Annotated in this window: 55 protein-coding genes and 1 pseudogene; 28 read left to right on the top strand and 28 right to left on the bottom strand. The window is 66.6% G+C overall.

Annotated elements, in window-relative coordinates; all coding sequences use genetic code 11:
- Positions 1-375 (bottom strand): DDE-type integrase/transposase/recombinase (locus VGV58_RS25415; RefSeq protein WP_414644103.1); only part of this gene is annotated, 375 nt, incomplete at its 3' end.
- Between VGV58_RS25415 and VGV58_RS25410 the strand changes: the two genes are divergently transcribed.
- Positions 274-672, top strand: coding sequence for an aldehyde dehydrogenase family protein (locus VGV58_RS25410; protein WP_414644100.1), 399 nt, complete (start codon positions 274-276; stop codon positions 670-672). The genes VGV58_RS25415 and VGV58_RS25410 overlap by 102 nt on opposite strands.
- Positions 673-909: 237 nt before the next feature.
- Here VGV58_RS25410 and VGV58_RS25405 read toward each other — a convergent pair whose 3' ends face one another.
- From VGV58_RS25405 to VGV58_RS25370, 8 genes are all read right to left on the bottom strand, one after another.
- Positions 910-1,725 carry an ATP-binding cassette domain-containing protein gene (locus VGV58_RS25405; protein ID WP_326876846.1) on the bottom strand — a complete coding sequence of 272 codons (816 nt, stop codon included), beginning with the start codon at positions 1,723-1,725 and terminating at the stop codon, positions 910-912.
- Positions 1,722-2,441, bottom strand: a complete 720-nt coding sequence (fhuF, locus tag VGV58_RS25400; RefSeq protein ID WP_326876845.1) for a siderophore-iron reductase FhuF — start codon at positions 2,439-2,441, stop codon at positions 1,722-1,724. Before fhuF ends, VGV58_RS25405 begins: the two co-directional genes overlap by 4 nt.
- Positions 2,438-4,414, bottom strand: coding sequence for a Fe(3+)-hydroxamate ABC transporter permease FhuB (gene fhuB, locus VGV58_RS25395; protein WP_326876844.1), 1,977 nt, complete (start codon positions 4,412-4,414; stop codon positions 2,438-2,440). Before fhuB ends, fhuF begins: the two co-directional genes overlap by 4 nt.
- Positions 4,407-5,294: an ABC transporter substrate-binding protein gene (locus VGV58_RS25390; RefSeq protein WP_326876843.1), complete on the bottom strand. Its 888-nt coding sequence runs from the start codon at positions 5,292-5,294 to the stop codon at positions 4,407-4,409. Before VGV58_RS25390 ends, fhuB begins: the two co-directional genes overlap by 8 nt.
- A 7-nt stretch (positions 5,295-5,301) precedes the next feature.
- The gene (locus tag VGV58_RS25385) at positions 5,302-7,728 is read right to left on the bottom strand and encodes a TonB-dependent siderophore receptor (RefSeq protein ID WP_326876842.1); all 2,427 of its coding nucleotides are present in this window, start codon (positions 7,726-7,728) and stop codon (positions 5,302-5,304) included.
- 101 nt (positions 7,729-7,829) lie between these two features.
- Complete coding sequence (locus tag VGV58_RS25380) at positions 7,830-8,783, bottom strand: FecR family protein (RefSeq protein WP_326876841.1); 954 nt, start codon at positions 8,781-8,783, stop codon at positions 7,830-7,832.
- Between the two features lie 94 nt (positions 8,784-8,877).
- Positions 8,878-9,384 (bottom strand): RNA polymerase sigma factor, encoded by a 507-nt coding sequence (locus VGV58_RS25375; protein ID WP_414644101.1) that lies wholly within the window; start codon positions 9,382-9,384, stop codon positions 8,878-8,880.
- Positions 9,385-9,570: 186 nt separating this feature from the next.
- Positions 9,571-9,759 (bottom strand): hypothetical protein, encoded by a 189-nt coding sequence (locus VGV58_RS25370; protein WP_326876852.1) that lies wholly within the window; start codon positions 9,757-9,759, stop codon positions 9,571-9,573.
- Positions 9,760-9,790: 31 nt separating this feature from the next.
- On the opposite strand from VGV58_RS25370, the gene VGV58_RS25365 reads away from it, so the two are divergent.
- The 4 genes from VGV58_RS25365 (at position 9,791) to VGV58_RS25350 (ending at position 11,791) form a co-directional block, all read left to right on the top strand.
- Positions 9,791-9,919: a hypothetical protein gene (locus VGV58_RS25365; RefSeq protein ID WP_414644099.1), complete on the top strand. Its 129-nt coding sequence runs from the start codon at positions 9,791-9,793 to the stop codon at positions 9,917-9,919.
- Positions 9,920-10,228: 309 nt separating this feature from the next.
- Entirely contained in the window at positions 10,229-10,615 is a 387-nt protein-coding gene (locus VGV58_RS25360) for a hypothetical protein (protein WP_326876839.1), read from the top strand.
- Between the two features lie 30 nt (positions 10,616-10,645).
- Positions 10,646-11,173 carry a hypothetical protein gene (locus tag VGV58_RS25355; RefSeq protein WP_326876838.1) on the top strand — a complete coding sequence of 176 codons (528 nt, stop codon included), beginning with the start codon at positions 10,646-10,648 and terminating at the stop codon, positions 11,171-11,173.
- A gap of 285 nt (positions 11,174-11,458) precedes the next feature.
- Positions 11,459-11,791, top strand: a complete 333-nt coding sequence (locus VGV58_RS25350) for a YciI family protein (RefSeq protein ID WP_326876837.1) — start codon at positions 11,459-11,461, stop codon at positions 11,789-11,791.
- 15 nt (positions 11,792-11,806) lie between these two features.
- Here the strand turns inward: VGV58_RS25350 and VGV58_RS25345 are convergent, their stop codons facing one another.
- Both VGV58_RS25345 and VGV58_RS25340 read right to left on the bottom strand, forming a co-directional pair.
- Positions 11,807-12,331 carry an imm11 family protein gene (locus VGV58_RS25345; RefSeq protein ID WP_326876836.1) on the bottom strand — a complete coding sequence of 175 codons (525 nt, stop codon included), beginning with the start codon at positions 12,329-12,331 and terminating at the stop codon, positions 11,807-11,809.
- A gap of 27 nt (positions 12,332-12,358) precedes the next feature.
- On the bottom strand, positions 12,359-13,330 hold the full coding sequence (locus VGV58_RS25340) for a GlxA family transcriptional regulator (RefSeq protein ID WP_326876835.1): 972 nt from the start codon (positions 13,328-13,330) through the stop codon (positions 12,359-12,361).
- 88 nt (positions 13,331-13,418) lie between these two features.
- Between VGV58_RS25340 and VGV58_RS25335 the strand changes: the two genes are divergently transcribed.
- The 9 genes from VGV58_RS25335 to fabF all read left to right on the top strand — a co-directional run bounded on the left by VGV58_RS25335 (position 13,419) and on the right by fabF (position 22,433).
- Positions 13,419-14,564: a DJ-1/PfpI family protein gene (locus tag VGV58_RS25335; RefSeq protein ID WP_326876834.1), complete on the top strand. Its 1,146-nt coding sequence runs from the start codon at positions 13,419-13,421 to the stop codon at positions 14,562-14,564.
- Entirely contained in the window at positions 14,561-15,817 is a 1,257-nt protein-coding gene (locus VGV58_RS25330; protein WP_326876833.1) for a flavin-dependent oxidoreductase, read from the top strand. Before VGV58_RS25335 ends, VGV58_RS25330 begins: the two co-directional genes overlap by 4 nt.
- A complete protein-coding gene (locus tag VGV58_RS28890) occupies positions 15,814-16,527 on the top strand; it encodes an LON peptidase substrate-binding domain-containing protein (protein ID WP_414644098.1) in 714 nt (237 codons plus the stop codon). The genes VGV58_RS25330 and VGV58_RS28890 overlap by 4 nt, the downstream gene beginning before the upstream one ends.
- Positions 16,528-16,885: 358 nt before the next feature.
- Entirely contained in the window at positions 16,886-17,557 is a 672-nt protein-coding gene (locus VGV58_RS25320; RefSeq protein ID WP_326876831.1) for a CerR family C-terminal domain-containing protein, read from the top strand.
- Complete coding sequence (locus tag VGV58_RS25315; protein WP_326876830.1) at positions 17,554-18,510, top strand: HlyD family secretion protein; 957 nt, start codon at positions 17,554-17,556, stop codon at positions 18,508-18,510. The genes VGV58_RS25320 and VGV58_RS25315 overlap by 4 nt, the downstream gene beginning before the upstream one ends.
- A complete protein-coding gene (locus VGV58_RS25310) occupies positions 18,507-19,439 on the top strand; it encodes an ABC transporter ATP-binding protein (RefSeq protein WP_326876829.1) in 933 nt (310 codons plus the stop codon). The genes VGV58_RS25315 and VGV58_RS25310 overlap by 4 nt, the downstream gene beginning before the upstream one ends.
- Entirely contained in the window at positions 19,436-20,578 is a 1,143-nt protein-coding gene (locus VGV58_RS25305) for an ABC transporter permease (protein ID WP_326876828.1), read from the top strand. The genes VGV58_RS25310 and VGV58_RS25305 overlap by 4 nt, the downstream gene beginning before the upstream one ends.
- 73 nt (positions 20,579-20,651) lie before the next feature.
- On the top strand, positions 20,652-21,158 hold the full coding sequence (locus VGV58_RS25300) for a winged helix-turn-helix transcriptional regulator (protein ID WP_326876827.1): 507 nt from the start codon (positions 20,652-20,654) through the stop codon (positions 21,156-21,158).
- 9 nt (positions 21,159-21,167) lie between these two features.
- Positions 21,168-22,433 (top strand): beta-ketoacyl-ACP synthase II, encoded by a 1,266-nt coding sequence (gene fabF, locus VGV58_RS25295; protein WP_326876825.1) that lies wholly within the window; start codon positions 21,168-21,170, stop codon positions 22,431-22,433.
- A gap of 7 nt (positions 22,434-22,440) precedes the next feature.
- Here the strand turns inward: fabF and VGV58_RS25290 are convergent, their stop codons facing one another.
- Positions 22,441-23,430 carry a zinc-dependent alcohol dehydrogenase family protein gene (locus VGV58_RS25290; protein ID WP_326876824.1) on the bottom strand — a complete coding sequence of 330 codons (990 nt, stop codon included), beginning with the start codon at positions 23,428-23,430 and terminating at the stop codon, positions 22,441-22,443.
- A 103-nt stretch (positions 23,431-23,533) separates the two neighbouring features.
- On the opposite strand from VGV58_RS25290, the gene VGV58_RS25285 reads away from it, so the two are divergent.
- Positions 23,534-24,430 carry a LysR family transcriptional regulator gene (locus VGV58_RS25285; RefSeq protein ID WP_326876849.1) on the top strand — a complete coding sequence of 299 codons (897 nt, stop codon included), beginning with the start codon at positions 23,534-23,536 and terminating at the stop codon, positions 24,428-24,430.
- A gap of 25 nt (positions 24,431-24,455) precedes the next feature.
- On the opposite strand, the gene VGV58_RS25280 is transcribed toward VGV58_RS25285, so the two are convergent.
- Together VGV58_RS25280 and VGV58_RS25275 are read right to left on the bottom strand one after the other, a co-directional pair.
- Positions 24,456-25,985 (bottom strand): acyl-CoA carboxylase subunit beta, encoded by a 1,530-nt coding sequence (locus VGV58_RS25280; protein ID WP_326876823.1) that lies wholly within the window; start codon positions 25,983-25,985, stop codon positions 24,456-24,458.
- 119 nt (positions 25,986-26,104) lie between these two features.
- Positions 26,105-27,484 (bottom strand): aminotransferase-like domain-containing protein, encoded by a 1,380-nt coding sequence (locus VGV58_RS25275; protein WP_326876822.1) that lies wholly within the window; start codon positions 27,482-27,484, stop codon positions 26,105-26,107.
- Between the two features lie 98 nt (positions 27,485-27,582).
- Between VGV58_RS25275 and VGV58_RS25270 the strand changes: the two genes are divergently transcribed.
- From VGV58_RS25270 to VGV58_RS25255, 4 genes are read left to right on the top strand one after another with little or no spacing between them, the layout of a single operon-like run.
- Complete coding sequence (locus tag VGV58_RS25270; protein ID WP_326876821.1) at positions 27,583-28,179, top strand: LysE family translocator; 597 nt, start codon at positions 27,583-27,585, stop codon at positions 28,177-28,179.
- Between the two features lie 56 nt (positions 28,180-28,235).
- Positions 28,236-28,547 (top strand): ArsR/SmtB family transcription factor, encoded by a 312-nt coding sequence (locus VGV58_RS25265; RefSeq protein WP_326876820.1) that lies wholly within the window; start codon positions 28,236-28,238, stop codon positions 28,545-28,547.
- On the top strand, positions 28,544-28,885 hold the full coding sequence (locus VGV58_RS25260; protein WP_326876819.1) for an SRPBCC family protein: 342 nt from the start codon (positions 28,544-28,546) through the stop codon (positions 28,883-28,885). The genes VGV58_RS25265 and VGV58_RS25260 overlap by 4 nt, the downstream gene beginning before the upstream one ends.
- Before the next feature lie 50 nt (positions 28,886-28,935).
- Entirely contained in the window at positions 28,936-29,541 is a 606-nt protein-coding gene (locus VGV58_RS25255; RefSeq protein ID WP_326876818.1) for an ATP-dependent Clp protease proteolytic subunit, read from the top strand.
- Here VGV58_RS25255 and VGV58_RS25250 read toward each other — a convergent pair whose 3' ends face one another.
- Both VGV58_RS25250 and VGV58_RS25245 read right to left on the bottom strand, forming a co-directional pair.
- Positions 29,542-29,931 carry a DUF1801 domain-containing protein gene (locus VGV58_RS25250; protein WP_326876817.1) on the bottom strand — a complete coding sequence of 130 codons (390 nt, stop codon included), beginning with the start codon at positions 29,929-29,931 and terminating at the stop codon, positions 29,542-29,544.
- 5 nt (positions 29,932-29,936) lie between these two features.
- Entirely contained in the window at positions 29,937-30,725 is a 789-nt protein-coding gene (locus tag VGV58_RS25245) for an ATP12 family chaperone protein (protein WP_326876816.1), read from the bottom strand.
- Positions 30,726-30,993: 268 nt separating this feature from the next.
- On the opposite strand from VGV58_RS25245, the gene VGV58_RS25240 reads away from it, so the two are divergent.
- Positions 30,994-31,251, top strand: coding sequence for a YjhX family toxin (locus tag VGV58_RS25240; protein ID WP_326876815.1), 258 nt, complete (start codon positions 30,994-30,996; stop codon positions 31,249-31,251).
- A gap of 54 nt (positions 31,252-31,305) precedes the next feature.
- Here VGV58_RS25240 and VGV58_RS25235 read toward each other — a convergent pair whose 3' ends face one another.
- Both VGV58_RS25235 and VGV58_RS25230 read right to left on the bottom strand, forming a co-directional pair.
- Entirely contained in the window at positions 31,306-31,671 is a 366-nt protein-coding gene (locus VGV58_RS25235; protein WP_326876814.1) for a VOC family protein, read from the bottom strand.
- Between the two features lie 39 nt (positions 31,672-31,710).
- Positions 31,711-32,709 (bottom strand): P1 family peptidase, encoded by a 999-nt coding sequence (locus VGV58_RS25230; RefSeq protein ID WP_326876813.1) that lies wholly within the window; start codon positions 32,707-32,709, stop codon positions 31,711-31,713.
- Between the two features lie 239 nt (positions 32,710-32,948).
- Between VGV58_RS25230 and VGV58_RS25225 the strand changes: the two genes are divergently transcribed.
- Positions 32,949-33,617 (top strand): Spy/CpxP family protein refolding chaperone, encoded by a 669-nt coding sequence (locus VGV58_RS25225; RefSeq protein ID WP_326876812.1) that lies wholly within the window; start codon positions 32,949-32,951, stop codon positions 33,615-33,617.
- A 207-nt stretch (positions 33,618-33,824) separates the two neighbouring features.
- On the opposite strand, the gene VGV58_RS25220 is transcribed toward VGV58_RS25225, so the two are convergent.
- Positions 33,825-34,070: a hypothetical protein gene (locus VGV58_RS25220; RefSeq protein WP_326876811.1), complete on the bottom strand. Its 246-nt coding sequence runs from the start codon at positions 34,068-34,070 to the stop codon at positions 33,825-33,827.
- A gap of 284 nt (positions 34,071-34,354) precedes the next feature.
- Here VGV58_RS25220 and VGV58_RS25215 point away from each other — a divergent pair, with 284 nt between their 5' ends.
- On the top strand, positions 34,355-35,071 hold the full coding sequence (locus VGV58_RS25215) for an MgtC/SapB family protein (protein WP_326876810.1): 717 nt from the start codon (positions 34,355-34,357) through the stop codon (positions 35,069-35,071).
- Between the two features lie 120 nt (positions 35,072-35,191).
- The gene (locus VGV58_RS25210) at positions 35,192-35,506 is read left to right on the top strand and encodes a hypothetical protein (protein WP_326876809.1); all 315 of its coding nucleotides are present in this window, start codon (positions 35,192-35,194) and stop codon (positions 35,504-35,506) included.
- A gap of 31 nt (positions 35,507-35,537) precedes the next feature.
- Here the strand turns inward: VGV58_RS25210 and VGV58_RS25205 are convergent, their stop codons facing one another.
- Together VGV58_RS25205 and VGV58_RS25200 are read right to left on the bottom strand one after the other, a co-directional pair.
- Complete coding sequence (locus VGV58_RS25205) at positions 35,538-36,044, bottom strand: DUF3060 domain-containing protein (protein WP_326876808.1); 507 nt, start codon at positions 36,042-36,044, stop codon at positions 35,538-35,540.
- Positions 36,045-36,112: 68 nt separating this feature from the next.
- Positions 36,113-36,508, bottom strand: coding sequence for a hypothetical protein (locus tag VGV58_RS25200; protein ID WP_326876807.1), 396 nt, complete (start codon positions 36,506-36,508; stop codon positions 36,113-36,115).
- A 217-nt stretch (positions 36,509-36,725) separates the two neighbouring features.
- Here VGV58_RS25200 and VGV58_RS25195 point away from each other — a divergent pair, with 217 nt between their 5' ends.
- Positions 36,726-37,640, top strand: coding sequence for a heparin lyase I family protein (locus VGV58_RS25195; RefSeq protein WP_326876806.1), 915 nt, complete (start codon positions 36,726-36,728; stop codon positions 37,638-37,640).
- A 483-nt stretch (positions 37,641-38,123) separates the two neighbouring features.
- On the opposite strand, the gene VGV58_RS25190 is transcribed toward VGV58_RS25195, so the two are convergent.
- Positions 38,124-38,444, bottom strand: coding sequence for a YciI family protein (locus VGV58_RS25190; RefSeq protein WP_293808959.1), 321 nt, complete (start codon positions 38,442-38,444; stop codon positions 38,124-38,126).
- Positions 38,445-38,506: 62 nt separating this feature from the next.
- On the opposite strand from VGV58_RS25190, the pseudogene VGV58_RS25185 reads away from it, so the two are divergent.
- Positions 38,507-38,788, top strand: a pseudogene (locus VGV58_RS25185) (recombinase family protein); the annotation flags it as partial.
- 289 nt (positions 38,789-39,077) lie between these two features.
- Here VGV58_RS25185 and rpsD read toward each other — a convergent pair.
- The 3 genes from rpsD to murI all read right to left on the bottom strand — a co-directional run bounded on the left by rpsD (position 39,078) and on the right by murI (position 41,033).
- The gene (gene rpsD, locus VGV58_RS25180; RefSeq protein ID WP_091841016.1) at positions 39,078-39,695 is read right to left on the bottom strand and encodes a 30S ribosomal protein S4; all 618 of its coding nucleotides are present in this window, start codon (positions 39,693-39,695) and stop codon (positions 39,078-39,080) included.
- 185 nt (positions 39,696-39,880) lie between these two features.
- Positions 39,881-40,102 carry a hypothetical protein gene (locus VGV58_RS25175; protein ID WP_326876805.1) on the bottom strand — a complete coding sequence of 74 codons (222 nt, stop codon included), beginning with the start codon at positions 40,100-40,102 and terminating at the stop codon, positions 39,881-39,883.
- A gap of 67 nt (positions 40,103-40,169) precedes the next feature.
- Positions 40,170-41,033, bottom strand: a complete 864-nt coding sequence (murI, locus tag VGV58_RS25170) for a glutamate racemase (RefSeq protein WP_326876848.1) — start codon at positions 41,031-41,033, stop codon at positions 40,170-40,172.
- A gap of 148 nt (positions 41,034-41,181) precedes the next feature.
- Between murI and VGV58_RS25165 the strand changes: the two genes are divergently transcribed.
- Positions 41,182-42,108 carry a bifunctional helix-turn-helix transcriptional regulator/GNAT family N-acetyltransferase gene (locus tag VGV58_RS25165; protein WP_326876804.1) on the top strand — a complete coding sequence of 309 codons (927 nt, stop codon included), beginning with the start codon at positions 41,182-41,184 and terminating at the stop codon, positions 42,106-42,108.
- A 109-nt stretch (positions 42,109-42,217) separates the two neighbouring features.
- Here VGV58_RS25165 and VGV58_RS25160 read toward each other — a convergent pair whose 3' ends face one another.
- The 3 genes from VGV58_RS25160 to VGV58_RS25150 all read right to left on the bottom strand — a co-directional run bounded on the left by VGV58_RS25160 (position 42,218) and on the right by VGV58_RS25150 (position 45,084).
- Positions 42,218-42,652 carry a DUF805 domain-containing protein gene (locus tag VGV58_RS25160; RefSeq protein WP_326876803.1) on the bottom strand — a complete coding sequence of 145 codons (435 nt, stop codon included), beginning with the start codon at positions 42,650-42,652 and terminating at the stop codon, positions 42,218-42,220.
- 9 nt (positions 42,653-42,661) lie between these two features.
- Positions 42,662-43,672, bottom strand: a complete 1,011-nt coding sequence (locus VGV58_RS25155; protein WP_326876802.1) for a hypothetical protein — start codon at positions 43,670-43,672, stop codon at positions 42,662-42,664.
- Between the two features lie 95 nt (positions 43,673-43,767).
- Positions 43,768-45,084: a flavin monoamine oxidase family protein gene (locus VGV58_RS25150; RefSeq protein WP_326876801.1), complete on the bottom strand. Its 1,317-nt coding sequence runs from the start codon at positions 45,082-45,084 to the stop codon at positions 43,768-43,770.
- Between the two features lie 360 nt (positions 45,085-45,444).
- On the opposite strand from VGV58_RS25150, the gene VGV58_RS25145 reads away from it, so the two are divergent.
- The gene (locus tag VGV58_RS25145; protein WP_326876800.1) at positions 45,445-47,712 is read left to right on the top strand and encodes a TonB-dependent hemoglobin/transferrin/lactoferrin family receptor; all 2,268 of its coding nucleotides are present in this window, start codon (positions 45,445-45,447) and stop codon (positions 47,710-47,712) included.
- A 218-nt stretch (positions 47,713-47,930) separates the two neighbouring features.
- On the top strand, positions 47,931-49,484 hold a 1,554-nt coding region (locus tag VGV58_RS25140; RefSeq protein ID WP_326876799.1), incomplete at its 3' end, for an autotransporter-associated beta strand repeat-containing protein.

Below are 49,484 nucleotides of genomic sequence, written 5' to 3'. Positions count from 1 at the left end.
GGCCGCGTCACGGGTCAGGTAGCGCTTGTCCCTGATGCGCTCGGTTTTTAGGGATGAGAAGAAGCTCTCCATGGCAGCATTGTCCCAGACGTTACTTGAGCGGCTCATCGAGCAGGTGACGCCGTTTTCGGCCAGCAACTCTTGGAAGTGCTGGCTGGTGTATTGGCTGCCCTGATCCGAGTGGTGCAGCAGCGCGTCCGGCTTGCCTCGACGCCAGATCGCCATGATGAGCGCGTCGGTGTTCGGATCGGGCTGGAGGAGGGAGCGCGACTTGTGATCGGCGGCAAGCGCCCGACCGGCCCAGGCTTCGAGAAAGGCTATTGGTACGAGCCGACGGTTTTCGCCGATGTGACGCAGAGCATGCGCATCGTGCAGGAGGAGGTCTTTGGGCCCGTCCTGTCGGTGTTTCCCTGGTCGGATGAGGATGAAGTTCTCGCGATGGCCAACGCGACGGAATTCGGGCTGACAGGGGTCGTCTGGAGTCGCGATATTAGTCAGGCGCTGCGCGTCGCAAAGCGACTTGAGACCGGCTACATCTGGGTCAACGGCTCAACAGCGAATACGAAGGCTCTGACCTTTGGTGGCTACAAGAACAGCGGTATCGGCCGCGAGCGCGGCTTGCAAGAATTGTACTCCTACACCGAGTCGAATTCGGGCCAGATCTATATTTGAATAAGTCATGATGTCATCTACTATTGATCTTTATTTATAAATCGGCGAGAGAAATTTGCCTCTAGCATAGAGTCAACTCTCGCCCTTGGCCCATATCGGACACGGGTAACGTTCGGTTTCCGGCATTCAATCTGGATTGACCACGCTGCGGCCCAAGCCGGCCCCTTCCTGACGTCTGGAGCGTCTGCTTCCGGGCGATACAGCGAGCGATGGGCTGCGCAGCGGAGTTAACGCAAATCAGATGGGAAAGCACATCTGCCGCCCCCGATCGGGATCCGAGATCACTTTCATCGAGATTCCGTAGATGGCCTGCAGAGTCTGCGCTTTCATGATGTCGTCAGGCGAACCGCGGGCGATCAGCCTGCCGCTGTGAAGCGCGACGATCTCGTCGCAGAAGCGCGCGGCCATGTTGACATCGTGCAGAACGACGACGATCCCGAGCCCGCGTTCATCGGCCAGTCGCCGCATCAGCGAGAGCACTTCGAGCTGATGAGCAATATCCAAGGCCGAGATCGGCTCGTCGAGCAGCAGGCACTTGGCATCCTGGGCAACCAACATCGCCAGCCAGGCGCGCTGGCGTTCGCCGCCCGACAGCGTATCCACCAGCCGGCCGGCGAGGGGAGTGACATCCGTCAGCGCCATCGCCTCGGCGACCTTTAGCCGATCCGCCTCTCCGAAGCGGCCGAGCGCGCCATGCCAGGGATATCGCCCGAGCGCCACGAGTTCCTTCACCAGCATGCCCGCGGCAACCGGCGTCTGCTGTGGAAGATAGGCGACCTTGCGAGCAAAGGCGCGATCCCCCCAGTCGCTCAGAGGCATGCCCTCGTAGTGAATCGTACCCGACGAAACCGGCTGCTGGCGGGCGAGTAGCTTGACCAGCGTCGACTTGCCGGAACCGTTGTGTCCGATCAGGCCGACGACACGGCGTGCTGGGAGCGTGAGGCTGAGCGGCAGTAGCAGGCTACGCCCGGAGATCGAGAAGCTGACCGCCTCGAGCGCGAACAGCTCGCCATTCCCGGCATGGGGCTTGGTGGAATGGTCCGTCGAAGTCATGATCTTGCGTCAGGCAGCGGGCAGGTCGAGCAATAACCTAGCTCGGGAATGAGGTAGCGGATGCAGCAAACCCGCCGGAGGCGCTTTGGCCCGTCTCTGTCGTCGGGATAGCGGACAGGGTCGAACAGCGGGTTGGGTCTGCCGTCTGGCAACCGTCTCGTCGCCATCAGCGCCAGTGCATCCGCTACCGGCTGCCGACTGCCGACGGCTTGTTCCACACGCCTGACGATGAAGTCGAACATGTTGCCGGCGTTGCTCCACAGGACCTTGCGGGAGACACCGCTCACGGTCGCGAGCGCGGCGATCACCGGAACGAGATGATTGTCCATCAGTGGCAGGAAACGCTCGACGGCATCTGCCGGGGCTGCGGGCTTGCCCGCATCGCGCAGATGAATCGACTGCGTCGCGCCATCATCGGAAAAGGTGCAACCGATGGCTTCGATGTCGACATCGAGCTCCTGCTCGGCGAGCAGGGCGATCGCCAGGAAGGGCGGCAGCAGGGTTGCGAAATGGTACTTGGCCCAGAGCGAAGTCACGGCCCGGCGATCGGCACCCGGATAGCGCCGGCTGCCGAACCGCACCAGCAATTCCGTCAGGCGTTCGGGATCGACGAGGTCGCTGCCGGGAGAGGATGGGGCCATCTCGCTCGCCAATGCGAAACGATCGCCATAGGCGGCGAGGTCGCCGCTGAAGAGCGAGGCGAAAGCTGGAATCATCGCTGTCTCCACATCAGCGCGATGAAATAGCTGCCGCCGAGGAAGGTCGCGACCAGACCTGCCGGGATCTGCCAGGGAAAAGCGACGATGCGGCCGGCAAGATCGGCAAGGACCATCAACACCGCTCCCAGGAGTGCCGCCGCGACGAGTTGCGGCAGTGACTGGCGGAAGCCGAGCAGGCGGACGGCGTGCGGCGCCATCAAACCGACGAAGCTCAGCGGACCGACGATGAGGGTTCCGGCTGCGGTAGCGAGCGCGGTCGCCAGCAGAACGGCAAGCCGCGAAGCCGCCAGCGGCATGCCGACCGCGCGCGAAGCGGCCTCGCCGAGCGGCAAGATGGTCAGCCAACGCGCCATCAGCGGCGACGCCGCGAGGAGAGACGCGACCGTCGCTCCGGCGATCAGTGCCTGCTCGGAGGTGACGCGATAGGTCGAGCCCGCCATCCAGTTGAGGACGACGATCATGCGCGGATCGCCGATCGCCAGCAGGGTTGCGGTCAGCGCCGCCACCAGGGTGCTGAGCGCAACGCCCGTCAGGAGGACATGCTCGGGCGATAGGGCCGAGCGCCGGCCGAGCCAGAGCATCAGCGCGAGCACGGCAAAGGCGCCCGACGTTGCCGCCGCGAGCGTCAGTGCCGTGGTCGGCAGTGCAGAGACGAAAACGACGGCGATCAGACCAAGCGCAGCACCGGACGATATGCCAAGCAGTTCAGGGCTCGCCATGGCGTTGCCGGTCAGGCGCTGCAGCAGCGTTCCGGCCAGGCCGAAGAGCGCGCCGGCCGCCAGTGCGCCAGTCATGCGTGCCCCCCGCCAGGGCAGATAGCTCGGCAGTTCGGCAGGGCTGCTCCAATGCCACCCCCCCGGCACGCGCGCGAGCGACAGCGCGACCCAGATGACCAGCGCGAGCACGGGCAGCGCACACAGGATCAATAGCCATGGCCGCCCGAGGCGCGCGGAACCCGACTCCGGCCTCGGCCGCGGATCGTGGCCGGCGCGCAGCCGAGGCAGCATCCAGAGAACGAGGCCCGCGCCGATCAGCGAGGTCATCGTGCCGGTCGGCAGGTCGAGCGCGGGCCCCAGCGCCTGCAGCCCCTGGTCGGCGACGCAGAGCAGCAGCGCACCGAAGGCGGCGCTCCAGACCAGGCGTGCGCCCGGTCGCCGCGCGCCTGACAATCGCGCCAGAAGCGGGCCGGCGAGCCCGATGAAGCCGACCACGCCGACATGAGCGACGACGAGCGCCGATAGCAGCACCGCGAGACCGAGAGTGGCCAGCCGCGTCAGCGACAACGACAGGCCCATGGCGCGCGCGACGTCATCCTGCAGCGCCAGGACGGTCAATGGCCGCAAGAGCAGGGCAGCGAGCCCCGCAGCGACCACGAAAGGAGGCAGCAAGGCTCGCACCGCCAGCCAGTTGTTCTGGTTGAGCGAGCCCGCTTGCCAGACGAAGAGATCGCGCAGCGCCTCCTGATGGAACAGCGCCAGCATGGCATTGATGCCGCCGAGATAGATCGTGACGACGAGGCCGGCTAGGATCAGCGCGAGGGGATCGAAGCGCTGGCGCCAGGCGAGCAGCATGACCAGAGCCATTGAGGCGGCCCCGCCGAGGACGGCTACGGCTTCAAAGCCGTAGCCGAACAGGCCGGGCGCCCAGAGCGTCGTCGCCGCGAGAGCCAGCTTGGCACCGGCAAAGACGCCGAGCGTGCCCGGCTCCGCCAGGGGATTGCGCAGCACCTGCTGAAATAACGCCCCGGCCAGGCCGAGCGCGGCGCCGCTGAGCAGCCCGACGATCAGGCGCGGCAGCAGACTATAATGCACGAAGAGCTGGCGCAGATCATCCGCCAGGGGCGACCAGAGCGCCATCCAGCGCTGCTCCGGCGGAACAGCGTCCATCAGCGCGAGCCAGAACAGGGCAGCGGCGACGGCAGCCATGGCCGCGGCCAGCAAGGGCGGCCTCATGGCGCTGGTGTCAGCCATGAGCTGCCGGCACCCCTGCGAGCACGGCCGCGAGTTGCCGCGCGAAACGAGTCACCGAAACGGTGCCGCCATTGGGATATATTACGGGCATGCCGAGTACACGTCCCGCCCGCACCGCCGGCAGCGCGTTCCAGATCGGGCTCTCGGCCAGCCGCCTCATGGCACGAGCGGTCTCGGCGCCGCGCTCGAAATGGATGACCACGGCCTCCGGCGCCTCAACCAGTCGCTCGATCCCGATCGAGGCTGTGCCCCAGATATTGGCGCGTCCCGCGAAAGCGTTGCGCAGGCCCGCCCGGACGAGAACGTCGCCGACCATGCTGGCGCCGCCGAAGATCGCGGTGCGCCGGCCGTCCTCGGCAAAGCGCAGGAGATAGACCGGGCGGCCGGCCTGGGCGCGCAGGCGCTCCTTCGCCTCTGCCAACACCGCATCGGCCTCGCCCTGCAGCGCCGCTGCCTGTGCCTCACGACCGGCGAGCCCGGCGATGCGCGCGAGGAGATCGCGGGTGAAGTCGAGCGGTCCTTGTCCGCGCGCGAAAGTCGGCAGCCAGTGAACCGGCGCGATGCGTTCAAGCGGCGCCAGCGCCGAGGCCTGCCAGGACGCGGCGAGGATGAGATCGGGCTTGAGGTACTGCAGCAATTCGAGATTGGGCTCGGTCAGCGGTCCGAGATCGACGGCATCGGCCGGCGCGGCCGGGACACTGACCAGCCGCTGGTAGAGCGGGACATTGGCGATCGCCGTCGGTCGGGCCCCCAGCGCCAGCAGCATCTCGGTGAAGGAGAGATCCATCGAGACGATGCGCAGGTCGCCCTCGCGCGCCAGGGCGACGGCGGGCATGAATGCCGCCGTGCCGGCCGCGAGCACGGTGCGCCGGGAGAGCATGCCGGGCTCACCAGCGATAGCTGAGCGTGGCCGAGACGGTGCGCGGATCGCCGTAACGGCAGCCAGTCGAGCCGGCGCAGGTCATGAACTGCTTGTCGAGCAGGTTCTTGGCCGAAACCTGCAGCGCCATGCCCTTGAGCGCGGGCGCGAGCTTCTCGAAATCATAGCTCAGCATCGCGTCGACGACCGTGCGGCCCGGTACGTCATAGGCATAGCCGATCAGATTGGTCCCGCTCAGATAGCGCACGCCGCCACCGAGTCTCAGGCCCGGCAGGCCGATGCCGGAGAGCTCGTAATCGGCCCAGAACGCGACGGAGTGATAAGGCACGAGCTCGACGCGCTGGCCGAGCGCGGCAGGGTCGTTGCTCTTGGTCGTCCGCGCATCGGTATAGGAATAGGCGGCGACGAGGTTCAGGCGGTCGAAGCTGGCCTTGGCCTCGAGCTCGACGCCGCGCGAGCGCACCTCGCCGGTCTGGACCGAGAAGGCGAAGGGCGCCACCGGATCCGGCGTCAGCGCGTTCTTCTGCTTGAGGTCATAGACCGCCGCGCTGAACAGGACGTTCGTGCCCGGCGGCTGGTAGCGGATACCGGCTTCGAACTGCTCGCCCTCGGTCGGCTTGAAGGCGTTGCCCAGCCTGTCGGTCTGAATCTGCGGCTCGAAGGACTGGCTGTAGCTGACATAGGGCGCGAAGCCGTTGTCGAAGAGATAGACGAGGCCGGCGCGGCCGGTGAAGGCGCTGTCGTCGAACTTCACAATGCTGTTGTTGGTATATCGGCGGATGCGGGTATCCGCCCAATCATGCCGGCCGCCGAGGACGACCACCCATTTGTCGGCGATCTTGATCTGGTCCTGCAGATAGACGCCGTACTGGTTGCTGAGGTTGTCGGTGCCGTTGTCGACCGCTCCCAGCGTCGGATAGGTCGTGCCGTAGACCGGGGCGTAGATGTCGGCCAGCGGGCCGACGGTGCCGTTGCGCCGGTGCGAGTCGTAGGTGCGCCGATAGGTGTCCAGCCCGGCGATCAGCGTGTGCTTGATCGGGCCGGTATCGAACTTGGCCTCGAGCGAGGTGTCCGTGGTGAAACCGGTCGAGGTCTCGTCGCGGTCGCTGACGCCGCGGTTGAGCATCCGTCCATTGGCCCGCAACCCGCCGAAGGTCAGGTAGTCCCAGGCCAGGTCGGCGTGGAAATAGCGCAGGCTGTGCCGGAGCTTGAGGTTGTCGCTGAAACGGTGCTCGAACAGATACCCCAGCGCATATTGATCGCCGTCGTAGCGATCATAGTTCGGCTCGCCGATGAAGAGATCGCGCGGAATCTGGTTGAAGCGCGTATTGGCATAGGGCATCGGCGGCGCAAAGCGCGTCCGGACCCGCTGGTAGTAGCCGAGCAGGGTCAGCGAGGTCGCCGCATTTGGCGTCCAGGTCAGGGCTGGCGCGATATAGACCTTGTCGTCGCGGACATGGTCCACCTGCGTGTCCGATTTCCGCACCAGGCCAGTGAGCCGGTAGGAGAACTGGCCGTCCGCCGTCAGCGGACCGCCGAGGTCGGCGGAGAGCTGGCGCCGGTTGTAGCTGCCATATTCGAGATTGACCTCGCCGAAGCGCGTCGGTGTCGGGCGCTTGCTGATCGCATTGATGGCGCCACCCGGGGAGAGCTGTCCGTAGAGCACCGAGGCGGCGCCCTTCAGCACCTCGACGCGTTCGAGCCCGTAGGGTTCCTGGCTGCCGTCATAGACATTCGACTGCAGCTTCATGCCGTCACGCAGATTGCCGGTGTTGCCGGTGGCGACGTTGAAGCCACGGACCATGAAGTCGTCGGCAATGCGGGTGAACAGCGACGACTGCGATGTGACACCGGCGGTGTAGCTCAGTGAGTCCGCGACGGATCGCGCGCCGGTGTTCCGGATCTGGTCGCGCGTGACGATCGAGATCGACTGTGGCGTCTCGAGCAGCGGCGTGTCGGTCTTGCTGCCGCTGGCGCTGCGCGTCGCGACATAGCCGTTGACCGGTCCCCAGGCCGTCTCGCCCTGCACCTCGATCGTGTCGAGCGATAGTGCCCCACCCGCCTGCGAATAGGCGGCGGCGACTCCCGGGCGCTCGATAGTCACACTGCCGGGCGCCGTGAAGCGATAGGTCAGCCCCGTGCCGGCCAGCAGCGCCGCGACGGCGGCCTCCGGCGCGATCTCGCCGGCAACCCCGGAGGTGACCTTGCCCTTGGTCAGCGGCGTCGGGAAGACGAGGCGCAGGCCGGCTTGCCTGCCGAGCGTGAGCAGCGCCTGTTCGAGCGGGCCGGCCGGCACCGAGATCGCGACGGTCCGGCGTTGCTGCGCGGTGGCCGGAACGGCAAAAGCAACCGTCACCGCCGCCAGCGACACGCCCATCGCTGCGGCTCGCAGCATCCTGGATGCTGTCATGCGCACCACGCCAACCGTCGCCATCGTCACCCTCTTGCACCAGCCCGGCCGCGCCTTCTGCGCGCCGCTCCGATGGGTAAGAGCTCGGCGCACCTGCCCTCCTGACCTTGGTTGCAAAGTTTTTTTCAGCGTGAGCGCACGATCACCATCAGACCGGTCAAACGCGTCACGCTGACCGGCAGGCTCGCCTCCAGCGTGGCCAGCGCCTCGTCAGTGTTGGCCACGTCGAAGATGCCCGAGATGCGCTGGCGGGCAGCGCGTTCGTCGAGGACGAGGATGCTTCCCCTCCGATAGCGGCCCAGCGTCGCCAGAACCTCCGCCAGCGGACGATCCGAGAAGACAAGCTTGCCGTCCTTCCAGGCAACCTGCTCGGCGACGTCGGGACGGGAGAGGATGAGCCGGCCATCGCTGCCGAGTGTCGCTTCGTCGCCCGCCTTCAGCTCGACCTGCGCTTCCCGGCTGCGCACGGCGACGCGGCCCTCCTCGACGGCGACCTCGGGCCCGCGGCCGCCTTGCGACAGCTGCATGGCAAAACGGGTCCCGAGCGCGGTGGCTTCGAGCGTCTCTCCAACCGCGACGAAAGGGCGGGCCGGCATCGGCGCGACCTCGAAATAGGCCTCGCCGCGCAGAAGCTCGACCTGGCGGCGCGAGCCATCGAAGCGCAGGCGCAAGGCAGTGTCAGTGTTGAGGACCGCACGCGACCCGTCCGGCAGGGCGACGCTCCGGACCTCGCCGACACCCGTGCTGTGATCGGCTTGGAGGCGCTCGACCCATCCGGTCTGCGAAACACCCAATCCGGTTACTGCCAGCAACAATATTCCTAGCGTTGCCGCTCGGCGTGCGCGGCGGGCGGCGCGCAGCTTCCGCAGGCGGTCCTTGGGAACAGGGGCTTCCTTGAGTTCGCCCCAGAGCGAGGAGAGGTCCTGATAAGCCTCGGCATTCTTCGGATTGCGGGCGCACCAGGCCGCGAACCCTTCCCGATCGGCCGCCGTTGCGTCGCTCGACTGCAGGCGCGCGACCCATCCCGCCGCCTCCTCGCTGCGACGCTCCTCGTGCGAATGATCGTCTCGTTGAGCCATGCCTGTTCCTGCCGAGCGATCAACCACGGCGCGGCTTTCCGCGAACGCTTCCATCCGAGGTAGAGCGCAGGAGCCGTCGACTCCTGACCTGGGTTCAGGAGAAAATCTCGCTGCGGATGTCGCGGCAGCGCAGCAGCGCCTTGATGATGTGCTTCTCGACCATATTGCGCGAAATGCCCAGCAGTCGCGCGATCTCGCCATTGGCGAGGCCATGCAGGCGGCTCAGGATGAAGACCTCCTGGCAGCGGGCCGGAAGCGCTTCGATGGCCTTGGCCATCATCAAGAGCGCCTGCCTGCTCTGGACGACACGCTCGGGACCCGGCGCCTCCTCCGCGCGCTCCTCGACCTGCCCGTCGACGAGGAACAGCGCGCTGTCCAGCCGCGCCCGCTGCGTGCTCGCCCGCGCCACCGATTTCGCGATCTGGAAGAGATAGGCCTGCGGGTTCTCGATCACCGTGCGCGGCGCGATGTCGAGCAGGCGCACGAAGGTCTCCTGCGTCGCATCCGCCGCATCCTCGCGGTTGCGCAGCCGGCGCATGAAGAAGCGCCGCAGGCGCCCTTCCTCGACGCGGTGCAATGTCTCGAAGGCAGCGGCATTCATCGGCGCGAACCTCACCTCGCTCATGCACTTCGCCGGCATGCATGCGCGAAAACCAGCCAACAGCCGAGATCGGAGCGATTGCCCCAAGGTCGGTCAAGCGAACGGCGATCCAGCGACGTCAATGTAAAACCGGCTCCGTGCGCAGCACGCATAACGGCTTCAAAAAAGAGACGCAATCGCAATGATTTAGAGGGTTTCTAGACTGCCGGAGCGGACCAGGCATCGCGATGAAACGATCCGTCTTGTTTCGTCAACCGAGCGCGCCGCTGCGACCTGACGCGCGCCCATGCAGACGACATCGTAGCCAGGCTCGACCAGCCCGTATGTGATCGGCTGGGTCAGCTCGCCGGCCTCGAACCCGACCTGATGGATCACCACCATATCCTATTGGGTCGACGTGGGGTCGATGACCGCGTTTACGAAAGGCGACCCGATCAAGGTGCATCACCTCGATCGCGACGCCGAGCTGCTGATTGAATTGCCCGCGCGTATTGAAATCCATCACATCCTGATCGACAACCAACAACTGCGCTGATCCGAGACCGGCCTGGGCCGCAGTCAAATTTCAGCGTGATGTCGGCGGCGAGGCTAGCAAAGGCGATGGATACCGCCATGACTTGAAAGGACGTCTGGTCCGGAGACGTCGAAAAGTCCGGGCCCTGCATGCCGCTGAAGGCGCGTGGCGAAATGGCAGAAATCTCTATGTCTTTGTCATACCCGCCCATCGGCCCATGCCGTTAGGCTCGAATGAAGGTCGCCATCTCTCGAGGGGGCGAAGTCGGCGGCGCCCATTCGTGGTTGCTGCCAGGCTCTTTGGGCTCCGGCCGATAAGGAGCAGGAAACCATGCGATATCGTCATCGACTGCGGCAGCTCGTCCTCTTATGCCTTATGGGAGCGTTGGGAAATCCGCTGCCGGTTCTCGCTGAGATGCCAACGGAATTGCGGGGCAAATGGTCCAGCCATCCCGGGCGATGCGAGCCGGTCGGCGGCGAGGTGGATGTGCTGACCATTTCAGCCACGGATCTCAGTTTCTACGAAATTGGTTGCAAGCTGGGTCGGTCGACCCGTTCAGGGACGAGCCTGACGCTCGACGCACAGTGCTTCAAGGGAGGCAGTCCCGTCAGATCCGGAAAAGTCGTTCTGCGGCAGCATGCCGCCAACGAAATCGATCTCGTGCTCCAGGGTTTCTCGTGGATCGCCGTCAAACCGCAACGCTATCGCCGATGCTGACCGGAGCCGTCTCGGCAACAGGAGGAGGAGATGACGCCGCGTTTCACAATCGGGTTGATCTGGTCGCTCGGCGTTGCTGCCGCCGCTCTGCCCTTGCCGGATTTTGATGACCATGTCCGCGCTGCGCCCGGAGCCGATCTTGCCGCCGTCTGTGCCCGCCTGGGCAATGACGACACCATTCGAGACTACGATCCATCGCTTCGCGCGCGTACGGCCTCGGCATTCAGGAAGCTGTTTCCCAACGCCAAAGACGTGCCGGGAGAAGAGTCGTGGCCGACGCAGGCTCAGTACCGCTGCATGAACGGCAAGGTCATGGTCTGTTTCGTGGGTGCGAACCTGCCCTGCGCCAAAATGAACGCGCAGCGCGACAATCCCGGCGCCGACACGTTTTGCCGGGACAATCCCGATGCAGGGGGCGTTCCGGCCTATGCGACTGGTCACGACACCACCCACGCTTATCGGTGTCGCAACGGGAAGGCAGAAGCGACGGGAACCACGCGACAGCTCGATCAGAGAGGGTTCGCCAGGGAGCTTTGGATCGCATTGCCGGCTCAGTAGGGCCGCTGCCGCCGGCATGCTGAGGAGAAAGAGCGATGACCGAAGATCCTGCTGCAGTCCGGCGTCGAACCGTTCTTCGAGAGGACGCCGGACCAGAAATTCAAGCTCGAGGATCATCGGATCCTCGATGGCGAGGTCCTTGTGCTCGACTATCGGCCCGATGGTATGCCGCGTTACGCGTGATGCGCGGCGTCGATCTTTGCCTCGGCGGATTCAGGCCGCGCGCAGGCCGTCGATGATGCCGTAGCGGCCTCGGACGCGCCTTCACCGAAAGGAGATGGAACCATGCCCAGGTTCATCACGATCGGATATGGCGAACCGGCCGGCTATGATCGCACGCCCCGGCCGATCAGGGACGTCGCGCATGCCCAGGACGCAAAACTGCTGTCCGAAGGCGCCGTAATGGGAATCGCCGGCACGCCGGTTCAGGTCCGCAATCCGGAGATGCACGGCATGGAAACCTGCAATGGCCCCTTCATGTCGTCAGCCTTGCCGGTCGCGGGCTTCGCCATCATCGAAGCCGCCGACTTGGCCGATGCCATCGAGAAGGTTTCGCTCGTGCCGTGCGCTGTTGCACACGGCGTTGTGGAAGTCTGGCCGTTGAAGGAGACGCCTTGATGCGAGCTCATCGCTTCAAGATGACGTCCACAGAGGCGCGAACGAGACGCCGCGAAGTCCGGCACGACGGATCCGTTCGACGAAGTGGTCGGTGATATAGACCGGCGATGCCCGCATCGGCAGTTTGAAGATCTCGGCGGTTCCGATGTTCTCTTGCCGGAAAGCGTGACCCTCGATGTCGAGGATGTCTCCATCGTCGAAATGGACGATTCGCGACTGCTCATGGCCGAGGGGATCGAGGATCGTCGTGGCATTGAAGAGCCAGACCTCTTCGCCCTTCAGAGGCAGAAGCTGTCCGTATGCGGCAAGAGCCGGCGCCAGCGCGTCGACGGCCGGCCTTTTCAGGATCGGGACGTGTTCGCCCAGCCACGGAAAATCGGAATAGGTCCGATCTGCCGTGTCCAGTTTCATGACTGGGGCGATCCAATCCTGAATGACGCGCCCGTCCATCGCAGAGAAGGTCTCGTAATCGTCGTCATCAGCCGGGAATATCCATTCCTGTCCTTCGACGACCTCGAACTTGTAGACGGTCAGCGGCATCGCTCGTCTCTCCCGGCGAATCAATCGTCAGAACTCCGCATGCATCTCGCGAAACAGGCGCGGCGCGATGCCGAAGCGGCGCTCGAAGGCTTCGGAGAAGCGTGCCGTCGGGGACAGGCCGATTTCGGCCGCAACCGACTTCAGCGACAGCCCACGGCAGAGCAGCAGGCGCGCGGCATCGAGACGCGCGATCTCGACGAAGCGGGCCGGTGTTTCGCCGATGGCGGCGACGAATTTGCGATGAAACGTCCGTTCACTCAGGCCGGCGCGATCCGCCAGCACGGGAACGTCCAAGGTGGAAGCGAGGTTTTCGAGGATCCACGCGATCAGCTCGGCGAAAGGGCTATCGGCCTTGACCTGCGCTTGAAGCAGCGGGCTGAACTGGGACTGGTAACCGGGGCGGCGCGCATAGAGCACGAGCCGCTTGGCGACCTCGCCGGCAATGTCGGCGGACAGATCCTGCGCGACCATGGCGAGCGCCATGTCGATACCGGTGGTCACGCCGGCCGAGGTCCAAAGCTGGCCGTCGACGACGTAGAGCGAGTCGGGATCGACGGTGACGGACGCAAACGCAGCGGCCAGTGGTGCGCAGGCATCCCAATGCGTGGCGACGCGACGCCCGTCGAGCAGCCCGAGCCTCGCGAGGATGATGGCGCCGGAACAGACCGAGCCGAATCGTTGCGCCTTGCCCGCCAGCTGCGGAAGCCATGCCGACCAGGCGGAATCCGCGAGAACCGGCAGCACATGTTCGCGCTCGGCGCCGACGACAAGGAGTGTGTCGAGCGCTCCGCGGGCGCGCTCTTCCAGGCTTTGCGTCTCGACCACAACCCCGCTGCTGCTCGTCACCGGCCCACCCGCGGCCGATGCGAGATCGACCGCGTAGAAGGGCGGCTTCCCGCTCAGCCCGAGGCTGCGGTTGGCGCTGGTGAAGACGGAAGCCGGCCCGGACATGTCGAGAAGCTCGAAGCCCGGATAAACGACGAAGACGAGACGATGCATTGGCAGAAAATGCCATGTTTATGCCATTCCCGCCAGGTAACGCCCTCGATAGCCTGACGATGAACGCAACGCCCGATCGGAGTGGCGGATGCCCATGCGCGATCTCATCTGGGTGGGACTAGCCCTTGTCGTCCTGCCGTTGGCGGGTTTGGGACTGTGGCTGGCGACTTTGCCGGCGGCACCCAGCGCCTTCTCGCCACCGCCCGTCCCGCAGGCGGAAACAGACGCCCTGCTGGCGGCGCTGAAACCGCCAAAGCGCACGCGGCCCCTCGTCGCCGTGGTCAGCCTCAACGATGCGACGGAGACGACCGACTACTTGATGCCGACGGGCATCCTGCGGCGGGCGGATATCGCCGATGTGGTGACGCTGTCGACGAAGCCCGGCCCGGTCCAACTCTATCCGGCACTAACCGTCGAAGCCGATGCGACGATCGAAGTCTTCGATGCGCAACACCCGGAAGGGCCGGACTATGTGATCGTTCCGGCCATGAGCCGCGACGATGATCCGGCCGTGATGGCTTGGCTGCGCAAGCAGGCACAGGGCGGATCTGTCATCATCGCCATCTGTGCCGGCGCGAAGGTTGCTGCCGCCGCCGAGCTCCTCGATGAGCGACGGGCGACCACCCATTGGTACTATCTCAAGGACCTCCTCAAGAGCCGTCCATCGATCCGCTACGTCGCCGACCGGCGCATGGTGATGGACCGGGGCGTCGCGACGACCACCGGCATCACCGCTTCGATGCCGATGATGCTGACATTGGTCGAGGCGGTCGCCGGAAGGGACAAGGCGGAAGCGGTTGCCCGGGATCTGGGGATGAGCCCCTGGGATGCCCGGCATGACAGCAGCGCCTTCAGGCTGACACGTCCCTTCGCCGCGACCGTACTGGGCAACCGTTTCGCCGTCTGGAGCCATGAGCGTTTCGGCATCGTGCTCGCACCGGGGCTCGACGAAGTCTCGCTTGCACTCGTCGCCGATGCGTGGTCGCGCACCTATCGGTCCCGGGTTGAGCTGCTCGCGACGTCCCCGGCCGCCATGACGACGCGTGGTGGTATCCGCCTCCTTCCGGATCGCGTGGCGGCAACCGGCAGGCAATTGCCCCATGAATGGACAAGCAGAAGGCCGGCCGAAGCTCTCGACGACGCCTTGCAAGCCATCGGAGCCCGATATGGGCAAGCCACGGCCGGTATCGTCGCGATGCAGCTCGAATATCCGCAGCCTCGCGTAGCACGATGAAGGCGTTGATCGCAGGCGCAGGCATCGGTGGCCTGACGACCGCGCTCTTCCTGCACCGGGCCGGAATCGAGGTCGAGATTTTCGAGCGTACCGACGCGGTGCGCGAGCTCGGCGTCGGCATCAACATGCTGCCGCACGCTGTCGGCCTACTGACCAAGCTCGGACTGCTCGACGCGCTCGACGCGGCCGGGATCCGCACCCGCGAGCTGATCTATGCGAACAGGTTCGGCCAGATCGTCTGGCGGGAGTTGCGCGGCATCGATGCCGGCCATGCCGTCCCGCAATTCAGCATCCATCGCGGCAGGCTGCTGGGCCTGATCCATCGAGCGGTCATCGACCGGTTGGGGCAGAACGTCATCCGTACCGGTTGCAGCGTGATGGGCTTCGAACAGGACGGAAGCAAGGTCACCGCTTTCCTGTCCGAAGCCGGCAGGACGCTGCAAGCCCGCGGCGATCTGCTGATCGGCGCCGACGGGATTCACTCCAAAGTGCGCGCTAAGCTCTATCCCGATGAAGGGTCGCCGATCTGGAACGGCGTCATGCTCTGGCGCGGCGCCACACGCTGGCCGCAATGGCAGGACGGCCGCACCATGGCGATCGCCGGCGGCAACCACGCCAAATTCGTCTTCTATCCGATCGGAAACGATCCCGACGATCCGGCCATGCGCCTGACCAACTGGGCCGTGATGGCCCGACCTCGCGAGACGGCCCCCCGGAACCTGACCCTTGGCGACTGGAGCCGGCCGGGCGAGCTCGAACAAGTCCTGCCGTTCGTCCGTGACCGCTTCCATCTCGATTACGTCAATCCGACGGAGATCATCCGCGCCACCGGCGTGTTTCATGAATACTCCAACTGCGACCGGGAACCTCTGCCGCGCTGGTCGTTCGGACGGGTCACGCTGCTGGGCGACGCCGCCCATCCCATGTACCCGGTCGGCTCGAACGGTGCGAGCCAGGCCATTCTCGATGCACATTGCCTGGCGGAATACCTGCGGACCCATGGATCCGTGGAGGTCGCGCTTGGCGCCTACGACGCGGAGCGCCGTCCGGCCATGGCCCAAATCGTCCATGCCAACCGGAAAGGCGGGCCGGAAGGCGTGATCGATCTCGTGGAGGCCCGGGCGCCCGACGGCTTCGACGACGTCGAGGCGGTGGCCTCCTACGTGGAACGCGAGCGAGTCGTCCGCGGTTATGCGAGCCTGGCCGGGTTTGCCGCGGACAATCCGAAAGGGGCGGGGGTGGGCGTCAGATGACAGGACAGGCCACAGAGTATCCCCTGCTTCCGCTGGGTGGCGGCGTTCTGCTCTCCCCTCCGATGGCGCGGACATTCGGCCTGGGGCGCCCCGAATCCATTGCCGCGGCAAGAGCGGCGTCAGTCGGTGGCCATCTCATCTTTGCGTCATTGCGTGACCCCGAGGGCGACATGTTGGGCCGGCCGTCGGTTTACGGGGTGGGCGTGAGGGCAGTCTTGGTTGATGCGGAGATCATGTCGCAGGGCGTCGTCCGAATTTTCGTCGAAGCGCTGCAGCGAGTGCATTTGCGAGAGTTCGCCGTGCAGCAGGAAGGCTTTTACCGGGTGACAATCGAGCCTTGGGAGGATCCGCCGACGAACGATGTCGAGCTTCGTCCACTCTACGACCGTGCCTTGCTCCGGTTCGAGACTCTGTGTCGCCATGCGGGATTGCCCGCAGTCACCACCAAACTTGTCCAGGCAGGCGCCCCGGCCGATCGCCTCGCGGGAATCCGATCGTTGCCGTGGGTCATACTTTCATATCTGGGTCAAGACTCTCCCCCGCATTGGATACCAGTCGCTCAGAGGCAAGCGCTCCTTGAAGCACCCTCGTTGCTCGATCGACTTCAGCTCTTGAGCGAGCTGTTGGACGCAGCTCATCCTCCGGCTTCGCTTGCGGTCGATATGGCTCCGCTCATCTTGCGAGCAGCGAGTCTTGCGCAACTCCGCTGATCTTGGCTGTGACCAGAGCAAACAACAAGCTCGCCTGAGCTGAGCCGCTCCGGCCAGGCCGAGAAGTGCCCCTGGAGGTCCGCTTATCGGCAATGTCTCGACGCCCGGTGTTGGCGCGGATCGGGCGCGCGGGCATTCAATCGAACGGCGTCCTTTGATGGCTGTCTTGCGCAGGAGCGCGGCGGCGAGACGCTGACGTTTTTGGGCTAGGTGACAAACTAACTGCGCCGCGGTGACAGAATATGCGTGTTGGTGACAAACTTTCTGCATCTTGAGAACTCTGTGCCCCGTGCGGCAACGGAGAGAATGATTCAATCAATCGATTGATTGAATCATGGGTTGATGCTATGCTCCCGCCATGGCACGCACATCCATCCTCAAGGACGCCGAGGGCACGCGGCAGGCGCTGATCCGCGCCGGGCTCGACCTGTTCGGCCGCAACGGCTTCGACGCCACCTCGACGCGCGAGATCGCCCAGGCAGCGAAGGTCAACAGCGCCGGCATCGCCTATCATTTCGGTGGCAAGGACGGGCTCCGGCAGGCCTGCGCCGAGGCGATTATCGCCCGGATGCAGGCTGTGCTGGCGGGTGGAGCGCCGGCAGTCTCGATGGCGATCGATGCTGCCGATCGTGACGTCGCTGCCGAGCAACTGCTCGCGCTGATCGACCGGGTCGTCACCTTCCTGACGACGGTGCCGGAGAGCGAGATGATCGCCCGCTTCGTCGTGCGCGAGATGCTGACGCCGAGCCCGGCCTTCGAGGCGATCTATGGTGGGCTGTTCGAGCCTGTGCATCGCCGGGTCTGCCAGGTCTGGGCGGCGGCGACCGGCATGGAGCCGGAGGCGCCGGCGACGCGGCTGGCCGTCTTCGCAGCGATCGGCCAGGTCGTCTATTTCCGTATCGCGCGGCCGGCGGTGACCCGGCGCATGGGCTGGGACGGCATCGGCCCGGAAGAGGCGCGTGCCATCGGCGAAACCGTCAGGCGCTCGGTCCGCGCCAGCATTCTCGCCTGCAGGGGAGAGGCGTCATGATCCTCGATTTCATCTGCTCCTTCGCCCTCGCGGCCTCGCTCGGGATCTGTGCGCCGCCGACGACCCGCGTCGTCGGCTATGTCGAGGGCGAGTATGTCCGGCTCGGCCCGATCGACACGGCCCGGATCGAGAGCGTCTCGGTCCGGCGTGGTGAGCGCGTCGCGCCTGGCGCTCTGCTCGCTGAACTTCAGGCTGACGATGCCCGCAACGCCGTCGCCGAAAGCGAGGCGCGGTTGGTGCAGGCACAGGCGCAGCTCGCCAACCTCCTCAGCGGCAAGCGGCCGGAGGAGATCGCGGTGATCGAGGCGGTCGCAGCCTCGGCCAAGGCGCAGGAGCGTGAGTCGGAGCGGGCGCTGGAGCGCCGGCAGGACCTCTTCCGCCGCGGTGTCTCGACCCAGGCCGATCTCGATCAGGCCCAGACGGCACGCGATGTCGCCGTGGCGCGGGTGCGCGAGACCGCCGCCAATCTGGCGGTCGCCCGGCTGGCGGCGCGCGAGGAGGAGATCAGGGCGGCGCGCAATCAGGTGGAGCAGGCACAGGCCGCGCTCGACCAGGCCAAGTGGCGGCTCGGCCAGCGCAGGCTGATGGCGCCGGCGGCCGGCATCGTCACCGATCTCGTGCGCCATCCCGGCGAACTCGCCGGTCCGTCCGCGCCGGCGCTGACGATCCTGCCCGATGGCGCGGTCAAGCTGATGCTCTACGTGCCGGAGGCGCTGCTCTTTGGCACCACGGTCGGCACGCGGCTCGACGTGCGCTGCTCCGGCTGTCCGCAGGGGCTTTCCGCCACCGTCTCCTATGTCTCGCAGGAGCCGGAGTTCACGCCGCCGGTGATCTATTCGGCGCAGACCCGGCAGAAGCTGGTCTATCTCGTCGAGGCGCGGCCCGAGGGGGGGCCGGCGACACGGCTCCAGCCCGGCCAGATCGTCGACGTGATGCTACGGGGGCGGCGGTGAGCGACGCCAATGTCATCGATGTGCGCGGCCTGACCAAGCGTTTCGGCAAACGCACCGTAGTCGACAATGTCGATCTCGCCGTGAGGGAAGGCGAGATCGTCGGCTTTCTCGGGCCGAACGGCTCCGGCAAGACCACGACGATCCGGCTGATCTGCGGCCTGCTCACACCGGATGCCGGCGAGGGCACCGTGCTGGGCCTCGATGTCCGCACCCAGAGCGCCGAGATCAAGCTCCAGGTCGGCTACATGACGCAGAAGTTCTCGTTCTACGAGGATCTGACGATCGAGGAGAACCTGACCTTCGTCGCCCGGCTCTACGCGCTGAAGCCGGTCGAGGACGCCGTGGCGCGCACGCTCGACAATCTCGGCCTGACTTCGCGCAAGGACCAGCTCGCCGGCACGCTCTCGGGCGGCTGGAAGCAGCGCCTAGCGCTCGCCGCCTGCATCATGCACCAGCCGAAGCTGCTGCTGCTCGACGAGCCGACGGCCGGTGTCGATCCCAAGGCGCGGCGCGAATTCTGGGACGAGATCCACCGACTCGCCGGCGACGGGCTGACCGTGCTGGTCTCGACCCATTACATGGACGAGGCCGAGCGCTGCCACCGCATCGGCTACATCGCCTATGGCAGGATGCTGGCGACCGGCACGGTCGACGAGGTGGTGAAGGGCTCCGGCCTCTCGACCTATGTCGTCCATGGCGCGCTCAAGCCGGCCGAGATCGCCGAGCTCGCGAAGACGGACGGCGTCGAGCAGGTCGCGCCCTTCGGGACGACGCTGCACGTGGTCGGCACCGACAAGGCCAAACTCGAACAGGCGCTTGCGCATCTGAAGGGGCGCCCTGGCATCAGCGTCGAGCCGGACGCGACCAGCCTGGAGGACGTCTTCATCCAGTTCATGGCCAAGGCGCAGGCCGAGGGGAGAGCGGCATGAGCGCGCTTGCCCTGTTCTCGCCCGGCCGTCTCGGTGCGGTGCTCGCCAAGGAGTTCGTGCAGATGCGGCGCGACCGCATCACCTTCGCGATGATGCTGGTGGTGCCGATCGTCCAGCTCCTGCTGTTCGGCTATGCGATCAACAATGATCCCAAGGGCTTGCCGGCGGCGGTTCTGGCGCTGGGGCAGGATCGCTACACTCGCTCCGTCGTCGCGGCGCTGGAAGTCTCCGGCTATTACCGCTTCGTCAAGCGGCCGGAGAGCGCGGCCGAGGCCGAGAGCCTGATGGCGCGCGGCGCGATCTCCTTCCTCGTCACCATCCCCAGCGATTTCGGCATGCGGGTCGAGCGTGGCGACGAGCCGCGCATCCTGGTCGAAGCCGATGCGACCGATCCGGCGGCGTCGAGCAACGCCGTCGGCGCGCTGCAGACCATCGCCAGCCGGGCGCTGACGCGGGCGCTCGGCACTGACGAACTCAAGCGCGAGCAGAGCGACAGCGCGCTCTCCTTCGTGGTGCACCGGCGCTACAATCCGGAGGGTATCACCCAGTACAATATCGTGCCCGGCCTGCTCGGCGTCATCCTGCAGATGACCATGGTGATGATGACGGCGATGGCGCTGACCCGTGAGATCGAGCGCGGCACCATGGAGAACCTGCTCGCCATGCCGGCGACGCCGGGCGAGATCATGCTCGGCAAGGTGCTGCCTTATCTCGCCGTCGGCAGCGTCCAGGTCGCGGTGGTGCTCTCGGCGGCGAAGCTGCTCTTCGGCGTGCCCTTCCTCGGCAGCCTCGGGCTGCTGCTGACCTGCGTCACCATCTTCGTGCTGGCGCTGGTGCTGCTCGGCTACACCATCTCAACCATGGCGCGCACGCAGCTCCAGGCGATGCAGCTGACCTTCTTCTTCTTCCTGCCTTCGCTGCTGCTCTCTGGCTTCATGTTCCCCTATGCCGGCATGCCGCTCTGGGCGCAGTGGCTCGGCGAGATCTTCCCGCTGACGCACTTTTTGCGTGTCGTGCGCGCGATCATGCTGAAGGGGGCCGATCTCGGCGATATCGGCCTCGAGGTGTTCTATCTCACCATCTTCGTGCCGATCTATGCCGGCATCGCGCTGATGCGGTTCAGGAGCACGTTGGATTGATCAGGCAGGGCGGCGCACTCCGCCTGGCATTGTTACTTGCAAAATAATAGTGACTGCGTTAGCGAGCCTGGCCATGCAGCCCAAGCTCGCTCCGCTCACCGAATGCCCCTGCGCCCTTGCGGTCGAGACCGTCGGCGAGTGGTGGAGCATCCTGATCCTGCGCGATGCGCTGCAGGGGCTGACCCGCTTCGACGAGTTCGAGCGGAGCCTCGGCATCGCGCCGAACATGCTGACGCGCCGACTGAAGCATCTCACCGAGAGCGGGCTGTTCGAGCGACGGCTCTATAGCGAGCGGCCGAAGCGCTACGAATACGTGCTGACCGAGAAGGGCCGCGACGTCTTCCCGGTCGTCGTGGCGCTGATCGGCTTCGCCAACCGGCATCTCGCGCCGGAAGGCGCCTCATTGTTGCTGGCCGAGCGTGGGACCGGGCGGCCGATCACGCCGATCGTCGTCGATGCCACGACCCTGCAACCAGTTACCGCGGAAAGCGCGACCGTCATCGCCGGGCCGCGCGCCAGCAACGACCTGCGCGAGCGCCTCGCGGCGCGTCACGCCGCCACCCAAGCCAGATCGTATTAGGAGCCTGCCATGCGCCGCATCGTCGTCACCGGACTGGGCGTCGTCTCGCCTCTGGGCTGCGGCGCCGAACTCGCCTGGCAGCGCCTGCTTGCCGGTCGTTCCGGCCTGCGCCGCCTGCCCGATGCGGTCGCCGAGACGCTGCCGGCCAAGGTTGCCGGCACCGTGCCCGGCAAGGCCGAGGACAATAAGGGTGGCTTCGATCCTGACATTGCGATCGCGCCGAAGGACCAGCGCAAGATGGATCGCTTCATCCAGTTCGCGCTGGTCGCCGCCAAGGAGGCGCTGGCCCAGGCCGGCTGGCAGCCGCAGGACGAGGCACAGCGCGAGCGCACTGCGACGGTGATCGCTTCCGGCATCGGCGGCTTCCCGGCGATCGCGGAGGCGGTGCGGACCACCGACCAGCGCGGCGTGCGCCGGCTATCGCCCTTCACCGTGCCGTCCTTCCTCGTCAATCTCGCAGCCGGCCATGTCTCGATCGACCATGGCTTCAAGGGCCCGATCGGCGCGCCGGTCACGGCCTGCGCCGCCGGCGTGCAGGCGATCGGCGATGCTGCCCGGATGATCCGGGCCGGGGAGGCCGATATCGCGCTCTGCGGCGGCAGCGAGGCCTGCGTCGATCTCGTCGCGCTCGGCGGTTTCGCCGCGGCGCGGGCGCTGTCGACCGGCTTCAACGACGAGCCGGAGAAGGCCTCGCGGCCCTTCGACCGCGACCGCGACGGCTTCGTCATGGGCGAGGGCGCCGGCATCCTGGTAATCGAGGCGCTGGAGCATGCACAGGCGCGGGGCGCGACGATCCTCGCCGAACTCACCGGCTACGGCACCAGTGCCGACGCCTATCACATCACCTCCGGTCCCGAGGACGGTTCCGGCGCGCGGCGGGCGATGGAGACGGCGCTGAAGCAGGCGGGCCTCAAGCCCGGCGATGTCGCCCATCTCAACGCCCATTCGACATCGACGCCGGTCGGTGATCGCGGCGAGCTCGCCGCGATCAAGGCGGTGTTCGGCGCGGAGGGCGGCCTCGCGATCAGCGCGACCAAGGCGGCGACCGGCCATCTGCTCGGCGCGGCCGGCGGGCTGGAAGCGGTCTTCACCATCCTCGCTCTGCGCGACCAGCTCGCGCCGCCGACGCTCAACCTCGAGAACCCGGACGAGGATGCGGCCGGGCTCGACCTGGTGGCGAAGACGGCGCGGCCGCTTGCGATGGAGCACGCCATCTCGAACGGCTTCGGCTTCGGCGGTGTCAATGCCAGCGTGGTGTTCCGGCGCTGGAGCTGAACGCCCCTTAGAGCGTCACCACGACCTTGCCGAACTGCTCGTTCGATTCGAGGTAGCGATGCGCCTCGACGATCTGCTCGAACGGGAACGTCCGGGCGATGATCGGCTTCAGCGAGCCATCGCCCAGACCCTCCAGGATGAAGGCCTTGGCCGCGGCGAGCCGAGCGGGGGCGCCTGCAATTTCGTGGACCAGATAACCGCGCAGCGTCAGGCTCTTGCTCAGGACGTTGAAGAGCGGGAAGGGCGTCGCTTCCGGGCTAAGGCCGCCATACTCGATCAGCACGCCGCCGCGCGCCATCGCGGCGGTCAGCGGCAGAAAGGCGGGGCCGCCGACCGCGTCGAGCACGACTCGGATGCCGTGTTCGCCGGCGATCTGCTTCAACCGGGCTTCGAGATTCTCCTCTGCCGACGCGACGACATGGGCCGCGCCGGCTTCGTGCAGCGCCTCAGCCTTCCGCGTGGTCCGCGTCACCGCGATCGGGATCGCGCCGATCCGGTTGGAGATCTGGATCGCGGCGAGGCCGACGCTGCTCGAGGCGGCGGTGATCACGACATGCTCGCCCTGTGTGAGCCGGGCGATGTCGATCAGCGCGCCATAGGCGGTCAGATACTGCATCCAGCTCGCCGCGGCCGCCTCCCAACTCAGCGTCGGCGGATGCTTGACCGCCAGCTCGGCCGGGACGGTGACGAGCTCGCCATGCACCGGCGAGCTCACCATCGAGCGCGGCGGCACCAGGCTGACGGCATCGCCCGGCGAAAGGCCCTCGACGCCGGCGCCGAGGCTCTCGATCATGCCGGCGACTTCAAGCCCGATGCCGGACGGGAACTGTGCCTGCTCGATATAGGTTCCTGCGCGGAACAGGGCTTCGGCCCGGTTGAGACCGAGCGCCCTGGTCCGGATGCTGACCTCGCCGGGGCCAGGCGACGGAATATCGACGTCCTCGATGGTGAGGACTTCGGGGCCGCCATGGCGGTGGAAGCGGATCGTGCGGGCCATGCTCATGACTCCAAAACAGAGCGACTGAATGAGCTATGGCAGCGCGCAATCCTGCGATAAATTGCGCTCCATGATCGATAATCAGAACTTGTGATTTTGAATGATGGATCGCCTCACCAGCATGGCAGTCTTCGTCAGGGCGGTCGACCACGGCTCCTTCGCCGCGGCAGCCTCGGCGCTCGGCCTGTCGGCGCCGATGGTCGGCAAGCATGTCCGCTTTCTGGAGGAGCGGCTCGGCGTTCGCCTGCTCAACCGCACGACGCGCCGGCAGAGCCTGACCGAGTTCGGGCGCGCCTACTACGAACGCTGCCGAACCGTCCTCGCCGAAGCCGAAGCGGCCGATGCACTCGCCGCCGACCAGTTGGGCGAACCGCGCGGCAAGCTTCGGGTGGCGTTGCCGGTGCTGTTCGGCCGGCGCTGCGTCATGCCGGTCCTGCTCGATCTGGCGCGCCGCCACCCGCAGCTCGAACTCGACCTCGCCTTCGGCGATGGCTTCGTCGATCTGGCCGAAGGCGGACATGATCTCGCTATCCGCACCGGTGAGCTTCACGATGCGGCGAACCTCGTGACGCGCCGCGTCGCCCGGCAGCACATGATTGTCTGCGCGGCTCCATCCTATCTCGATGCCCATGGCAGCCCGGCGACGCTCGCGGATCTCGCTGGTCATGACGGAGTGATCTATCGCCGCTCGGGCGGCGTGCGGCCCTGGCTGTTCCCGCGCGAGGAGGGGCCGCCGGTAGAGGCGATGCCGCGGCACCGGTTGCGGCTCGACAATCTCGAGGCCATCGCCGACGCGACTTTGCTCGGCATGGGCCTGGCGTGGCTGCCGTCCTGGCTGGTGCGCGAGCGCCTCAATGCCGGGGAACTGGTCGAATTGCTGCCGGATGAGGGCCGGCTGCCCTATGACGTCCACGCGCTCTGGCTGCAGACGCCGCATCTGCCGCCGAAGGTACGCGTCGCCATCGACGCGCTGGTGGCGGAGTTGCCGGGGCTGATGTGAGGCGGCCCCGGCGCCTGGGTTCCGCTCAGAGCGGGATGTTGTCGTGCTTGCGCCAAGGGCGCTCGACGCTCTTGGTGCGCAGCATCGCCAGCGCGCGGGCGATCCGGCGCCGCGTCGAATGCGGCATGATCACCTCGTCGATATAGCCGCGCTCGGCCGCGACGAAGGGGGACATGAAGCGGTCCTCGTACTCCTTGGTCTGGCGCGCAATCGTCTCGGCGTCGCCGCCACGGAAGATGATCTCGACCGCGCCCTTGGCGCCCATCACCGCGATCTGCGCCGTCGGCCAGGCATAGTTGACGTCGGCGCCGATATGCTTGGAGGCCATCACGTCATAGGCACCGCCATAGGCCTTGCGCGTGATGATCGTGACCAGCGGCACGGTGCATTCGCTATAGGCGAAGAGCAGCTTGGCGCCGTGCTTGATCAGGCCGCCATATTCCTGCGCCGTGCCGGGCAGGAAGCCGGGGACGTCGACCAGAGTGACGATCGGGATCTCGAAGGCGTCGCAATAGCGCACGAAGCGGGCGCCCTTGCGGCTGGCGTCTGAATCGAGCACGCCGGCCAGCACCATCGGCTGGTTGGCGACGATGCCGACGGTGCGGCCCTCGATGCGGGCAAAGCCGGTGACGATGTTGCCGGCATAGGCCTGCTGGATCTCGAAGAAGTCGCCCTCGTCGACGACCTTCAGGATCAATTCCTTGATGTCGTAGGGCTTGTTCGGATTGTCCGGGACCAGCGTGTCGAGGCTCATGTCGACGCGATCGGGCACGTCGAAGCTCGGCCATTCCGGCACGCCGACGGTGTTGTTGGCCGGCAGGAAATCGATCAGGCGGCGGACCTGCAGCAGCGCCTCGACATCGTTCTCGAAGGAGCCGTCGGCGACCGAGGACTTCGAGGTATGGACCTTGGCGCCGCCGAGTTCTTCCGAGGTCACGGTCTCGTTGGTGACGGTCTTCACCACCTCCGGGCCGGTGACGAACATGTAGGAGGTGTCGCGGACCATGAAGATGAAGTCGGTCATCGCCGGCGAATAGACGTCGCCACCGGCGCAGGGCCCCATGATCACCGAGATCTGCGGAATGACGCCCGAAGCTTGAACGTTCCGCTTGAAGACTTCGCCATAGCCGCCGAGCGCCGCGACGCCCTCCTGGATGCGGGCGCCACCGGCATCGAACAGGCCGACGATCGGGGCGCGCATCTTCAGCGCCATGTCCTGGATCTTGATGATCTTCTGGGCGTGGGTCTCGGAGAGCGAGCCGCCGAAGACGGTGAAATCCTTGGAGAAGACGAAGACCGTGCGGCCATTGACCGTGCCCCAGCCGGTGACGACGCCGTCGCCCGGGATCTTCTCGGCCTTGTCCATGCCGAAATCGACGGCGCGGTGCTGCACGAACATGTCGAACTCCTCGAAGGACTCCTTGTCGAGCAGCAGTTCGATGCGCTCGCGGGCGGTGAGCTTGCCGCGCTTGTGCTGCGCCGCGATGCGCTTTTCGCCGCCGCCCAGACGAGCGCCCGCGCGCCGGTCTTCGAGCTGTTCGAGAATGTCCTTCATGAAGAGCCTCCCGGGGCGCGGTCTTTAAAGGTCTTGTTTCCCGCTTAAGCGGGGCTGCGGGCGAAGTCCATTGCGGCCTTCGCAGCATGCGGCTGGAGTTTTGTGCACCGCGGTGCCGGTCACGGCATGGCCGGAGCCTGCAAGCCACTGCCGCTGTCGAGAAGCAGGGCACGCAGGCCCGCGAGTGCATCCTGCAGCCTGTCGAGCTTCGGGCCTCCGAGACTGAGCCGCACGCCCCAGGATGGAGCCTGTGTGTCCGCCAGAAAGATCTCGGGAGCCGGCAGCAGGATGCCGGCGGCTGCGGCGCGGACCGGCAGGCCTTTGGCCTGCTGCGGCGCCATCGGCAGCCAGACATGGAAGCCGTTGCCCGATCTCATAGCGAGCCCGGGCGGCAGGAGCTCGCGCGCCATGGCGACACGGCGGCCTGCCTCCTCGCGGATCGAGCGCGCGACCGAAGCGGCGGTGTCTTCGCTGAGCCAGCGCTCCATGATCAGGCAGGAGAGCAGGGACGCCATGGTGCAGGTGGCCGCGAGCTCGGCGAGGGCTGGCTGCAGCCAGAGCTCGGGGACGAGCAGCGAGCCGATGCGCAGGCCGGGACTGAGCACCTTCGACAGGCCGGAGACATGCAGTGTCCGCTCAGGCGCGAGCGCGGCGATCGCCATCGTGCCCGACTCGGCCAGGGCAGCGTGGATATCGTCCTCGATGATCACCGCGTCATGGGTGCGGCAGAGGCTTGCGATATCGCGGCGGCGCGCTTCGCTCATCGTCGCCGTCGTCGGGTTGTGCAGGGTCGGCGTGATGTAGAGCACCGCGCGCCGCCCGGCCGTTTTCGCCTCATGCAAGGCCTTGTCGAGCGCCTGCGGGACGAGGCCCTGCTCGTCGATGGCGAGACCGGTCAGGCGCAAGCCGCGCCGGCGGGCGAGGGCGATCGCTCCGGGATAGCTTAGCGCCTCGGTCAAGAGCTCGGTGTCCGGGCTGCAGGTGATCGCGAATGCGATCGCTAGCGCATGCTGGGCGCCGTTGCAGATCAACAGCCGCTCGGGGGCCGCGGCGAGGCCGGTCGGCGCGAGCCAGCGGGCCAGCAGCGCGCGATGCTCTAGCCGGCCGGCGGGCACGGCATAGGCGCCGAAGCTGTCGGCATCGAGCCGCCTTGCGAGATCGGCGAGACTGGCGGCGAGCAGGCGGTCGCTCAGCTGCTGCGGCGGCACGTTGATGCTGAGGTCGATGGTTCGGCTGGCCGCCTGCGACAGGCCCGCGACGAACATGCCGCGGCCGCGGACGCTGCGGACGAGGCCTCGGCGTTCGAGCTGGGCATAGGCCTTGGTCACCGTGCCGATGCCGATATCGAGCTGCCAGGCGAGGGGGCGGTGGGCCGGCAGGCGCGCGCCTGACGGCAGCGAGCCGTCCGCGATATCGCGAGCGAGGGCCTCGACCAGCCGCTCACTGGCCGGGCCGTTGCTGTCCGCGAGACGGGGTTGCCAGGGCGAAGCGAGGAGCATGCCACCTTACAAATTGCGTCACGGGACACTTTTTAGTCTATGCAAGAAGTGTCACATACACAATCACCGGCGCGACGTTTCCCAACGCTGGACCGGACATGACGCCGCAACTCCTCCTTGCCTTTGTCGGCTATGCCTTCGTGACCTCGATCACGCCCGGGCCGAACAACACGCTGCTGCTGGCTTCCGGGGCCAATCATGGTTTCCGCGCCAGTCTGCCGCTGCTGTTCGGGATCAATCTCGGCTTCTCCGGGCTGGTGCTGGCGGTCGGCCTCGGGCTTGGCGGCCTGTTCAGTGCGATCCCTGTCCTGCACGACGTCCTACGCTATGCCGGCAGCGCCTATCTGCTTTATCTCGCCTGGAAGATCGCCCGCTCAGCCCCGCTGGAGCCGGGAGCAGAGGCGGCGCCGCCGCTCAGCTTTCCGGCGGCTGCGGCGTTCCAATGGGTCAACCCGAAGGCCTGGATCATGGCGGTCGGAGCCGTCGCGGCCTACACGCCGACGGAGGGCTATTTCCTGAATCTCGCCATCGTCGTGATCGTCTATGCCCTGGTCAACGGGCCCTGCATCGCCGTCTGGGCCGTTGGCGGCACGCTATTGCGCGGCCTGCTTGCCGATCCGGCCCGCCAGCGCATGTTCAATATCGTCATGGCGCTGCTGCTTGCCGCTTCGCTCTATCCCATTCTGGTGAGCTGACAGGTGGCTCGGGGAGCCGCTTGCGAATTAAATAAGTGTATGCTTATGTATTGTCCATGGAGCAGGGCATCTTCAAGGCGCTGGCCGACCCGACCCGCCGGGCGATCTTCGAGAAGCTCGCTGCCGGCGGCTTGAACGCCAGCGCACTGCGCGAAGGCATGACGATCAGCCAGCCGGCGATGTCGCAGCACCTTGCCGTGCTGCGGACTGCCGGGCTGGTGCGCGAGGAACGGCAGGGGCGCTTCGTGAATTACGAGGTCGATCCGGACGGGCTTGCCCTGATCGCGCAATGGCTGGCGAAATACCGGGCCTACTGGCCGGCGCGCATCGATGCCCTCAAGGACCTGCTGCGGGACATGGATCAATGAGCGAGAGCGACACGCAGGATCGCACGAAGCAGCTCGTGTTCGAATATCAGCTCGACGTGCCGCCGGAAAAAGTCTGGCGGGCGCTCAGCATTCCCGCCTTCCGCGAGCGCTGGCTGCCGGCTGAGGTCGAGGCGCTTTCCAGCGTGCCGGGCGAGGAGATGCGCTACCGGCTGAGGGAGGAGGAGCCGCCCTTCCTCGAAAGTGTCGTGACCTTCCAGCTCGCGCCAAACGAAGGCGGGACGGAATTGCGGATCATCCATAGCCTGACCGATGCGCGGCTAAGCCAGCCGCCGGCGCCTGCCAACAGCAACCAGCCGCTGATGCTGCGCGCCGCCTGACGCGGCTCTCAAGCTAAGCCATCAACAATCCGGAACTGAGGAGGTCGTCGATGCACGGCACGATGCAGCTCGTCCCCATGGTCGTCGAACAGTCGACCCGCGGGGAACGCTCCTTCGACATCTATTCGCGCCTGCTGCGCGAGCGGATCATCTTCCTGAACGGCGAGGTCAATGACGCCAGCGCCGCGCTGGTCTGCGCGCAGTTGCTGTTCCTGGAGGCCGAGAACCCGAAACGGCCGGTGCACTTCTACATCAACTCGCCGGGCGGCGTGGTCACCAGCGGCCTCGCGATCTACGACACGATGCGCTACATCCGCTCGCCCGTGCATACGCTCTGCATGGGCACGGCCCGCTCGATGGGCTCCTTCCTCTTGATGGCGGGCGAGCCGGGCGAGCGCGCGGCGCTGCCCAATGCCAGCCTGCACGTCCACCAGCCGCTTGGCGGTGCGCAGGGGCAGGCCTCGGATATCCTGATCCATGCCGAGGAGATCCAGAAGACCAAGCGCCGGATGATCCGGCTCTATGCCGAGCATTGCGGGCGCAGCGAGGAGGAGGTCGAGCGCACGCTCGACCGCGACCGCTTCATGAGCGCGGAAGAAGGCAAGGAGTGGGGGCTGATCGACCGCGTGCTGACCAAGGCGCCGATGGCGACCTAGTCACCCGCTCGGCTTGCTGGGGTCGCCGATCTCGCGGTTGAGCGCGACCGCGGCGCGAACCAGTTCGGTTGCGATGGTGGCGTCGACCGCGTCGCCCTCGCGCAGGACCATGGTGGCGAGCTCGAACTTGCCGCCCGGCTTCAGCCGCGGCTCGATATGGCGCAGGCGCTTGCCGCGCCAGAAGCCGAAGAGCACTCGCGCGGCTTCAGCCCGGATCAGCAGCACCGGCCCGTTCGAGAAATAGACCAGATGCGTCCACTTGATCCGCTCATCCAGCGGAGCGGCGGTCTTCACCGCGGCGCGCAGGGACTCGACCGTGGCGAGCCGCCAGCCATCCAGCTGGGCAATGTAGTCTTCCGGAGTGTCGGCCTTGGGCGCGCCCGGGATCATCGCCTCTAGCCCTTCATCAGCAGCAGAACGGCGGCGTCGTATTCCTCGCGGCGCAGGACGCGGCGCTCGGCCGCTTCCTCGTCCTGCCCCCAGATCCCGATCTGGTAGTCCTCGTCGAGATGGGCGGCGGCCCAGGCCGCCTCGGCGTCGATCAGGCCCTCGGCCAGCGCCAGCATCAGAATCGTCGAGCCGGTCAGGGTCATGACGTTATGGGCGCCGGCGAGCGCGACCGGGGAGGTGATCAAGGCGACGCGCTTGTTCACCGCATCCAGCACGGTCTGCGGCTGCTCGGCGAAGATCACGCCCTGCGCCATGACGAAACGGCCACCGATCCGCTCTTCGAGCGCCGCGATCAGCGGATTCCAGATTTCATCCTGCCGTTCGACCAGCGCTTCCGGCTCGCTGGCGCGATAGCAGAGCGCGTCGCTGCCGGCATAGCGGACGATCTCGGCGCGAACAGCCTCATGCTGCTCGATGACGCCGTCGAGCGCCGAGTTGACCAGCCGGGTCAGCGGCATGCGGGCCGGGTCGATCTCACCGGTCTGAGCCTCCCACTCTGCTGCAAGCGCCTCGGCGACGGTGCGGGAGGCGATGGCGAGCGGCTTGCGTGCCGGAGTGCGGGCGGTGCGGCCGTCGAGCGCGACATGGAGCAGGCCGTCGCGCTCCAGCACGTCCGCCTTCTCGTAGAAGCGCTTGGGCAGCGGGTTGCGCATCGCCTGCTGGGCGGCGGCGACGGGATCGGGCTGACGCTGGCCGGCGGCGCCGAAGCGGGCGAGAAAATCATCGGTCGACATGGCGCGTCCATAGCGCATCCGGAGGCGGGCGTGAAACGGCTTCGCGCGGCTGTGTGGCATTGACGCGCGCCGGAGCCTCGCCTAAACGCCTCCTCCCCGGACGCGAGGCGTCCGCGCGATGTCCAAGAGGGCCTTATGTTGGAGACTGTGGGAACCCGGTGAGGTTTCGCTGCGGCGAGACCTGATCCAGCGCCGGGTGAAAGAGCGGAGCCCAAGGCCCGCTTTCACTGCTGCGCTTGTCATGGTTCCATGCACAGGCTCTACCAACATGAACATTTCGCGGGGCGAGCAGCGCGTGCTGCACGTGCTGGCCCGTGGCGGACAGATCCGCCATCTTCGCGGCGAGGACGGCCGCATCCATCACATTGACTGCTTCACCCATGAGGGCTTCGTCCTGAGCGATTGCACGCTCGTCATCTTCGCCGGGCTCCGGCGAAAACGGCTGATCGAGTCGCGCGAGGGCAGCCCCTATCGGATCTCGCGGCGGGGGCGGCTCGCCGTCCGGTCACAAGCCGACAATCGGTGAGAACAGGCGGGAGGGCGAAAGCCCTCCCGTTTCCATTCGGAGCTGGGGGAGTGGTCAGGCCGGCTCGAACAATTCGATCACATTGCCCGACGGATCCTCGCACAGGATCTGCTTGCCGCCCGGCCCAACCACGATCTCGTTGCGGAAGGGCACGCTCTTGCGGCGCAGGGCCTCGACGAGTTCGGCGAGATCGTCGACTTCGATCACGAAGCGGTTCCAGCCACCGGGGATCGGCCTGCCGCCGCCCGGCATCGCCCGCGAGGCCGAGGCGCCGGGGCCGGCCAGCCAGAGCTTGAGGTCGCCGCGCTCGAGGATCGCCATGGCCGGGCCGAATTGCTGCTTCAGCGCAAAGCCGAGCCGGTCGACATAGAACCTTGCGGCTTCGTCGACGTCGACCACGAAATAACGGACGCTGGCCATCGGGTCGCTCCCTCGCGTCGTGGGGCGTTGCGCGCCCGCCTATGCGCCGAACCTGTCGCGCCAGGCCGGCTTGGCGCCCGCAAAGGGCAGGGCGCTGGCTGAGTATACCGCCCGCGCCACGGCGCGCGCCAGCACGTCGGCGGCGGTGGCACAGAGTTCGGTCAGGGCATAGGCGTCGGAGGGAGCGCCGCTGTGGCCAGTCGCTGCGGCGAAGACGACATCGCCGTCGAGCGGGGCGTGGACGGGCCGCAGCGCCCGCGCCAGTCCATCATGAGCGCAAAGCGCCAGGCGCTTGGCCTGCGCCTTGGTCAGCACCGCGTCGGTCGCCACCAGCGCGATGGTGGTGTTGGCGCCCGGGCCGCCCTTGAAGCGCAAGGTCAGGTCCTCGGGTGCGATCGCCGCCGGCCAGCCGCGGCCGCCGAATTCGCCGCTCTGCTCGTAAGGGGCGGCCCAGAAATGCTGGCCGTCGCCGATCGTCGCCGAGCCGACGGCGTTGACCGCGACCAGCGCGCCGACGGTCTGGCCGGTCGCGGCCCGCGCGCTGGCCGAGCCGAGTCCGCCCTTGAGATTGGCGGTGGTCGCGCCATGGCCGGCGCCGACGCTGCCGAGCGCGAACTCGGCCGCGGCGGCTGCGCTCGCTTTCTCGGCAAGCGCGCGATAGGGCGCCTCGCCCTCGCCGCGGGCGAAGGGCTTGTCGCCGCCATTGGCGAGGTCGAACAGGATCGCCTGCGGCACGATCGGTACGCGATAGCCGCCGATCGGGAAGCCGCGTCCTTCCCGCGCCAGCCAGCTCAGGGCGCCGTCGGCTGCGGACAGGCCCCAGATCGAGCCGCCGGAGAGGACGATGCCGTCGACATGCTCGACCGTCATTCCCGGTTCGAGCAAGGCGGTGTCGCGTGTGCCCGGCGCGCCACCGAGCACGGCGACGGAGGCGATGCTCGGCCGTTCGAACAGGGCGACGGTGACGCCGGTTGCGGCAGCGGCATCCTCGGCATTGCCCACGAGAATGCCACGAACATCGGTGATGAGATTGCGCATGGCTGAGGCTCGTTGCGAACTTGGCGCGTTGGTCACTGCCGGCATGCTGCGCCGATTCGGCGTAGCGCGGCGACCCATGGAACTTACCGCTCGCCGGCGCGTCATGCCGACATTACGATCTTGTCATGCGTGCGCCATGGCCGGGTCAGGCCCTCCGAGGCATCGTGGCGAGATCGCGACCCGGCTTCGAGACCCGCAAAGCGACCTGTTGTTGTAAAGCCCACAATCGGAGACCTCGCATGAAACGCATCGCCCTCATCGTCGCTTCCAGCGCCGCGGCTGTCGCTGCGACCCTGGCGATCGCGCAGCCGCAGCCGATCCCACCCGCACCGGGCAGCAATCCGCCAGGGCAGCAGCAGAGCGAGACGCGCGGCGATCGTGCGGATCGCGGCGACCGTGCCGATCGGCGCGAGGAATGGCGTCAGCGTCGCGCCGAGCAGGCGACCGCCCGGATGAACGAACGCCTGGCCCAGCTGCGCACCGACCTCAAGCTCAAGCCCGAACAGGTGCCGGCCTTCGAGAAACTGGAAGCGCTGATCAAGCGCAATGCCGAGCAGCGCCGCGAGAACTTCGCCAAGATGCGCGAGCAGCGCGAGCATTTCCGTGATGCCGACATCATGGAGCGGCTCGACATGAGGGCGACCCGCCAGGCCGAGCGCGCGACCCGCAGCAAGGAGATGGCGGACGCGGTTCGTCCGCTCTGGTCGACCTTCAGCGACGAGCAGAAGACCGTGGCGCGCCGGGCCGTCCGCCAGACGATGTCGGAAGGTCGCGAGCACATGCGCGAGATGCGCGGGGGCTGGCAGGAATGGTACGGCCGCGACCGTGGTCGTGATCGCTACGGCGACGACGACCGCGGCCCGCGCCGCTGGCGTGACCGCGGCCATGACGATGACGATCGCGGCTGATTGCCGAGCTTCCGAAACAGAGAAGGGCGGTCCGGCAGGGCCGCCCTTTTTCGCTTGTCCTCTCAAGCCCTCATCCTGAGGAGGCCGCGTCAGCGGCCGTCTCGAAGGATGCTTCAGCTGGTTCCGGAGCCTCCTGGAGCATCCTTCGAGACGCGCGCCTGCGGAGCGCTCCTCAGGATGAGGGCTCGGGGTGAGTATTCGAGCTCGTCAGGTGCCGACGGCATCCTTGACGCATTTCGTGGTGAAGCTGCTCTTGGCGGCACCCGCCAGCTTCTTGTCGGCCGCCTGCTTGTCGCAGGCCGCGCCAGCGTCCTTCTCGCATTTGGTGACGAAGCTGGTCTTGGCCGCGCCGGCGAGCTTCTTCTCCGTGGCCTGGGCACTGCAGCTCGGGCTCTGGGCGAAGGCGGCGCTCGACAGGCCGGCGGCGAGAGCAGCAAGGATGAGCGTCTTCATGCGGGATGACCCCTGTGGCGGGACAAGGATGTTAGCCTGAGTCGCGACGCAGCGTCATGACGCAGGCAGGGTACATGGGGCGCTGATCAAGCGCGCCGATTTTGCGAGCTGGCCCAGGGTGTTGCCGCGCCCGGCTGAGAGGCTGAATCAATGCCCGCGGCCGCAGCGGATCGCGCCCCTCGGCCAACTCGGCTTCCCTTCATTGAACCGTCACATCCCGCCCGCTATAGGCGGCGAGGTCGCGGCGGTCGGAAGCGCGCCGCCGTCATCGCAAGGGCAGGCGCATGCGCTTCATCCAGACCTTCGAGCTCTATCCCTTCCTCGACTCGGTCGTCAGCCTGCTGGCCGCCTTCGTGCTCGGCGCGCTGATCGGAGCCGAGCGGCAATACAGGCAGCGCACGGCGGGCCTGCGCACCACCGTGCTGGTCGCGGTCGGTGCGGCGGCCTTCGTCGATCTTGCCATGCGCATCGCCGGCTCAGGCGAGGCCGTCCGGGTCATCTCCTATGTCGTCTCCGGCATCGGTTTCCTGGGCGCTGGCGTGATCATGAAGGAGGGGATGAACGTCCGCGGCCTCAATACCGCCGCGACGCTCTGGTGCGCGGCCGCGGTCGGCGCCTGCACCGGCGCCGACATGGTCGCGGAGGGGGCGCTGGTCACGGTCTTCGTCATCGCCGGCAACACCCTGCTGCGGCCGCTGGTCAATGCAATCAACCGCATCCCGCTCAACGAGAAGGCCTCGGAGGCGACCTATGAGGTCGTCGTCACCACCGATCCGGAGGCGCTGCCCTCTGTGCGCGAAAAGATGGTCGAACTGCTGGAGCAGGCGAACTATCCGGTCGGCGACGTCAAGACCATGGAGCGCGGCGAGGAGGCGATCGAGATCGTCGCGACGCTGATCAGCACCGCGGTCGAGCGCAAGGAACTCGATGCCGTCGTCGAGCGGATCGAGCGTCTGCCGGGCGTCACCCATGCGACCTGGGAGAGTAGCACGAGCGACTGAGCGTCATGGCTGTGCTGGGGCAGGCAAGGGGTTGGTGAAGGCTTTGTAAAGGCCGATGCCGTATTCGTGACCTATTCTTGGGTGAAGCGGGGCCCACCTTCCTAGGACGGAGACGCTTGCATGCGTGACGTAAAATCGATCTGCGGTCTCTTGATCGCCGGCTGCATGGCAGCCACCACTCTGGTCGCGGCCCCAACGGCGGCCGAAGCGCGCGATGGCCGCAAGGCCGCGATCTTCGGCGGGCTCGCCGCCGGCGCGATCCTCGGCGGCGCCCTCGCTGCAGGCGCAGGCAGCCGGGCCTATGCCGCGCCGGCTCCGGTCTATGTCGATGACGAGCCGGTCGTCGTGCGCCGGCGCTGCTGGCGCGAGCGCCAGGCGGTCTATGACGATTGGGGCGATTTCGTCGGCTACCGTCCGGTTCGCGTCTGCAACTGACGTAAAGCCGTGATGCGATCGAGGGCCGCTCTCAGCGTTTGACGATGCGGTTCTCGATGCCCGAGGTCGAGATACTCGGCTCCCGGACATCGGCGGCGGCCGTCCAGCTCAGGCTGTTCTTGGCGCCGCCGACCTCGATCTTCGCCGGTCCGGTCAGCTCCAGCTCGATCACATGATCGGCGCCGGAAACGTCGATCTCGGCCGGAGTCTCGCCGCCATGGATCTTGGTCGAGACCGTGTTCTCGGCCGTCTCGACCGTCAGGTTGCCGGTCGAGCCGCCGCTTGCCCTGTTCTGCGCGCCGCTGACGGCGAGCGAGGTCGCATCCTCGAAGCTGACCTTGTGGCCGCTGCCGTGGATGCCGATGGCGCCGCAGCTGCCCTTGAGTTCGACCGTATGACCCTGGCCGGTGATCGCGACATCCTCGCCGTTGCAGGTGAAATCGCGCGACTGGCCGACGCCGGCGATGCTGATCTCCTCGGCGCCCGCGAGCGAAGGTGCGAGGATGAGGGTGGCGAGCAGCAGATGGGGCAGGCGCAAGATGGTCGCTCCGGGTTGTCTCGGGAGACGCATCCTTGCGGGTGACTATGGCGCCGATGCGGAGCGCCTCACCTGTCCTTGTGGGCACCGACCTTGAATTGCAGCTCCGAGCTCGAAAAGACGAAGCGGACCGCCGATGAGTCGGGCTCCCAGCGGATCACCGAGGTTGAGGAGCGCGAGCCGAAATAGGGCCCTGGTAGTGGCGTGCTGGTCAGCTCGTAGCTTGTGTCCGGCCCGTTCACGCGAAATGCGAACCAGCGTCGCGGTGCGCCCGTGAAGAAGTCTCGGGCGGAGTAGTCCATCACCGAGGCCTCGTAGCGGCCATCGGGCGAGCGGCGGGTCTCGCCGGTTCCGACCGGCATGGTCTCGAACCAGCGGAAGAGGGCGAGCGCAGCGAGAAGCGGCACGCCAAGGACGAGAAGCCAGAGCCATCGACGGCGCCCGCGAATGATCGGATCCGGCATCGTTCCTCGTATCTGCCCCGTGGCCTGAATCTCCCGAGCCATTGGGTTTGCGAGGCGCAGTTTCGCTCGCCTGATGTGGGGCTGCCGGCGAGGCGGTGGATGCCGTGAAGGGGCCGTGCCGCGAGGTTCCGCATTGCTCCGATGTCGACGCAACGGGCGATTGCTCCTCGTCGCCATGCCGGTAAGCTCGCGGTGGGCAATGGCAGGCGAGGGATCGATGACGAGGGGCGCGACAGGCCGCAGCTGCGTAGCTGCGGCGTTCTTTTGCGGGATATCGTTCATCGGCGGTCCCGGCCTTGCCGAAACGCCGGCACCCGTCTTCCAGACAAATTTCTCCGCCGGTTGTCTCAACCCCAAGGACTGGAAGATCTCAGGCCAGCTCGACAAGGCGGTGCGGGCGGATCGCATCCGCTGCGTCGATGGCGAACGGGCCGGGCAGGAGAAGCCGGCGCTCGCGATCACGGTGAAGCCCGGCGATGCCTACGACCCCAATCCCGGCTCGACGCCGACCGAGCGGTCGGAGGTTCAGATGACCGGAGAGCTGATCCGTTTCGATGCGACGAGCTGGTACAGCTTCCGCTTCCGGGTCGAGAGCCCGTGGGCGCCGCGGCGCAACCGCACGGTGATCCAGCAGATCAAGCAGAACATCGACCTGCGCTACGAGAAGGGGCGGGGTGGCGAGGAGATCTGCGACGCCGCCAACCCGCTGTTCAAGATCGAGGTCGATTCCGACAATGGCAAGCCGGTGTTCCGGGCCAAGACGGCGGGGACCGACAGCTGCGGCGACAGTCTCGGGCAGGCACAATTCTGCGGCGACTGGCCGGTCGAGCCGGATCGCTGGCACCGCGTCAACGTCATGATCCGGCCGAGCCAGCAGGCCGGCGAGAGCCGCCTCAGGCTCTGGCTCGACGGGCGCGCCTGCCCCGAATTCCGCGGCGTGCTCGGCTATCCGCGCTATGGCACGGTGAAGGACGGCAAGCCCTTCATCGACACGCAGCCGCGCTTCGGCATCTATCGCGACGCACTGCCGGGCGTCAGCCAGACGATCCTGTTCGACGACATCGCCTTCTGGTCGCAGGACCCGGCCGGCCATCCAGCCTGGAACGGTGTCGCCGGAGCCGCCGGGCAATAAAAAAGGAGAGGGCGGGAAGCCCTCTCCTGAAACAGTCCAGAAGCGGGGTGGAAACCACCCCGGCAGCCGTAATCAGCGCGAGTAGAACTCGATTTTGTCTCCGCTTAACGCAGCATAGGTTCCCGATATTTGGCTCAAAAATCTGAGATGGTTCCCACGGATAGCGCGACGGCAGGTTCCCCCATGCCCCTACCGCTTCCGCATTTCGCCCGCTCGGGAACCGTTGAGAGCCTCCGGGGCGGCACGATCAACGAGCCGGAGGGGAGGGTAGCCGCCCTCCGCTCCTAAATGCCTCTTTGCTGTGGTGAGGGGCACCGTGCGGGCCTGTGACGGACGCCGCCGTACGTCCCTAGCTGCCCACACTGCCGGCCGTTCTAGCCTCCTCCCGCAATGCGCTCACCGCTTGCCGCCGGTCACTTTGGTATGCCCACCAAGACCTGCAACGACTGCATGGCCTCGCAGAGTGCGCTCCTAATGCGCCCGTCAGGTGCCTTCGAGAGCACTCATGCACTGCGCAAACGGCTCTGACCAGACACCCTTTGACCAGTGATAGATGTCCACCGATTGCCGCAGACCCAACTTGAAGAACGGATCGCCTTCGATGATGGCCTGAGCGGCTTCCTTGTTCTCGGCGTTCACGAGCCAAAGCGCGCCCTGAGGTGCATCCTCGGGCTTGGGACGTAGAGCGCCACCCGCGAGAACCTTGGTGCCCTGAGCAGCCACATAGTCGAGATGCTCGTCAACATGAGCTTGCCGAAGATGCAGGCGCTCGGGGTTGTCGCGAAGGAGAACAGCGAAAAGCATGGCATTGGCCCCTCGTGTTGGCGGTCGCTTAAACTACCATGGGAAACGCAATCTCCGACAGGATCGTGTCAGCGGACCGCCTGTCCCGTCTGAATGCTGAGGACTGGTCCAAGCTCAAGGCAGAGCTGGCCTCCCGGCGGGTCCGTGTCGTGGTGCTGGACCTACCCACAAGCTGGGCCATGGCGGACCCGAAGGCCGATGAGTTCACGCTGCGGATGTTCGACGCCATCAACGCGATGATGCTGGACATGCTCGCCGCCATCGCCCGCAAGGACTACGAGGACCGCCGCCGCAGGCAGGCTCAGGGGCAGGCCAAGGCGAAAGCGGAGGGGCGTTACAAGGGCGGCCCGGTGTCGTAAAGCCTTGCGAACGCCTTGAGGTCCCCCGCGCCTCGTTCTCCACAACAGGGCTAATCAACTTGGAAATGGGCTGAGCCGAGAGAGCCCTGAACTCGCGCTTAGGGGCGGGCAGCAGGTGGCGCTACTCAAGTGGGTGAAGAACGAATTGGCGGGCTGGAGCAAAGCTTCAACGGCCAGGTGGGCAAGCATGTGCCCAGCAAAAAGGGCGGCCCTCGCGGACCGCCCTTTCCATGAAACTTGCCAGAGGCTGGCGCGCTCCGGCTGAGATTTCAGGTCAGCGCGAGTAGAACTCGATGACCAGGTTCGGCTCCATCTGCACCGCATAGGGCACGTCCGACAGGGTCGGGGTGCGGGTGTAGGTGGCGGTCGACTTGGTGTGGTCGGCGTCGATGTAGTCAGGCACGTCGCGCTCGGCGAGGGCGGCCGACTCGATGACGATGGCGAGCTGGCGCGAGCTCTCCTTGATCGCGATCACGTCGCCCGGCTTGACCTGGTACGAGGCGATGTTGACGCGCTTGCCGTTCACGGTGATGTGGCCGTGGTTGATGAACTGGCGGGCGGCGAAGACGGTCGGGACGAACTTGGCGCGGTAGATCACCGCGTCGAGACGACGCTCGAGCAGGCCGACCAGGTTCTCGCCCGAATCGCCCTTCAGGCGGATCGCCTCGGCGTAGTAGCGGCGGAACTGCTTCTCGGAGATCGAGCCGTAATAGCCCTTCAGCTTCTGCTTGGCGCGCAGCTGGGTGCCGAAGTCGGACGGCTTGCCCTTGCGGCGCTGGCCGTGCTGGCCGGGGCCGTATTCGCGGCGGTTGACCGGGGACTTCGGGCGGCCCCAGATGTTCTGACCGAGACGGCGGTCAATCTTGTACTTCGCCTCATGGCGCTTCGACATGTCGCGTGTCCTCTATGGTTCGCGAGTTGAGGACCGCGCCCTCCTTCTCCCCGTCTCCGGGGCGACAGATCCGGCCTCCGAAGAGAAGCGGATCACGGGTGCGGAAAAAGCCACGCGGCCCCGTGAGGAGCCGCGCGACGGAGGTGCCTATGGGGGAAACGGCACGATATGTCAATGAGCCGGCATCAGTAGCGCCAGTAGGCGCGGCGATGATGCGGGTGCTTGTACCAGCCGAGATGCCGACCGCGATTCCAGCCATGATGGCGACGCGGGCCGTAGCTATGGCCGTAATGATGGCCCTTGTGCCCGTGCCAGCCTTTCGGCTTGGCCTGGGCCTCGCCCGTCAGCCCAGGGCCGAGCAGCAGCGCGCCGCAGGCCAGGGCGATGGCGCAGATCAGCTTTCTCATCTTGTCCTCCCTCATGGAGATGGTGGCGTCGATAACGCCTCCAGATCAGAACAGTTCCAAATTGTGGTCAGAGTGCGAGCGGCAGCGGCTCGCTCTCGATCCGCGCCAGGCCGAAGCCGGCGAGCGCGATATGGGCCGGGCCGGAGAGGCGTGCGCCGTCAGTGAAGACGGCGACGGTCGAGGCATGGTCCGGCCGCGACTGTGCCGGTCCGAGCAATTGCGCCGTTCGCCGCGCGATCGCCGGGGCGGGGTCGATCCACTCGACCGGCCAGGGAGCCAGGCGCTGCAGGCGCGGCAGCAGCAGCGGGTAGTGCGTGCAGGACAGCGTCACCACATCGGTGCGCCTGCCGTCGCGAGCGACGAAGCAGGGCGCGATCTCGGCGGCGATCACGGCATCGTCGATGGGCTCGCCCTTCAGCGCCGCTTCCGCCACACCAGCGAGGCGGGTTGCGCCGACCAGCGTGACCTCGCAGCCGGCGGCATAGCGCTCGATCAGATCATGCGTGTAGTCGCGGGCGACGGTGCCGGGCGTCGCCAGCACCGAGACCAGGCCGCTGCGCGTGCGCTCGGCCGCCGGCTTCACTGCCGGGACGGTGCCGACGAAGGGGATGGCGAAGCGGGCCCGCAGCGCCGGCAGCACCAAAGTCGAGGCAGTGTTGCAGGCGATGACGACGAGATCGGGATGGAAGCGATCGACCAGGCGCTCCATAACCGCAAGCACACGATCGACCAGCGCCGGCTCGTCAAGGCGGCCATAAGGGAAGGCAGCGTCGTCGGCGGCGTAGATGATGTCGGCATCCGGGCGCTGGCGCATGACCTCGCGCAGTACGGTGAGGCCGCCGAGACCGGAATCGAAGACGAGGATGGTCGGGATTCGCAAGCAGAGCACCGGCGCGGCATAGCCGGCTCCGGCCAGAAGATCGACCCGCATCGCACTCATACCCACTGCGTCCGCCAAGCCTTCGATTGGGCGCCGGGCGGGTTAAGGAGCAGTGAACGCTTCGCTTCGGGTCGTTCGATAATTTAGTTAACTCTGTCCATTAAATGACATTTCTCACCGCAGGATGAGGAGGTCAGCCATGTCCGCCACCGACACGCCAGCCATCGCGGCGATCCGCCGTTTCGGCCGTTTCCACACCCGCTTCATCGGGGCGCTGGGCGGAGACCTGCACGGCTCGGGCTTCGGGCTGACGGAAGGGCGTGTCCTCTACGAACTGGCGCAGCGCGATGGCTGGCGGGCCGGGGAGCTGGCGCGTGAGCTCGGACTAGACCCGGCCTATCTCTCGCGCCTGCTGAAGCGTTTCACCGAGCTGGGCTGGCTGGAGCGGGCGAGGGCGGACGGTGACGGCCGTGCCTATGAGCTGAAGCTGACCGCAACTGGGCAAGAGGCTTTCGCGCCGCTCGACGACGCCTCGCGCCGGCAAGCCGACATGATTCTGTCGCGCCTGGGCAGGGATGAACAGGCGAGCCTCGTCTCGGCGCTGGAGCGGGCGCAGACGCTGCTGTCGGGCGCCGCCAGCCCGCAGCCGGCCGTGACGATCCGGGCGCATCGTCCCGGCGATATCGGCTGGGTGATCTCGGCGCATGCTAGGCTCTATTCCGAGGTCTATGGCTGGGACATCAGTTTCGAGGCGCTGGTTGCCGAGATCGCCGCGAAATTCCTGCGCGAGTTCAAGCCGGGCCGGGAGCGCTGCTTCATCGCCGACCTCGATGGCGAGCCGATCGGATCGGCCTTCGTCGTGCAGGAGAGTGACGAAGTTGCCAAGCTGCGGCTCGTCCTGGTCGAGACGCGGGCGCAGGGGCTAGGCCTCGGCAAGCGCCTGGTGCGGGAGGCGATCGCCTTTGCTCGCGCAGCCGGTTATCGCCGCATGGTGCTATGGACCAACGACATCCTGCATGCGGCCCGCGCGATCTACATCGCCGAGGGCTTCAGGCTGGTGGCGGAGGAGAAGCACCACTCCTTCGGCAAGGATCTGGTCGGGCAGAACTGGGAGCGGGATCTCTAGAGCAGGATGCGAAAAAGTGGGATCCGGTTTTTCGCTTTGATCCTGCTCTGACTCTGATGAGAGACGGATTCAGATTTCAGATGGCATCGCTTTGCGATTCCATCTGAAATCATCCGGCTCTAGCGCTCGGCCAGACCAGCAGCCAGAGATATGCCGCGATCGAGAGAATGCCGCCGACTGGCGTCATCATCTCGAGTGGCTCAGGAAGGCGCGACTCGATCAGGCGAGGCAGTACGAAGTTCTCGAGCAATTCGAGCGTGATCAGTGCCGTGATGATCGGCAGGACCGGGAAACCCATGTCCCGCACGCGTTGTGCCGAGAGTGCGATGACCGCCCAGTAGAACAGCAGTGTGAAAACGAGGTTGGGGATCGGCTCGACGAAGAAGAGCGGGCCGGATGTCTCCGCCGGCGTCAGGCCGAATATCTCCATGGCCAGGATCAGCAGAGCCAGGGAGAAGGCGATGACCACGACGCAGCGCAGCACGTAGCCAAGCCGCGCGAGGCGCCCGTCGAAGCGCCAGAAGCTGGCGAGGAAAGCCATCATCGCCTGCCGTCACTGCACCGAGGTCAGTGCGGCCCGCTGGAAATCGGTTCGGCGCTGCTGGTGCAGCGAGCCGTCTCCCGTCGTCACCACCGAGAACATCACGAAGCCGCCCTGCTTGCGCGGCAGCACGTAGAACTCGGAATAGCGGGCATCGCCGCCATTCTCGCAGGAGGAGAAGCCGCGCAGCACGCTCGCCCCTTCGACGGTGTCGGTGGTGCGGCCCGAAGCGAACCTGCCCTGGCAGCCGCGCGCATCGGCGGCGGAGACCGCCGCGGCGACATCGACATCCTTCTGGTTCGGATTGGCCAGGACGCGCACGAGCCCGGTCGCGCCCTTGGCCTGCCAGCCGGCGCCGTTGCCGCCGATGCCGGACGGCGCCTCCGGGCCGCTCAGCACCTTCGGCTCGGGCAGTTGCGCCTTGAGCAGGAAATTGGTCGCGAGCGTCACCGCCTCGAGCTGGATCGCCGGGTCGGTCGCCGCGGCGGTCGTGGTGCCGCCGCCCTGCGCGGGCGCCGACGTGCCGGGCGCGACCTTCAGATTGGCGTTCGCCTTCACGCAGTCGAGCAGCGCCGGCATGATCTCGGCGGTCGCGGTCAGGCGGAAGGTGTAGCGCGCGCCGAGCATGTTGGCTTCGAGGAACTCGGCGCCGCGAAAAGCGCGGACGATGTTGGAGTTCGCCGGCATGGTCACGACGACGAGCTGCGGCTGCACAGCCTTGGCGTTGATGCGGACGATGTCGTTGCGGTCGAAGGCCATCTCCATCGGCACCTCGGCGCCGGGCTTCAACCCCCAGGCCCGGTTGGAGAAGCCCAGATTCCAGCCGTAATTGCTGTTGAGCGAGGCGTGCATGGTGACGCCGCTCTTGTAGCTCGCCGAGACCGCGCAGTGCGAGAAGTCGCCGGTCTGGTTGTTGGTGAAGGCGCCGCCGGCCCAGTTGCCGACCGAGAATTTCGCGTAAGGCCCGGCAGCGAGCGCAGGCGAGGCCAGCAGGGCACCGGCGAGAACGAGCGACAGGCGCATCATCAGGCTCCGTATCGATCCCCAGCGCGGCCATGGTGACAAAGACCTGCCGGGTTGGGCAAGCCTTGTGTGCGCCAGACGCGGTCTCCGGAATATCAGACCTTGAGGCGCGCTGCCGCCGCGGCAGCGGAACGGCCGGCGAGCGCGGCACCGCCGGCCGTCATGGCGCCGCCGCCGGCGGTTGCCTCGCCGGCGAGCCAGAGCTTGCCGCCGATCGGCTCGGCCAGGATGTCGCGCGCACCGGCATGGCCCGGCCGGCAGACGGAATAGGAACCGTGCGAGAACGGGTCGGTCCACCAGGCCGGAAAGGAGACCGGGCCGGCCGCCTTGCGGAACTCGGTCCCGACCATCGCGGCGAGCAGGTCGATGATCTGCTCGCGCGCCGCGCCGGCGCCCGCGGTCGAGAGGTCGCGGGCGAAATCGCCGCCGCAATAGCCGATGACGAGGTCGCGATCGTCGGGGAAGAGATCGAAGCTGATCAGCCGCTCCGCCGAGCCGGCCTCGAAATAGGTCGTGCCCGGCGCGATGCCGAAACGATCGCCTGCGACCTTGAGGGCGATCTTGGTGAGCGCGCCCATGCCGATGCCGGCGAGAGCGTCACGAGTGCGGGCGGGAAGCTGGGGCGTGAAGCGGATAGCGCCCGATTTCAGCACGCCGACCGGCACGGTGACGATGCAGGCGCGAGCCCGGAGCGTTCCCGAGGCCGTGGTGATGGCGACGCGCGAGCCGCTCCAGTCGATGGCGGTGACCGGTTGGCCGAGGCGGATGTCGAGTCCTTCAGCATAGCGGGCGACGAGATTGCCGTAGCCGCTCGGCACGACATAGTCCTCGCCCGCCCAGAGCCGCTGATAGTCGCGGGCCGAGATGCGCGCCGATTCCTCGCCGATCGAGAGCAGCATGCCGGAGGCCGCGACCGGCGCGAGATCGGGACCGAGATCGCTCAGCACCTGCGCGACCGAGAGGTCGCGATCGTCCAGATCGGCATTGTCGAGCCGCCGATCGATCTCGCCGAATGCGCCGCGGCGGCGGGCGCGGTCGCCGGCGGGCATGGGCTTGCCGCTCTGGAAGAGCTGGAAGCCGCCACCCCGGCTCTCGTTCGGGGTCTGCACGCCGAGCTCGCGGGCGATCTCGGTCCAGGGATTACGCTCGGCCCAGTGGATGAACATCGCGCCGGCGTCATAGGACGGGCCGAGCGAGGAATCGGTGAAGGTTCGGCCGCCGAGGCGATCGCGGGCCTCGAGCACGATCACGGAGCGCCCGGCCGCCTGGAGCTGCCTCGCTGCGGCGATGCCGGCCGCGCCGGCGCCGATCACCACCGCGTCCGGCTCGGCGGCGCGGGCGGGCGAGTGTCCGCTGGCGGCGCTCATCGCCAGCGCGCCAGCGCCTGTCAGCAATGTCCGGCGGTCGAGCATGAAGAACGGCCCTGTGTCCTTAGGCCGGCTGATGATGCCAGCCGCTTTTCGCGCTGCAATACACGAGCACGCGTGTGGCAGGAGCAGGGCCATCACAGCTTTGCGAGGCCGGTCGCATGTCAGCCTCTGCCGTCATCCGTCCTTTCAGTTTAGACGAATGATAAATTTAGTTTAGAATTCCAATAAGTAAGTAATGTATCACGCAACCGCGAGTCTATTGACAGTTAAATTGAGCTTTAATAACCGCTGATGGTGAAAGTAAGGCGCAGGGCCTAGTTTTCAGGAATTATAAAAAGCAATTCGACTTGGCAAGAGAGTTTGGCAAGTCGATCTGCTTCTCAGCGACAGGATATACGGGCGATGGGGACGAATTGCAGCGGGCTGCGCCGAGGCGTGGCGCTTGGAGCCTTGATGCTGGCGGCGGCGCCGGCGCTGGCGCAGCAGCAACGCAATCCTGCTCCGCCCGCGGCCACTGAGCAGGTGCAGCTCGACCAGATCAATGTGCAGGGTGAGCGCGAGGCCGCGCCGCTGCTGCAGGGGCCGACGACGACGACCACCACCCGCGCCCAGCTCGACCGCCAGCAGGTGCAGAGCCTGACGGACCTGTCGAACCGGGTCGAGGCGGGCATCACCTTCAACCGTCAGAACGGCTCGCTCAACATTCGCGGCCTCGACGGTGCGCGCGTGCTGACGACGATCGACGGCATCCGCCAGCCCTTCCTGATCGACACCCGCATCAACCGCGCCGGCACGAACGCCTTCGACTTCGACTCGCTGTCCTCGCTCGACCTGCTGCGCGGCGGCAGCGGCGGCGCCACGCTCGGCGGCGGCGCACTGGGCGGCGCGCTCGCAGTGCGCACGCTCGATCCCGAGGACATCATCCGCAATGGGCGTTCTTACGGAGCGCTCGCCAAGACCGGCTATGACAGCACCGATCGGGCCTGGTTCGGCAGTGCGGCGGCGGCGGCGCGCATGGGCAACACCTCGGTGCTGCTCCAGGGCGGCTTCCGCAACGGCAGCGAGATCGACAGCAAGGGCAGCAACAAGTCGATCGGCGCAACCCGCACGGCGCCGAACCCGGCCGACTTCAACCAGTACAGCTTCCTCGGCAAGATCTACCAGCAGGTCGGCGAAGCCCACCGCTTCGGTATCACCGGCGAGTTCTTCAAGCGCGCCGACCGGGTCCAGACCCGGACCAGCACCGTGTCGCTGACGGGTAATTTCCGCCCGGGCGCCTATCAGACCGGCGAGGATGTCGAGCGCAACCGTGTCTCGCTGACCTATGACTACAAGCAGCCCGGTGGCCTCCTTATCGACGAGGCGCATGCGAATCTCTACTGGCAGCGGCTGAAGCGCAACGACCTGGTCAGCGCCTATCGCTACACCAGCATCATCGGGCCCTATGGCCGCGACAACGAGAACGAGCAGACCGCCTACGGCTTCAACGGCCATGTGATCAAGAACCTGCAGACTGGCGGGCTCTCGCATCGCATCCTGCTCGGCACCGAGCTGCGCATGTCGTCGCTGAAGCAGTATTCGTCTGGCCTCGACAACTGCCCGACGCGGCCGGCCTCCGGTTCGTTCACCGGTGCGCTCGCCACCTGCAACAACCTGTTCACCAACCAGTCGGACCAGCCCGATATCGATGGGCGGCTCGTCGGCATCTATGTCCAGGACGAGATCGGCCTGCTCGAAAACCGCCTGCGCGTCACGCCCGGCGTGCGCTTCGACTGGTATGAGGAGAAGCCGCAGGCGACGCCGGCCTATTCGTCCAGCGGTTCGCGCCCGGTCGGCCTGCCGCCGTCCTCGAGCGACTCGGCCTGGTCGCCGCGCATCAGGCTGGAATACGACATCCTGAAGAACGCGCCGTGGGTGAAGGACGTCACCGTGTTCGCGCAATGGGCCAAGAGCTTCCGCGCGCCGACGGCTGACGAGCTCTATGGCCGCTTCGGCGGGCCGAGCACCTATCTGCGCGCCGGCAATCCGCTCCTGCGTCCGGAGGAGGGCAATGGTATCGATGTCGGTGTCCGCTTCGGCGACAAGCAGCTCGGCGGCTCGATCACCTATTTCCACACCAACTACCGCAACTATATCGAGCAGTACCAGCAGCAGGCTGCGGGCGTGGGCGGCCTCTACCCGCAGGGCGGCATCGTCGGCCTGCGCAACATCCCGCGCGCCGAGATCCAGGGCGTCGAGATCAACGGGCAATACGGTTTCGCGCCGAACTGGCTGGTGCGCGGCTCGTTCGCCTATACCCGCGGCCGCAACAAGACCGACGACATCTTCCTGAACTCGATCCCGCCGATGCAGGGCATCGTCGCCGTCGCCTACGGCACGGATCGCTGGGGCGCCGAGATCTCAGCCAAGATGGCCGGCAAGCGCGATGACGTCTCGACGGTCCAGGCCGGCACCGGCTTCAAGGCACCGGGCTACACGCTCTTCAACGCCTCGGCCTGGTGGCGCCCGATGCCGGAGATCGCCGACCTCGAATTGCAGATCGGCGTCTACAACATCTTCGACCGCAAGTACTGGGACGCCGCCAACGTGCCGCTCTCCCGTCCGCAGCCGCGCGACTACTACAGCGAGCCGGGTCGCACCGTGAAGGCGACGCTCAAGTACCAGTTCTGAGCGCGACGATTTTCGAGACCACTTCAGCCGGCCCCTCGGGGCCGGCTTTTTTGTTGCCGCCGGGAAGCCGGCTCACGGTCCTGCCGTTCCTGCGCCGGACGCAGGTCTCCGATGCGGTTTTCGCCTCAGGTCTTAACATTCCCTTAGCGGGCCGATTCTAGTCATGGTTGTACGCCGCTCGAATCGTCCGAAGCGGCGCTGCCTATGGAGGGGGACGGATGCGCGCCGGCTTGAAGGGTTTCGCAGCGGGGACGTTCTTTCGCACGACCAGCGTTGGAGCCCTGGTGCTCGGCTGCGGCGCAGCGTCTCCGACGCTTGCCGAGACGTACTATGTCAGCACCTTCGGCCAGCTGTCGTCCGCATTCTTGGCCGCCAGCGCGGACGCGAATTCGACGATCATCCTGACCCAGGACATTACGATCGCAGCGAATCTGTCGTCGCTGAACAAGAACCTCACGATCGACACCAACGGTTTCACGATCACAGGGCTCATCGCGATTACCAATACGGGCACGAGCCATCTGACGCTGCAGGGCACCTTCCAAGGTGCAACTCAGGCAGGCCCTGGTGGAACTGCGTTCATCCAGGCGGTAACCGGCCGCCCCAGCATCATTACGAACAACGGGTTCATAACCGGCGGCGCGTCGACAGGTGCGGTTGGCGGGCTGGGTGTCAGTCTTGCCGGTGGCGGCGTCGAATTCACCAACAACGGTACGATCAGCGGTGGCAATGGCGTGACGGCCGGAGGAAGCGGCTTGCAGGTCAGGGCAGTAACGACGGTCGTCAACTCCGGCACGATACAGGGCGGCAATGGCATTACCGGCGGCGGCGTAGGGGTGGATATGGGCGGCCCCAGCTCCGCGGCGGCTTCATCCTTGATCAACACTGGCACCATTAGGGGCGGCTCCGGCTCCGGCAATGGTACCGGAACGTCGATTGGTGGCGTGGGGGTCCTGGTTCGGATCGGCAACAATCCGATCGTCAATTCCGGGGTAATCGAGGGAACGAACGCCGCGGCGATCTGGACCAACAGCGCGACAATCTCGCTCGATATCGTCAACAGCGGTAAGATCAAGGCCGGCGCCGGCCAGAATGCGATCGGGTGGCAAACCGGTGTCACGCCGACGACGGGCAAGCTCACGCTCGAGCTGCAGGCCGGCTCGGTGATCGAAGGCAATGTCGTAGCCAATGCGACGGGCACCAACGACGTTCTTCGCCTCAGCGGCTCCGACAACTGGACGCTGGATGGCGGCATTGGCAGCGCCTCGCAGTACCAGAACTTCGACCGCCTGGAGAAGACGGGGGCGAGCACCTGGACGATCGCCGGCAGCGGCGATTTCTCGGGCGCGACGACGGTCAGCGAAGGCGCGCTGGTCGTGAACGGCTCGCTCGCCGGCTCGGCGGTGACGGTCGGGTCGGGCGCGCGGCTCGGCGGCTCGGGCACGGTCGGAGCGGTGACGCTGGCTTCGGGCAGCCGGATCACGCCCGGCAACTCGATCGGCACGCTCACCGTCAACGGCGCCTATGTCCAGAATGCCGGTTCGGTCTACGAGGTCGAGGTCGACCCCACGACCGGAACCTCCGACCGGATCGACGTCAAGGGCACGGCAACGCTCGCCAATGGCGCGAGCGTCTCGGTGATCAACTATACCGGCGGGACCTTCGTCGCCGGCCAGCGCTACACCATCCTGACCTCGACCGGGCTGACCGGCAGCTATGGCGGCGACCTGACGCTGTCGGCCTTCCTCAGCCTGCGCAACAGCAGCGACGCC

The organism is Allobosea sp. (assembly GCF_035944895.1).
Classification (GTDB): domain Bacteria; phylum Pseudomonadota; class Alphaproteobacteria; order Rhizobiales; family Beijerinckiaceae; genus Allobosea.
This window is presented reverse-complemented; position numbering and strand designations above follow the sequence as displayed.

Excerpts from the sequence above, each read along its gene's own strand:
- VGV58_RS25330 (WP_326876833.1), top strand. The coding sequence starts at position 14,561 with ATGAAGGCGTTGATCGCAGGCGCAGGCATCGGTGGCCTGACGACCGCG.
- VGV58_RS25265 (WP_326876820.1), top strand. The coding sequence starts at position 28,236 with ATGGAGCAGGGCATCTTCAAGGCGCTGGCCGACCCGACCCGCCGGGCG.
- VGV58_RS25145 (WP_326876800.1), top strand. The coding sequence starts at position 45,445 with ATGGGGACGAATTGCAGCGGGCTGCGCCGAGGCGTGGCGCTTGGAGCC.
- VGV58_RS25280 (WP_326876823.1), bottom strand. The coding sequence starts at position 25,985 with ATGAAGGACATTCTCGAACAGCTCGAAGACCGGCGCGCGGGCGCTCGT.
- VGV58_RS25405 (WP_326876846.1), bottom strand. The coding sequence starts at position 1,725 with ATGACTTCGACGGACCATTCCACCAAGCCCCATGCCGGGAATGGCGAG.
- VGV58_RS25235 (WP_326876814.1), bottom strand. The coding sequence starts at position 31,671 with ATGGCCAGCGTCCGTTATTTCGTGGTCGACGTCGACGAAGCCGCAAGG.
- VGV58_RS25305 (WP_326876828.1), top strand. The coding sequence starts at position 19,436 with ATGAGCGCGCTTGCCCTGTTCTCGCCCGGCCGTCTCGGTGCGGTGCTC.
- VGV58_RS25190 (WP_293808959.1), bottom strand. The coding sequence starts at position 38,444 with ATGCTTTTCGCTGTTCTCCTTCGCGACAACCCCGAGCGCCTGCATCTT.
- VGV58_RS25210 (WP_326876809.1), top strand. The coding sequence starts at position 35,192 with ATGCGTGACGTAAAATCGATCTGCGGTCTCTTGATCGCCGGCTGCATG.
- VGV58_RS25335 (WP_326876834.1), top strand. The coding sequence starts at position 13,419 with ATGCCCATGCGCGATCTCATCTGGGTGGGACTAGCCCTTGTCGTCCTG.
- rpsD (WP_091841016.1), bottom strand. The coding sequence starts at position 39,695 with ATGTCGAAGCGCCATGAGGCGAAGTACAAGATTGACCGCCGTCTCGGT.
- VGV58_RS25230 (WP_326876813.1), bottom strand. The coding sequence starts at position 32,709 with ATGCGCAATCTCATCACCGATGTTCGTGGCATTCTCGTGGGCAATGCC.
- VGV58_RS25290 (WP_326876824.1), bottom strand. The coding sequence starts at position 23,430 with ATGGCCCGCACGATCCGCTTCCACCGCCATGGCGGCCCCGAAGTCCTC.
- VGV58_RS25340 (WP_326876835.1), bottom strand. The coding sequence starts at position 13,330 with ATGCATCGTCTCGTCTTCGTCGTTTATCCGGGCTTCGAGCTTCTCGAC.
- VGV58_RS25220 (WP_326876811.1), bottom strand. The coding sequence starts at position 34,070 with ATGAAGACGCTCATCCTTGCTGCTCTCGCCGCCGGCCTGTCGAGCGCC.
- VGV58_RS25155 (WP_326876802.1), bottom strand. The coding sequence starts at position 43,672 with ATGCGCCTGTCGCTCGTTCTCGCCGGTGCCCTGCTGGCCTCGCCTGCG.
- VGV58_RS25270 (WP_326876821.1), top strand. The coding sequence starts at position 27,583 with ATGACGCCGCAACTCCTCCTTGCCTTTGTCGGCTATGCCTTCGTGACC.
- VGV58_RS25315 (WP_326876830.1), top strand. The coding sequence starts at position 17,554 with ATGATCCTCGATTTCATCTGCTCCTTCGCCCTCGCGGCCTCGCTCGGG.
- VGV58_RS25355 (WP_326876838.1), top strand. The coding sequence starts at position 10,646 with ATGACGCCGCGTTTCACAATCGGGTTGATCTGGTCGCTCGGCGTTGCT.
- VGV58_RS25345 (WP_326876836.1), bottom strand. The coding sequence starts at position 12,331 with ATGCCGCTGACCGTCTACAAGTTCGAGGTCGTCGAAGGACAGGAATGG.
- VGV58_RS25195 (WP_326876806.1), top strand. The coding sequence starts at position 36,726 with ATGACGAGGGGCGCGACAGGCCGCAGCTGCGTAGCTGCGGCGTTCTTT.
- VGV58_RS25245 (WP_326876816.1), bottom strand. The coding sequence starts at position 30,725 with ATGTCGACCGATGATTTTCTCGCCCGCTTCGGCGCCGCCGGCCAGCGT.
- VGV58_RS25175 (WP_326876805.1), bottom strand. The coding sequence starts at position 40,102 with ATGAGAAAGCTGATCTGCGCCATCGCCCTGGCCTGCGGCGCGCTGCTG.
- VGV58_RS25150 (WP_326876801.1), bottom strand. The coding sequence starts at position 45,084 with ATGCTCGACCGCCGGACATTGCTGACAGGCGCTGGCGCGCTGGCGATG.
- VGV58_RS25250 (WP_326876817.1), bottom strand. The coding sequence starts at position 29,931 with ATGATCCCGGGCGCGCCCAAGGCCGACACTCCGGAAGACTACATTGCC.
- VGV58_RS25285 (WP_326876849.1), top strand. The coding sequence starts at position 23,534 with ATGGATCGCCTCACCAGCATGGCAGTCTTCGTCAGGGCGGTCGACCAC.
- VGV58_RS28890 (WP_414644098.1), top strand. The coding sequence starts at position 15,814 with ATGACAGGACAGGCCACAGAGTATCCCCTGCTTCCGCTGGGTGGCGGC.
- VGV58_RS25360 (WP_326876839.1), top strand. The coding sequence starts at position 10,229 with ATGCGATATCGTCATCGACTGCGGCAGCTCGTCCTCTTATGCCTTATG.
- VGV58_RS25375 (WP_414644101.1), bottom strand. The coding sequence starts at position 9,384 with ATGAATGCCGCTGCCTTCGAGACATTGCACCGCGTCGAGGAAGGGCGC.
- VGV58_RS25200 (WP_326876807.1), bottom strand. The coding sequence starts at position 36,508 with ATGCCGGATCCGATCATTCGCGGGCGCCGTCGATGGCTCTGGCTTCTC.
- VGV58_RS25255 (WP_326876818.1), top strand. The coding sequence starts at position 28,936 with ATGCACGGCACGATGCAGCTCGTCCCCATGGTCGTCGAACAGTCGACC.
- VGV58_RS25385 (WP_326876842.1), bottom strand. The coding sequence starts at position 7,728 with ATGGCGACGGTTGGCGTGGTGCGCATGACAGCATCCAGGATGCTGCGA.
- VGV58_RS25320 (WP_326876831.1), top strand. The coding sequence starts at position 16,886 with ATGGCACGCACATCCATCCTCAAGGACGCCGAGGGCACGCGGCAGGCG.
- VGV58_RS25300 (WP_326876827.1), top strand. The coding sequence starts at position 20,652 with ATGCAGCCCAAGCTCGCTCCGCTCACCGAATGCCCCTGCGCCCTTGCG.
- VGV58_RS25380 (WP_326876841.1), bottom strand. The coding sequence starts at position 8,783 with ATGGCTCAACGAGACGATCATTCGCACGAGGAGCGTCGCAGCGAGGAG.
- VGV58_RS25215 (WP_326876810.1), top strand. The coding sequence starts at position 34,355 with ATGCGCTTCATCCAGACCTTCGAGCTCTATCCCTTCCTCGACTCGGTC.
- VGV58_RS25225 (WP_326876812.1), top strand. The coding sequence starts at position 32,949 with ATGAAACGCATCGCCCTCATCGTCGCTTCCAGCGCCGCGGCTGTCGCT.
- VGV58_RS25260 (WP_326876819.1), top strand. The coding sequence starts at position 28,544 with ATGAGCGAGAGCGACACGCAGGATCGCACGAAGCAGCTCGTGTTCGAA.
- VGV58_RS25350 (WP_326876837.1), top strand. The coding sequence starts at position 11,459 with ATGCCCAGGTTCATCACGATCGGATATGGCGAACCGGCCGGCTATGAT.
- fhuF (WP_326876845.1), bottom strand. The coding sequence starts at position 2,441 with ATGATTCCAGCTTTCGCCTCGCTCTTCAGCGGCGACCTCGCCGCCTAT.
- fhuB (WP_326876844.1), bottom strand. The coding sequence starts at position 4,414 with ATGGCTGACACCAGCGCCATGAGGCCGCCCTTGCTGGCCGCGGCCATG.
- VGV58_RS25275 (WP_326876822.1), bottom strand. The coding sequence starts at position 27,484 with ATGCTCCTCGCTTCGCCCTGGCAACCCCGTCTCGCGGACAGCAACGGC.
- VGV58_RS25240 (WP_326876815.1), top strand. The coding sequence starts at position 30,994 with ATGAACATTTCGCGGGGCGAGCAGCGCGTGCTGCACGTGCTGGCCCGT.
- VGV58_RS25165 (WP_326876804.1), top strand. The coding sequence starts at position 41,182 with ATGTCCGCCACCGACACGCCAGCCATCGCGGCGATCCGCCGTTTCGGC.
- VGV58_RS25390 (WP_326876843.1), bottom strand. The coding sequence starts at position 5,294 with ATGCTCTCCCGGCGCACCGTGCTCGCGGCCGGCACGGCGGCATTCATG.
- VGV58_RS25365 (WP_414644099.1), top strand. The coding sequence starts at position 9,791 with ATGACCGCGTTTACGAAAGGCGACCCGATCAAGGTGCATCACCTCGAT.
- murI (WP_326876848.1), bottom strand. The coding sequence starts at position 41,033 with ATGCGGGTCGATCTTCTGGCCGGAGCCGGCTATGCCGCGCCGGTGCTC.
- VGV58_RS25160 (WP_326876803.1), bottom strand. The coding sequence starts at position 42,652 with ATGATGGCTTTCCTCGCCAGCTTCTGGCGCTTCGACGGGCGCCTCGCG.
- fabF (WP_326876825.1), top strand. The coding sequence starts at position 21,168 with ATGCGCCGCATCGTCGTCACCGGACTGGGCGTCGTCTCGCCTCTGGGC.